The organism is Kitasatospora dryopteridis (genome assembly GCF_050749075.1).
Taxonomy (GTDB): Bacteria; Actinomycetota; Actinomycetes; order Streptomycetales; family Streptomycetaceae; genus Kitasatospora.
In genome coordinates this window covers 3,044,104-3,101,774 of the sequence record NZ_CP192749.1, presented here as the reverse complement: position 1 = coordinate 3,101,774, position 57,671 = coordinate 3,044,104, and the positions used below count along the sequence as shown (strand labels likewise).

Genomic DNA, 57,671 nt, shown 5'->3' with positions numbered 1-57,671 from the left:
GCCAAGAAGGTCTGCCTCGCCTGCGAGGTTCGCTCCGAGTGCCTGGAGTACGCCCTCGCCAACGACGAGCGCTTCGGCATCTGGGGCGGCCTCTCCGAGCGTGAGCGCCGTCGTCTCAAGAAGAGCGCGGTCTGACGGGCCGGACCCCAGCTGTGCCGGGCGCCCCACCGATCGGTGGGGCGCTTTCGCGTCCCGTACCGGCCCCATCCCCTGTACCGGCGGGACCCCCGCGAGGCAGAGCCGTTAGTGTGGTGCGCCATCCGGATGCTCGTCATCCGGCGCCCGCGCACCGCCGCCCGCCCCGTGGGCACCGGCCACCCCGTGCACCACGGCCCCACCGGACGGCGCGCGCACCACCCGCCGTCGTCCACCGGCTGCGTCCGCCGAAGAACCTGGGGCCTGCGAACTCGATGACCGTCTACAGCCACCAGAGCGGTTTCTCCGCTGCCCGGCCGCCCGCCTATCCGCGGCACCTCGTCACCGCCGTGATCGTTTCGCACGACGGCGCCCGCTGGCTGCCGCAGGCCCTCGCCGGCCTGCTCGGCCAGGACCGGCCGGTCCAGCGCATCCTCGCCGTGGACACCGGCTCCACCGACGCCTCCCCGCAGCTGCTCCAGGACACCCTCGGCGACTGGCTGCCCGAGAGCGGCCCGCTCGTCCTCGGCCGCCGCTCCGGCTTCGGCAACGCCGTCGCCCAGGCCGTCTTCAACAGCCCCCCGCTGCGCCCCGAGGACCTCCCCTACAGCCTCGACCCCTCCGGCTACGACCCGGTCACCGGCGGCTGGGACGCCTTCGACGACCCGCTGGGCCGGCAGGAGGACGGCCTCGGCCGCTCCGGCCCCCGCGAGAGCCAACCCGTCGAATGGCTCTGGCTGCTCCACGACGACTGCGAGCCGCAGACCGACGCCCTGCGCCGGCTCCTCCAGGTCGCCGACTCCACCCCGTCCGCCGCCGTCGTCGGCCCCAAGCTCCGCAGCTGGTACGACCGCCGGCAGCTGCTCGAGGTCGGCGTCACCATCGCCCGCTCCGGCCGCCGCTGGACGGGCCTCGACCGCCGTGAGCAGGACCAGGGCCAGCACGACCAGGTACGCCCGGTGCTCGCCGTCTCCAGCGCCGGCATGCTGGTGCGCCGCGACGTCTTCGAGGAGCTCGGCGGCTTCGACAAGGCGCTGCCCCTCATGCGCGACGACACCGACTTCTGCTGGCGCGTCAACGCCGCCGGCCACCGCGTCGTCGTCGCCCCCGACGCCGTCCTGCGGCACGCCGAGGCCGCCAGCCGCGAGCGCCGCTCCATCGACTGCGGCCCCGACCACCCGCACCGCGTCGACAAGGCCGGCGCCGTCTACACCCTGCTGGCCAACTCCCGCGGCGCCCTCTTCCCGTACGTGCTGCTGCGGCTGATCCTCGGCACCCTGCTGCGCGTCCTCGCCAACCTCGTCGGCAAGGACCCGCGCCAGGCGTACGACGAATTCGCCGGCCTCAACCACGAACTCATCCGGCTGCCCCGGCTGCTGCTCGCCCGCAAACGCCGCAAGCGCACCCGGTCCGCCGACGCGCTCGACGACCGCAGCCTCTTCCCCGCCCCCGGCGCCACCGCCCGGCTCGCCGTCGAGACCGCGATCGGCTCGCTCGGCATCGGCGGCGGCGACGACTCCGGCGCCGGCCGGCACGGCTCCGTCGAGTCCGGCCCGGGCGACGACGACGCCGACGACCTGGTCGTCGAGCAGTTCGTCCTGCTGAAGAAGCTCGTCCGGCGCCCCGCGCCGGTCCTCTTCGCCGCCCTGCTGGTCTTCGCCCTCGCCGCCTGCCGAAGCCTGATCGGCACCGGCGACCTGCTCGGCGGCGCCCTGCTCCCGGCCGCCGACGGCATCTCCGGCCTGTGGAACATGTACGCCGACCCCTGGCACCCGGTCGGCACCGGCTCCACCGCCGCCTCCCCGCCCTACCTCGCCGTCCTGACCGTCCTCTCCGGACTGCTCCTCGGCAACGCCAACCTGGCGCTCACCCTGATCGTCGTGCTGTCCGTGCCGCTCGCCGCGGTCAGCGCCTACCTGGTCTCCCGGCCGCTCATCGAGTCCAAGCTCGTCCGCGCCTGGGCCAGCGCCACCTACGCCCTGCTGCCCGCCGCCACCGGCGCCATCGCCCAGGGCCGGATCGGCACCGCCGTCCTCGCCGTCCTGCTGCCCCCGCTGGCCCGCGCCGCGGCGATCGCCGCCGGCCTCGGCATCCGCACCGAGAGCGCGGCCAAGGGCGCCCGGCCCGGCTGGCGGCCGGTCTGGATGGCCGTCCTGATGCTCACGCTCTCCACCGCCTTCGTCCCGCTCACCTGGGCGATCGCCGTGCCGCTGAGCCTCGCCGCCCTCGTCCACGCCGTGCTCCGCGGCGGCGCCTTCGGCTCCGGCGGCACCGCGCTGCGCCTGCTCGGCCTGCGCGTGGTGGTCATCCTCGGCGTGCCCGTCCTGGTGCTCGCCCCCTGGTCGCTGCAGCTGCTGACGCACCCCTCGCGCCTCCTCCTGGAGGCCGGCGTCCCCGCCTTCAGCGGCCCCTCCGCGACCCCGCTCGGCCTGGTGCTCGGCAACCCCGGCGGCGCCGGCACCCCGCCCGTCTGGATCTCCGCCGGCATCGTGCTCGCCGCCCTCGCCGCCCTGCTGCGCGCCGACCGCCGCCGTGCGGTGCTCGCCGCCTGGGCCGCGGCCGGCGCGGGCCTGGTCTTCACCGTCGCGGTCGCCGGCACCACCGTCACCCCCGCCTCCGGCGGTCCCGGCACCGCCGCCTGGGCCGGCCCGGCCACCCTGCTCACCGGCGTCGCCCTGCTGGCCGCCGCCGCGATCGGCGCGGACGGCGCCAACGCACGCGTCTCCGGGATCGCCTTCGGCTGGCGGCAGCCGGTCGCCGCGCTCGTCCTGGCCGGCGCCGTCGTCGCCCCGCTGGGCAGCGCCCTGTGGTGGGCCGTGGCCGGCGCCGACGGCCCGCTGCAGCGCAGCCGGGAGTCCCAGCTGCCCGCTTTCATCGCCGAGCAGGCCGGCACCACCGACCGCTCGCGCACCCTCGTGCTGACCGGCCCGGCCTCCGGCGCCTCGGTCGGCTACGCGCTGGTCCGCGACGCCGGCCTGACCCTCGGCCAGGCCGAGGGCACCGTCGACGCCGCCGCGGGCCAGGGCCTGGGCGGGCTCACCGGCCGGCTGCTCGCCGGCTCCGGCGGCGACCAGGCCAAGGCCCTGGCCGACTTCGGCATCGCCTACGTCCAGGTGAAGGAGCCGCTGACCGCCAAGGTCCGCGACGTCCTCGACACCACCCCCGGACTCTCCCGGCTGAGCCAGGGCAACGGCGGCGCCATCTGGGAGGTCACCGGCGTCCCCGCCACCCGGGCCGTGATCGTCGCCCCCAAGGGCGCCGGCCGCACCCCCCTCCCCGCCGGCGCCCACGACATCGTCACCGAGCTGCCCGCGGGCCCGGCCGGCCGCGTGCTCCGCCTCGCCGAGCAGGCCGACCCCAAGTGGCAGGCCACCCTGGACGGCACCCCGCTGGAGCCGACCACCCTCGACGGCGACTGGGCCCAGGCCTTCGAACTCCCCGCCGACGGCGGCCGGCTGGAGGTCACCCGCTCCGGCAGCCTCGCGCACACCGGCTGGATCGGCGGCCAGCTGCTGCTCGGCGCGGTCGTGCTCGTCCTCGCCCTGCCCGGCCGGCGCAGCAACAAGGACGACGACCTGCCCGAGGACGTGGTGGCCGCCCAGGCGCTCGCCGCGGCCGCCGAGCCGCCCGCGCCCGGCAGCCGCCGCGCCCGCCGGATGGCCGAGCGCGGCGAGGGCGAAGGCACCGATGCCGAGACCGGCGTGTACGCGGGCATCCCGCAGCAGCCGGACGGCGAAGGACCGGACGCCGCCGAGCCCTACGCCGACCCGTACCAGGCCGACCCGTACAGCAGCGGCTACCAGGACGCCTACGGCTGGGAGCAGCCGGACGGACAGCCCGACGGCGACGGCCGGCCCGAGTACGAGCAGCCGGAGTACGACCAGCAGGCCTACCCGCAGCAGGGCTACGACCAGCAGGGCTACGAGCAGGGCTACCCCCAGCCCGGCTACGAGCAGCAGGGGTACGAGCAGCCCGGCTACCAGGGCTACCCGCAGCAGCCCGGCTACGACGGGGCGCAGTACGCCGACCCGTACGCCCCCTACGGCTACGACCAGCAGCAGCCCTACCAGGGCTACCCGCAGGAGCAGCAGCCCTGGGTGCCCGGCCAGCAGACCGGCGAGCCGTACTACGACCCCGACGGCGGACAACAGGACGGTTACACCAACGGCGGTCACCCGCACCACCACGGAACGGGGAACTGACCCGCGATGAAGAAGCCCAGCATCAAGGCCGCCGGCCTCAAGAAGCCGAGCATGCCCGCGATCAAGAAGCCGAGCCTCGGCGGTGCCCTGCCCGGTGGCAGCCGGACGGGGAAGTCGCTGCTGGCCGCGGTGGCGGTGCTCGGCGTGGTCTTCGGCATCGCCGAGCTGCGTCCGCCCGCCGACCCGTCGTCCACCGGCAGCCCCGGCGGCGCGACCACCGCGCAGGTCGAGCGCACCTCGCTGGTCTGCCCGGCGCCCATCCAGGGCCTGCTCGCCTCCACCGATCTGACGCTGTTCAGCCCGGACGGCAAGGCGGAGGGCGGCAGCGCCTCGCTCTCCGACGTGGTGCCGCCCGCTGCGGGGGCCTCGGCGAAGCCCTCGGCCGGGGCCCCCGCGGCCCCGGTGCCGGGCGCCCGGCTGTCCCTCACCAAGCCGGGTGCGCCGGTGACCGGCCAGGCGGCCCCCGGGGACACCGCTCCCGGTACGGTGGCCACCGCCACCGGCGGCTTCGCCCCGGGCTTCAGCGTCTCGCAGACCACCACCTACTCCGACTCCTCCCGGATCGGCCTGTACGGCCTGGACTGCGCGCCCTCCGGCACCGACTTCTGGTTCGCCGGTGCGAGCACCGCCTCGGGCCGCACCGACTACGTCAGCCTGGTCAACTCCGACGCGTCGCCCGCCACCGTCGACATCCGGCTGGTGGGGGAGAAGGGTGCGATCGACATCGATGCCGCCAACGGCATCACCCTGGCCCCGGGCACCGCGCAGTCGGTGCTGCTGAAGCCGCTGCTCGGCAAGGTGGAGGCCGCGGACCTCGCCGTGCACGTGGTGGTGCGCGGCGGCCGGGTCGGCGCCGCTCTGAACGTGGCCGACGCCGGCAAGGGCTCGGACTGGGTGGCCGCCTCGGCCGCCCCCGCGGCGGTGCAGGTGCTGCCCGGCCTGCCCGCCGACATGGTGTCGGGCCGGCTGATCGTGGCGGCACCGGCCGACGACGACGCCGATCTGAAGGTCCAGGTCTCCGGCAAGAACGGCTGGTTCACCCCGGCCGGCAAGGAGACCCTGCACGTCAAGGCGGGCATGGTCGCCACGCTGGACCTGGGCGAGGCCAAGGGCAAGGAGTTCGGCGCGATCCGGCTCAGCCCGAGCGACCCGGCGCACCCGACGCCGGTGATCGCCGCCGTCCGCGTCGACCGGGCGAACAACGGCAAGACCGAGGCGGCCTGGATCAGCGCGGCCGGCCCGGTCGGCAAGCGCGCCTCGCTGGCCGAAAACCGGCCCGGTGCCACCACCGTGCTGCTGACCGCCACCGGCTCCGGAGCGGCCAAGGTCCGGCTCACCGCCTCGGCGGGCACCGGCGGCGGCACCCCCGCGACCAAGGAGGTCGACGTTCCGGCCGGCACCACGGTCGCCGTGCAGGGCCTGGAGCCGGCCGATGTGAAGGGCACCTACGGGATCACCGCGGAGACGCTCTCCGGCGGCCCGGTGGTGGCCGCGCGGATACTCGCGATCACGCAGAAGGACGTCCCGATGTTCACCGTCCAGGCGTTCCGGGACGACCACAGCACCGTCACCGTGCCGTACGCGCAGAACGACCCCGGTCTGGTGCTGCGCTGAGCGGAGTCCGGGTCAGTCCTCGTCGTAGCGGGGGTCGATGGCGTCGGGCGACAGCCCGAGCAGTTCGGCCACCTGCTCGATGAGGACCTCGTGGACGAGCGCCGCCCGGTCCTCGCGCGACTTCGCGCGGACCTCGACCGGGCGGCGGTACACCACGATCCGGCTCTTGCGGCCCTGGGCCGCGGGTATCACCCGGCCGAGCGGCACGCCGTCCGGGGCCGGCTCGCCCTGGGCGGGCAGCGGCACCTCCTGGACGGCGAACTCGACGTCGACCAGCTGCGGCCACCGCCGCTCCAACCGCTCGACGGACTCGCGGACGTAGTCGTCGAACAGTTCGGAGCGGGTCAGCGAGATCGGCACCTGCGGCGGTGCCAGCGGTCCGCGCAGGCCGCGGCCGTGCCGGTCCCGGTGGCGCGGTCGCCGCTGCCCACCGGCCGGTGACGGAGGTGTGGGGCTGTCCATATCAGTGTCGAGCGTAGTCCCTGACCGGGTGGAAGTGGACCACCTCCGGGCCCGTGCGGCGGCGACACGGACCGCCGGGCGGGGGTGGGTCGTCGCGGCCCGCTCGGGAGTGCTGTACCGTCCACCCTCGTGAGCTCTGTACGTCGTTGTTCGCGGACCGCGTGCGGCCGGCCGGCCGTGGCGACGCTGACGTACGTCTACGCGGACTCCACCGCCGTGCTGGGCCCGCTCGCGACCTACGCCGAGCCGCACTGCTACGACCTGTGCGCCGAGCACGCCGAGCGGCTGACCGCCCCCCGCGGCTGGGAGGTCGTCCGGCTCGCCGCCGACGCTGGCCCGGTCCGCCGTACCAGTGACGACCTGGAGGCGCTGGCCAACGCCGTCCGCGAGGCCGCCCGCCCGCAGGAGCGCACGCCGCGTCAGGGCGGCCCCGGCGAGGGCGAGTCCGGCGAGATCGGCCGCCGCGGCCACCTGCGGGTCCTGCGCTCCCCCGAGAACTGAGCGTCCCCCTCTTCCCGCCTCCGCGGGTGCACCGCGCACCGGGTGCGCGAGGACGCGCACCCGGCGCGGCTCCGCGGCACCTCCACCACCCCGGCCCGCCCCGTCGCCGCCCGGCACGGCTGCCCGCGACCGGGCGTCGGATGATCTGACGGCCGCCGTGCCACGGCCGGTAGTGTGGCTACCGGCCGGGCACGGCCGCACCGCACACCGCACGAATCTGGAGCCCGACGTCCATGAGCCTGCCGTCCTTCCTGCTGGACATCCTGGTCTGCCCGCAGTGCCACGCGCCGCTCGCCGAGAGCTCCGAGCAGGGTCAGCCGGAGCTGCGGTGCACCGGTGACGGCTGCGGCCTGATCTACCCCGTGCGCGACGACATCCCCGTCCTGCTGGTGGACGAGGCCCGCCGCCCCTCCTGACCCCCGCCCGGTGAGCCCGCTGGAGGCCGGCCGCATGCTCGACGACACCCTGCTCGACGATCCGGCCGCCCTGCAGCGCGCCGACCGGCAGCACGCCCTGCTCGCCCTCGCCGGGGCGGGCGCCCGGGTCCGCACCGCCGTACGGCTCGCCGACGAGGCCGGCCTCGCCTCCCTTCGGCCGGAGGGCAGACCGCGGACCGTCCTGGTGGCCGGCCACGGCAGTGCGCTCGCCGCCGGCGCCGTGCTGGCCGCGGTCGCCGTGACCGCCTGCCAGGTCCTGCCGCTCGGCCCGTCCGAGGCGGGCCCCGGCGAGTCCGACGCCCTGACCGCGGGCCTGGTCTGGCAGCTGCCCGGCTGGGCGGGTCCGCTCGACCTGCTGGTCGTCAGCAGCGCCACCGGCCGCGAGCGCGGCCTGGTGCGGCTCGCCGAGCAGGCGTACGCCCGCGGTTGCGCGATCGCCGTCACCGCCCCGCCCGGCAGCGCGCTCGCCGAGGCGGCCCTGCAGGTCCGCGGCTTCCCGCTGCCGTACGCGCCGAGCGCGGTCGAGCCCGGGGAGAGCCCGGACGACGAGCCCGACCTGCCCGCGGAGGACCCGGGCGCGATCTGGGCGCACCTCGCCCCGCTGATCGCCCTCGCCGACCGGATCGGCGTCACCCAGCTCCCGGCCGGCTCCCTGCACGGCGTCGCGGACCGCCTGGACGAGGTCGCCGTCCGCTGCCGCCCGGACGCCGCCGCCTACCTGAACCCGGCCAAGGGCCTGGCCGCTCAGCTCTCCGGCACGGTGCCGCTGGTGTGGGCCGACGGCCCGGTGCCGGGTGCCGCCGCCGAGCGCTTCGCGGCGATGCTCGCCGACCGTGCCGGGCTGCCGGCCCTGCCGGGCCCGCTGCCGCAGACGCTCACCGCGCACCGCGGCATGTTCGTCGGCCACCTCGGCGCCGGCGCCGACCCGGACGACTTCTTCCGCGACCGGGTGGACGAGCCGGAGCCGCTCCAGCTGCAGGTCCTGCTGCTGCGGCACACCCCCGGCCGCCCCGCGGACGCCGATCCCGGCTTCGCGGTCGCCCGTGCCCGCCGGCTGGCCGACGCCCACGACGTCCGGCTCACCGAGTACACCAGCACCCTGGACGACCCGCTGCAGGCCCTCGCCGAACTCACCGGCCCGGCCGACTTCGCCGCCGTCTACCTGGGCCTGGCCCGCTGACGGACCGCCGTCCCGCCCTGACCGGAGATCAGCCTTCCGGTCCGGGCGGGATACTGTGTGCGCTCGACAGCTGAGCCCACGGCCGTAGAGCGGCCCAGTCGGAGGGACCGGACCACAGCATGAGCACCGAAGGCGGCACCAAGGCACTGGTCGCGGCGCTGTCCGCGAACCTGGCGATCGCGGTCGGCAAGTTCACCGCCTTCGCCTTCACCGGGTCCTCGTCGTTGCTGGCCGAGGCCGTCCACTCGGTCGCCGACTCCGGCAACCAGGTGCTGCTGCTGGTCGGCGGCAAGCGGTCGACCCGCGAGGCGAGCGAGCAGCACCCCTTCGGCTACGGCCGCGAGCGCTACGTCTACGGCTTCCTGGTGTCGATCGTCCTGTTCAGCCTCGGTGGCATGTTCGCCGCCTACGAGGGCGTCGAGAAGATCATCCACCCGCACGAGCTGAGGGACTGGGGCTGGGCGGTCGGCGTCCTGGTCTTCGCCGTGCTGATGGAGAGCTGGTCCTTCTGGACGGCCTACCAGGAGTCCGCCAAGGCCAAGGGCGCGCTCGGCTGGGCCGAGTACATCCGCCGGGCCAAGGCCCCGGAGCTGCCGATCGTGCTGCTGGAGGACACCGGCGCCCTGATCGGCCTGGTGCTCGCGCTGCTCGGCGTCTCGCTGAACGTGATCACCGGCAACGGTGTCTGGGACGGCGTCGGCAGCCTGTGCATCGGCCTGCTGCTGATCGTCATCGCGCTGGTGCTCGCCTCCGAGACCAAGTCGCTGCTGATCGGCGAGTCCGCCGACAGGGAGGTCGTCGGTGAGATCCGCGACGCCCTGGTCGACCACGACACCGTCACCGACGTCATCCACATGCGCACCCTGCACGTCGGCCCGGAGGAGCTGCTGATCGCCGCCAAGATCGCGGTCAATGCGGAGGACACCGCAGCCCAGGTCGCCACCGCGATCGACGCCGCCGAGGCCCGCGTCCGCCGCGCCGTGCCGATCGCCCGCGCCATCTACCTGGAGCCCGACATCTACAGCGCCGAGAAGGCCGCCGAGGGCCCCGACCCGGAGGCCACCCCCGGCGGCCGCGGCCCCGACCGGCACTGACGGTCCGGCACATTCCGGCCGCCCCCGCGGTGCACCCGCGGGGGGCGGCCGAAACCGTACGCGGCTCGCCCGTGGTCCCGCCGCTCCGGCGGCGGCTCGGTGTAGATTCGTCCCCAGAGCCAAACGTCGCTGCTGATGGCGGTCGATCGGAGCCGAGCGCCCCGGTCGAGGGAGAGAGGTCCTCCGACGGATTGTGCCGCGCAGCAGAGTGCGTCCGTTGGCCGCTCTGCGGCCAAGCACACCCGTTCACAGGCCCACGCAGCGAGGAGCATCCCGCATGTCGTCCCCCCTCAACGGTGACTTCAAGGTCGCCGACCTCTCCCAGGCACCGTTCGGCCGCAAGGAGATCCAGCTCGCCGAGCACGAGATGCCCGGCCTGATGTCGATCCGCAAGGAGTACGCGGCCTCCCAGCCGCTGACCGGCGCCCGGATCACCGGCTCGCTGCACATGACCGTGCAGACCGCCGTCCTCATCGAGACGCTGACCGCGCTCGGCGCCGAGGTCCGCTGGGCCTCCTGCAACATCTTCTCCACCCAGGACCACGCCGCCGCCGCCATCGCGGTCGGCCCCGAGGGCACCGTCGAGGAGCCCGCCGGTGTCCCGGTCTTCGCCTGGAAGGGCGAGACGCTGGAGGAGTACTGGTGGTGCACCGAGCAGGCGCTGACCTGGCCGAACGGCCAGACCCCGAACATGATCCTCGACGACGGCGGCGACGCCACCCTGCTGATCCACAAGGGCGTCGAGTTCGAGAAGGCCGGCGAGGCCCCGGACCCGTCCACCGCCGACAACGACGAGTACCGGATCATCCTCGAGCTGCTCAACCGCACGCTCACCGAGTCCCCCGCCAAGTGGACCGAGATGGCCTCCACCATCAAGGGCGTGACCGAGGAGACCACCACCGGCGTCCACCGCCTGTACGAGATGCACCGCGACGGCAAGCTGCTGTTCCCGGCCATCAACGTCAACGACTCGGTCACCAAGTCGAAGTTCGACAACAAGTACGGCTGCCGCCACTCGCTCATCGACGGCATCAACCGCGCCACCGACGTCCTGATCGGCGGCAAGGTCGCCGTCGTCTGCGGCTACGGCGACGTCGGCAAGGGCTGCGCCGAGTCGCTCCGCGGCCAGGGCGCCCGCGTCATCGTCACCGAGATCGACCCGATCTGCGCGCTGCAGGCCGCGATGGACGGCTACCAGGTCACCACCCTGGACGAGGTCGTCGAGACCGCCGACATCTTCATCACCACCACCGGCAACAAGGACATCATCCTCGCCTCCCACATGGAGCGGATGAAGCACCAGGCCATCGTCGGCAACATCGGCCACTTCGACAACGAGATCGACATGGCCGGCCTCGCCCAGCTCCCCGGCGTGGTGAAGACCGAGGTCAAGCCGCAGGTACACGAGTGGCGCAAGGCCGACGGCCGCACCATCATCGTGCTCTCCGAGGGCCGCCTGCTGAACCTCGGCAACGCGACCGGCCACCCGTCCTTCGTGATGTCCAACTCCTTCGCGAACCAGACCATCGCGCAGATCGAGCTGTTCACCAAGACCGCCCAGTACCCGATCGGCGTGTACGTCCTGCCGAAGCACCTGGACGAGAAGGTCGCCCGCCTCCACCTCGACGCCCTCGGCGTCAAGCTCACCACCCTCACCAAGGACCAGGCCGACTACATCGGCGTCCCGGTCGAGGGCCCCTACAAGCCGGAGCAGTACCGCTACTGATCCCGGCCCCGCCGACCCCGGTCGGCAACCCGGACGAACACGTGCGCCCGGTGCCCCCCGGCACCGGGCGCACGCCCTTTCCTACGGAGCCCAGACCGGAGGCTTCCCCCACGAGGCCGGGTCCGCGCCCACCACCGCGAAGTGCGAGAGCCAGGACGACGCGCCGCCCACCGCCGCCAGGGCGCCCGGATCGGAGGTCTGCACGCACAGCACCAGACCGCTCTGCTCCCGGCAGCCCGCGGGGTCGGTCTCCCCGGCGGTACCCGGCACCGCCTGCGTCCGGGGCAGCCAGTTCGAACCGACCGGCACCGCCGTGGTGCTGAACGACTGCGTCGGCGACACCGAGAACGTCAGCCGCAGCGTCCAGCCGCCCGCACCCGACACCGGCCGCAGCAGATCCGCACCGACGAGCGCGTACACCGCCGGCGCCCCGCTCAGCCGCACCGGCAGCTGCACCTTCATCGGCCCGAACAGCGCCTTCTCCGCCACCTTGTGCGTCAGCGTCTCGCGCTGGCCCTCCGGCACCGACGAGGAGACGACCTCAGCCAGTTCGAACCGACCGGCACCGCCGTGGTGCTGAACGACTGCGTCGGCGACACCGAGAACGTCAGCCGCAGCGTCCAGCCGCCCGCACCCGACACCGGCCGCAGCAGATCCGCACCGACGAGCGCGTACACCGCCGGCGCCCCGCTCAGCCGCACCGGCAGCTGCACCTTCATCGGCCCGAACAGCGCCTTCTCCGCCACCTTGTGCGTCAGCGTCTCGCGCTGGCCCTCCGGCACCGACGAGGAGACGACCTCCGCCCACCGGCCGTCCACCGTGAGCCAGCGCAACACGGTCGTGTCGTCCGCCGCACTCTCGGCGGACGTCCAGTAGGCCACCTGGCCGTTCACCGGCGGCGCCGCCACCTTGACCTCCGTCCCGTCCGAGCGCCTCTCCGGCGGCGGCACCACCCCGACCGGGTACACCGACAGCGCGAAGCGGATCCCGCCGCCCTCCGCGTCCCCCGAGGCCTGCACCAGGTACCCGTTCGCCCCGTACGAGTAGCGAACCGCGTGGACCGACTCCGGCAGCCAGCCGAACTCCATCTGCGCCGACAACAGGGGGACCCCGTCCGCCGCCGGATCCTCCTCGCCGCCCGGAGCGCCCACCCCGGGGCTCGGCCTACCGGGCCCCGCAGGACCGACCGGCGCCGCCGACCGGCCGCCGACCCCCGCCACCACCGAACTGCACACCAGCAGCACCGCCGCCGCGGCACCCCACACCGACATCCGGCGCCGCGCCACCCGGTCGCGGCCCCGCCGCACCGCAGCACCCGCATCCACCGTGCTCGGCGGCGCCGCCGACTCCGCCAGCGCCGCGAGCCCGACCACCAGCTCCTGCTCCGACCTGATCCCGCTCACGCCTCCGCCCTCCCCGCCCGAGCGGGGACGACCCGGCGACGCAGCGCCTCCAGCCCCCGGGACGTCTGGCTCTTCACATTGCCCGCCGAGCAGCCCAGCACCTCGGCCGTCTGCTCCACCGTCATGTCGCAGTAGTAGCGGAGCACCACCGCCGCCCGCTGCCGCGGCGGCAACGACGCCAGCGCCTGCCGCAGGTCGAGCGACGCATCCAGATCGGCTACCACGGCATCGGTGTCCAGCTCGAACCCGACCGTCCGCATCCGCCGCCACCACGGCGACCGCTGCTCCGCCAGGTACGTGTTCACCAGCACCCTGCGCGCATAGCCGTCCCGGTTCTCCACCCGCCCGAACCGCGACCAGTTCGCATAGAGCTTCGTCATGCTCTCCTGCACCAGGTCGTCCGCCCGGTGCCAGTCCCCGCAGAGCAGGTACGCGACCTTCCGCAGCCATCCTGCCCGCGAGGCCACGTACGCGGTGAACTCGGCGTCGCGCGCATGCCGCGCCGATCCCGCCGTCCTCGCCATCGAAGTGCCCGTCCCTCCCTCGTCGCAGCAGCGCGCTCCGCACCGCCCGACCCCCTGATGCAGGCAGCGGCGGGAAAGGTTGCACGTAGGCTTCGGGCCATGCCCAACGGCCGCTACTCCCTGCACACCGACACCGGCCCCGCCGGCCACGGCCCCGTCCTCGTCGGCGAGGAACGCTTCAGCTGCGCACCCGGACCGGCCGGCTGGCGCTACGTCTCCAAGACCTACGCCCCCGACGGCAGCGTCCTCGGCACCACCGACCTCACCCTCGACTCCCGCAGCCGCCCGCTGCGCCTGGAAGTCAGGGCGGGCGGCTGGCAGGTCCGCGGCGGCGCGGTCGACGGCGTGGCGTGGGTACGGGCCGACGCCGCCGACCCGGCCGGCGAGCACGCCGTCGAGGGCCACGACCGGGCCCACGGCTTCACCGGCACCTCGCCGGCCTTCCTGGTGGCCACCGCCCGGATGCTGCGCCTGGAGGTCGGCGCCTCCGTGCGCGTCCGGCTCGTGGCGCTCACCGAGCCCGTCCTCGCCCCGCGCACCGTCGACCAGGGCTGGCAGCTGGCCGGCGTCGACACCCACGACACCGACAGCGGCCCCCTGCTGGTCGAGCGCTACGTCGTCGCCGACCTCGCCACCGGCGAGCAGCACACCGTGCACCTCGCCGGCGACGTCGTGCTCTCCGCACCCGGTATCGAACTCGAAGAGCTGGAGTCCCCGCCCAACCCCTGGCCGGCCGAATTCACCGGCTGACGGACACACGGGCCGGGCTGCCCGGGCCGGCCGCGTCAGGCGGGCGGTGCGAAGCCCTTCGAAGGCGGCGGCACCTCGGCCACCGGGGGAGTGTCCGTCGGCGCCTGCGCCGTCTGCGGCGCAGGCGGTGCCGGAGCCACGGGCGCCTGCGCCACGGGCACCGCTGCGGGGTACGTCGGGGGCTGCGCCCCGAAGGCCTGCTGCTGCCGCGCCGCCGCCGAGGCCCGCTCCCACTCCCGCCGCTGCCGCTCGGTCAGAACGGCGCCCAGATAGGCCGCCGGGTGCACGCCGTACGGCACCGGACGGCCGGTCCGCTCGGCGAGGTCCGAGGCGAGCCGCTCCGCCATCCCCGCCGCCACCGCCGGGTCGAGCTGCCCGTGCCGTCCCAGGAACTGCCGGATCGCCAGCCACAGACCGTCCGGCACCGCCGAGAAGTCCAGCGCCACCAGCTGCTCGCCGATCGCGTGCAGCAGGCCCTGCGGCACCGGCGGCAGCACGGACTGCACCCGGGCCGCCTGCGGAAGCCGCTCCCGCACCACCAGCGTGCCCGCGAAGACGTCGCCGAGCCGGCGGCCCTGCGGCGACACCAGCGAGGTGATCACCGCTCCCGCCCCGGCCGTCATCTGGATCTCCAGCACCGCCACCAGCCCGCGCACCAGCGCGTGCCGGAACCGCACCGGGCCGCCGTCCGCGCGCACCACCCGCAGGCCCAGCGCCAGCTTGCCGAGCGACCGCCCGTGCGACAGCGTCTCCACCAGCACGGGCACGCCCACCAGGAAGAACACGCTCAGCCCGAGCACCACGGCGGCCGCCGCGGCCTCGTCCAGGGAGGGCACCGCGGTGAGCACCACCGTGGTGAAGACCATCAGGCCGACCAGTTGGACGGCCAGATCGAGGGCGATCGCCAGCGCCCGGCTGGGCACTTTCGCCGTCCGAAGCCCCAGGACGACGGCCTCGCCCGTCACCAGGTCGCTCACCGCACCCACCCATTCCCCTTGTTGTGATCCCCGGCGGCCAAACATACGGCCGCCCGCCTCTGGCAAGCTAGGCCAGCCCCCGCCCCGCCGCGCCCCCGGAAGTGAGCCGCATGGACCTGGACGTCTTCGTCGCCTCGCACCAGGAGGAGTGGCACCGCCTGGAGGCCCTGAGCCGCAGGCGCAGGCTCAGCGGTGCGGAGGCGGACGAGCTCATCGCCCTGTACCAGCGGACCACCGGCCATCTCGCGCAGGTCCAGTCCGCGGCCCCCGACCCGATGCTGGAAGGCCGCCTCACCACCCTGGTCGCGCGCGGCCGCAGCGCGGTCACCGGCGCCCGCACCTCCTCCTGGCGGGACGCCGGCCGCTACTTCACCGTCGGCTTCCCGGCCGCGCTCTACCGTGCGCGCCGGTGGTGGATACCCGTCGCCGTCCTCTCACTGCTCGTCAGCGCCCTCGTCGCCTGGTGGGTGTCCAGCCACCCGGAGGTCCGCGACAGCCTCGGCGCCCCGGAACAGCTCCGCGAGATGACCCGCCCCGGCGGCGGCTTCGAGGCCTACTACTCCGAGCACCCGGCGACCTCCTTCGCCTTCCAGGTGTGGACCAACAACGCCTGGGTCGCGGCCCAGTGCCTGGTCTTCGGCGTCCTGCTCGGCCTTCCGGTCCTCTTCGTGCTCTTCCAGAACGTGCTCAACCTCGGCATCGGGCTCGGCCTCATGTCCTCGGCCGGCCGCCTCGACCTCTTCCTCGGCCTGCTGCTCCCGCACGGCCTGCTGGAGTTGACCGCCGTCTTCGTGGCGGCCGGCGTCGGCCTCCGCCTCGGCTGGACGGTGGTCGACCCGGGCCGCCGCACCCGTGCCACGGCGCTCGCCGAGGAGGGCCGAGCCGCCATCGGCATGGCCGTCGGCCTGGCCGCGGTGCTGATGGTCACCGGCGTCATCGAGGCCTTCGTGACGCCCTCCGGCCTCCCGACCTGGGCCCGGATCTCCATCGGCGTGACCGTCGAGGTCCTCTTCCTGCTGTACGCCCTCGTCCACGGCCGCCGGGTCGCCGCGACCGGCGAGTTCGGCGACGTCGAGGAGGCCGACCGCACCGACATCCAGCCCGTGGCGGCCTGAGGTGGTCGGGCGAGGGCTCCAGCCCTGGTAGGGTCTTGATCATCCCGAAACGACCATTGACGCGGTCGTGACGGGCTAGTAGGTTTGAACGGTTGGGACGGGCTGGACAACGGCCGGAACCAGGCGTAGTGTCTACGACACCGTCGAACCGAGGCAGAGCGTCCGTCAGGATCGCCACCCGGTGAAGACAAATCCTCTGCACTGAGCACCGCAAAGCTTTTGATAAGCTTCGTTGCGAAGTCGAGGAAATCCCTCCAGCGGGAATCCAGAGAAACAACGGCCGGTAAAACGGCCGGCGCGGATCTGATAAGCTGGAAACACGAAAGAGCGAAACGCCCGGAGGGTCCGCTGGAAGGCGGTCCGAAGGAAGTGTCCGTTCCTTGAGAACTCAACAGCGTGCCAAAAGTCAACGCCAGATATGTTGACATCCCCGGCCGGTCCTTCGCGGATCGGTTGGAGATTCCTTTGGAAATAACACAGCGAGGACGCAGTGCGCGGGATCACCCTATTCCGGTGGTTGCCGTGCCGCTCAACGCGAGTGTGCACCCGATAACGGGTCATCATTCACGGAGAGTTTGATCCTGGCTCAGGACGAACGCTGGCGGCGTGCTTAACACATGCAAGTCGAACGGTGAAGCCCTTCGGGGTGGATCAGTGGCGAACGGGTGAGTAACACGTGGGCAATCTGCCCTGCACTCTGGGACAAGCCCTGGAAACGGGGTCTAATACCGGATACGACCCGCCCCTGCATGGGGGTGGGTGGAAAGCTCCGGCGGTGCAGGATGAGCCCGCGGCCTATCAGCTTGTTGGTGGGGTAATGGCCTACCAAGGCGACGACGGGTAGCCGGCCTGAGAGGGCGACCGGCCACACTGGGACTGAGACACGGCCCAGACTCCTACGGGAGGCAGCAGTGGGGAATATTGCACAATGGGCGAAAGCCTGATGCAGCGACGCCGCGTGAGGGATGACGGCCTTCGGGTTGTAAACCTCTTTCAGCAGGGAAGAAGCGCAAGTGACGGTACCTGCAGAAGAAGCACCGGCTAACTACGTGCCAGCAGCCGCGGTAATACGTAGGGTGCGAGCGTTGTCCGGAATTATTGGGCGTAAAGAGCTCGTAGGCGGCCTGTCGCGTCGGATGTGAAAGCCCGGGGCTTAACCCCGGGTCTGCATTCGATACGGGCAGGCTGGAGTGTGGTAGGGGAGATCGGAATTCCTGGTGTAGCGGTGAAATGCGCAGATATCAGGAGGAACACCGGTGGCGAAGGCGGATCTCTGGGCCATTACTGACGCTGAGGAGCGAAAGCGTGGGGAGCGAACAGGATTAGATACCCTGGTAGTCCACGCCGTAAACGTTGGGAACTAGGTGTTGGCGACATTCCACGTCGTCGGTGCCGCAGCTAACGCATTAAGTTCCCCGCCTGGGGAGTACGGCCGCAAGGCTAAAACTCAAAGGAATTGACGGGGGCCCGCACAAGCAGCGGAGCATGTGGCTTAATTCGACGCAACGCGAAGAACCTTACCAAGGCTTGACATACGCCGGAAACTGGTAGAGATATCAGCCCCCTTGTGGTCGGTGTACAGGTGGTGCATGGTTGTCGTCAGCTCGTGTCGTGAGATGTTGGGTTAAGTCCCGCAACGAGCGCAACCCTTGTTCTGTGTTGCCAGCGAGTAATGTCGGGGACTCACAGGAGACTGCCGGGGTCAACTCGGAGGAAGGTGGGGACGACGTCAAATCATCATGCCCCTTATGTCTTGGGCTGCACACGTGCTACAATGGCCGGTACAAAGGGCTGCGATGCCGCGAGGCGGAGCGAATCCCAAAAAGCCGGTCTCAGTTCGGATTGGGGTCTGCAACTCGACCCCATGAAGTTGGAGTTGCTAGTAATCGCAGATCAGCATGCTGCGGTGAATACGTTCCCGGGCCTTGTACACACCGCCCGTCACGTCACGAAAGTCGGTAACACCCGAAGCCGGTGGCCTAACCCTTGGGAGGGAGCCGTCGAAGGTGGGACCAGCGATTGGGACGAAGTCGTAACAAGGTAGCCGTACCGGAAGGTGCGGCTGGATCACCTCCTTTCTAAGGAGCACACAGCAGCTTCGGACGAGTGTTCCGGAGTGCTCGCTCATGGGTGGAACGTTGACTATTCGGCACACACGGTAAGGGGTCACCAGTACTGCTCTTCGGGGCGTGGAACGTGGATCACCGCCGGGTGGGTCGGGCACGCTGTTGGGTCCTGAGGGAACGATGGTTTCCTCGTGGATGCCGGCCCCATGCGAGGGCGCTGCTTGGCAGTGTCGGAGTTTGGGTGTCTGGTCGTTGTTTGAGAACTGCACAGTGGACGCGAGCATCTGTGGCCAAGTTTTTAAGGGCGCACGGTGGATGCCTTGGCACCAGGAACCGATGAAGGACGTGGGAGGCCGCGATAGGCCCCGGGGAGCTGTCAACCGAGCTTTGATCCGGGGGTGTCCGAATGGGGAAACCCGGCAGTCGTCATGGGCTGTCACCCATACCTGAACACATAGGGTATGTGGAGGGAACGCGGGGAAGTGAAACATCTCAGTACCCGCAGGAAGAGAAAACAACCGTGATTCCGGGAGTAGTGGCGAGCGAAACCGGATGAGGCCAAACCGTCATGGTGTGAGACCCGGCAGGGGTTGCCGTGACGGGGTTGTGGGAGTGGGCTTGACCGGTCTGCCGGCCGGTCGGCGAGTCAGAAACCGTTGGTGTAGTCGAAGGACATGCGAAAGGTCCGGCGTAGAGGGTAAGACCCCCGTAGACGAAACATCAGCGGCTTGCTTGCCTATTTCCCAAGTAGCACGGGGCCCGAGAAATCCCGTGTGAATCTGGCGGGACCACCCGCTAAGCCTAAATATTCCCTGGTGACCGATAGCGGATAGTACCGTGAGGGAATGGTGAAAAGTACCGCGGGAGCGGAGTGAAATAGTACCTGAAACCGTGTGCCTACAAGCCGTGGGGGCAGTCTTCGGACTGTGACTGCGTGCCTTTTGAAGAATGAGCCTGCGAGTTTGCGGTGTGTAGCGAGGTTAACCCGTGTGGGGTAGCCGTAGCGAAAGCGAGTCCGAATAGGGCGTTCGAGTTGCATGCCCAAGACCCGAAGCGGAGTGATCTAGCCATGGGCAGGTTGAAGCGCGGGTAAGACCGTGTGGAGGACCGAACCCACCAGGGTTGAAAACCTGGGGGATGACCTGTGGTTAGGGGTGAAAGGCCAATCAAACTCCGTGATAGCTGGTTCTCCCCGAAATGCATTTAGGTGCAGCGTCGCGTGTTTCTTGCCGGAGGTAGAGCACTGGATAGGCGATGGGCCTCACCGGGTTACTGACCTTAGCCAAACTCCGAATGCCGGTAAGTGAGAGCGCGGCAGTGAGACTGTGGGGGATAAGCTCCATGGTCGAGAGGGAAACAGCCCAGAACACCGACTAAGGTCCCCAAGCGTGTGCTAAGTGGGAAAGGATGTGGAGTCGCAGAGACAACCAGGAGGTTGGCTTAGAAGCAGCCACCCTTGAAAGAGTGCGTAATAGCTCACTGGTCAAGTGATTCCGCGCCGACAATGTAGCGGGGCTCAAGCACACCACCGAAGTCGTGTCATTCACAGAATACGCCCAACGGCGCTGTGGATGGGTAGGGGAGCGTCGTGTGCCGGGTGAAGCGGCCGAGGAATCGAGTCGTGGACGGTTCACGAGTGAGAATGCAGGCATGAGTAGCGATACAAGAGTGGGAAACTCTTGCGCCGATTGACCAAGGGTTCCTGGGTCAAGCTGATCTGCCCAGGGTAAGTCGGGACCTAAGGCGAGGCCGACAGGCGTAGTCGATGGACAACGGGTTGATATTCCCGTACCCGCTGTGAAGCGCCAACGCTGAACCCTCTGATGCTAAGCCCGTGAAGCCGCCCCGGATCCTTCGGGTGAAGGGGAGTGGTGGAGCCGGCGGCCCAAGGTGGTAGTAGGTGAGCGATGGGGTGACGCAGGAAGGTAGTCCAGCCCGGGCGGTGGTTGTCCCGGGGTAAGGGTGTAGGACGTCACGTAGGCAAATCCGCGTGACACATAGTCTGAGACCCGATGCCGAGCCGATTGTGGTGAAGTGGATGATCCTATGCTGTCGAGAAAAGCCTCTAGCGAGTTTCATGGCGGCCCGTACCCCAAACCGACTCAGGTGGTCAGGTAGAGAATACCGAGGCGTTCGGGTGAACTGTGGTTAAGGAACTCGGCAAAATGCCCCCGTAACTTCGGGAGAAGGGGGGCCAGCCCCGGTGACGAGTCTTGCACTCCGAGCTGGGGGTGGCCGCAGAGACCAGCGAGAAGCGACTGTTTACTAAAAACACAGGTCCGTGCGAAGCCGTAAGGCGATGTATACGGACTGACGCCTGCCCGGTGCTGGAACGTTAAGGGGACCGGTTAGTCCGATTTCGGTCGGGCGAAGCTGAGAACTTAAGCGCCAGTAAACGGCGGTGGTAACTATAACCATCCTAAGGTAGCGAAATTCCTTGTCGGGTAAGTTCCGACCTGCACGAATGGCGTAACGACTTCTCGACTGTCTCAACCACAGGCCCGGTGAAATTGCATTACGAGTAAAGATGCTCGTTTCGCGCAGCAGGACGGAAAGACCCCGGGACCTTTACTATAGCTTGATATTGGTGTTCGGTTCGGCTTGTGTAGGATAGGTGGGAGACTTTGAAGCAGCAACGCCAGTTGTTGTGGAGTCGACGTTGAAATACCACTCTGGTCGTGCTGGATGTCTAACCTGGGTCCGTGATCCGGATCAGGGACAGTGTCTGGTGGGTAGTTTAACTGGGGCGGTTGCCTCCTAAAGGGTAACGGAGGCGCCCAAAGGTTCCCTCAGCCTGGTTGGCAATCAGGTGTTGAGTGTAAGTGCACAAGGGAGCTTGACTGTGAGACTGACGGGTCGAGCAGGTACGAAAGTAGGGACTAGTGATCCGGCGGTGGCTTGTGGAAGCGCCGTCGCTCAACGGATAAAAGGTACCCCGGGGATAACAGGCTGATCTTCCCCAAGAGTCCATATCGACGGGATGGTTTGGCACCTCGATGTCGGCTCGTCGCATCCTGGGGCTGGAGTAGGTCCCAAGGGTTGGGCTGTTCGCCCATTAAAGCGGTACGCGAGCTGGGTTTAGAACGTCGTGAGACAGTTCGGTCCCTATCCGCTGTGCGCGTAGGAGTGTTGAGAAGGGCTGTCCCTAGTACGAGAGGACCGGGACGGACGAACCTCTGGTGTGCCAGTTGTCCTGCCAAGGGCATGGCTGGTTGGCTACGTTCGGGAGGGATAACCGCTGAAAGCATCTAAGCGGGAAGCCTGCTTCGAGATGAGCACTCCCACCTCCTGGAGAGGGTAAGGCTCCCAGTAGACGACTGGGTTGATAGGCCGGATATGGAAGCCCCGTGAGGGGTGGAGTTGACCGGTACTAATAGGCCGAGGGCTTGTCCTCAGTTGCTCGCGTCCACTGTGTTGGTTCTGAAACCACGAACAGACTCATGTCCGGTTCACAGTTTCACAGTGTTTCGGTGGTCATAGCGCGAGGGAAACGCCCGGTCACATTCCGAACCCGGAAGCTAAGCCTCGTAGCGCCGATGGTACTGCAGGGGGGACCCTGTGGGAGAGTAGGACGCCGCCGAACAATTCTTCAGAGAAGCCCCGCCCGGGTCCCGGGCGGGGCTTCTCGCATTTCCGGACCCGACTGAGCCGGATCAGTTCAGCTCGGGCAGGATCTCGGCAGCTGCCTCCAGCTGGGCGTACTGCTCGTCGAGAGTCAGGCCGCCGAGGCGGAGGACCAGGTGGTGGGCGCCGGCGCTGGTGTACTCGCGCAGCCGGGCTGCGACTTCCGCGCGTGGCCCGATGACCACGGCCTGGATCTTCCGAAGGTCGTCGAGCGGGAGGCCGTAGACGGCACGGGCGTAGGCGTCCATGGCCCGGTGGGCACGCACGGGGTCGTCGTCGACCAGGACGGAGACGAAGAGGGCCGGTGTGATCGCCTCGGGAGGGCGGCCGGCGGCTGTGGCGGCGCGGTGGACGGTGTCGAGACCGGTGCGGTAGTCGGCCGGGTCGGGCGGATAGGGGAGCCATCCGTCGTAGTGGCGGCCGGTGCGGGCGAGAGCGGCAGGTGTGGCGCCGCCCAGCCAGATCGGCGGGCCGCCCGGGGTGTGCGGACGGACGGACGGCGGGACGTCGTCGAAGTGCAGGAGCTTGCCGTGGAAGGAGAACGGCTCGGTGGCCGTCCACAGACGGCGCCAGAGCGAGACCGTCTCGTCCAGGCGGGTGAAGCGGTCCGGCCAGGGCACCTCTGAGAGCTCGTACAGCGGGCGGCCGAAGCGGCCGGGGAAGCCGGCGCCGACGGCGACGGTCAGGCGGCCGCCGGACAGCAGGTCGATCGAGGCCAGCGAGTGCGCCGCCTGGACGGGGCGGCGGAGGAAGGGCAGCAGGGCTCCCGTGCCGAGTTCGACGTGGCGGGTGACGGCCGCCAGCGCGGACAGCATGGTGAGTGCTTCGATCCGCGGGGTCAGGAGGGAGTCGTTGACGAAGAGCGAGGCGAAGCCGAGCTCCTCGGCACGCAGGGCGAAGGGGAGGAGCTCGCGCGGATCGGTGCCCCCGCCCCACTGGGCCTGCCCGGCCGGGAGGAGTACGCCGGCCTTGATGTCGTTCTGCATGCCGCCAGGCTCGCCCGCCCGCGGTATCGGCTCAATTCCCGCGAGGGAATGGCGCGGTGACGGTACGGCTGCGGAGACTGGGGCCATGGACTTCCCGCAGGCACTGCGTGAGCGCCGGGCCCGCCGGCATCTGAGCCAGCTCGACCTGGCGCTGCGGGCGGGCACCACCCAGCGGCACGTGAGCTTCATGGAGAGCGGGCGCTCCGCCCCGGGCCGCCGGATGGTGCTGCGGCTGGCGGAGTCACTGGAGTTGTCGCTGCGGGAGAGCAACGACCTGCTGCTGGCGGCCGGTTATGCGGCGGAGTTCGAGGAGAGCCCCTTGGATGCGGCGAGCCTCGCCCCCGTCCGGGAGGCGCTGGAACATGTGCTGGCCGGTCATCTCCCGTACCCCGCCGTGGTGGTGGACCGGCACGGAACCCTGGTGGCGGCCAATGCGGCGTTCCCCGTGCTGACCGAGGGGGCGGCACCCGAGCTGTGCGGGCCCTCCGCCAATGTGTACCGGCTCGCCTTGCACCCACGGGGCATGGCACCGCGGATCGCCAACTTCGCCGAATGGTCGCGGCACGTCCTGCTGCGGCTGGAGCGGAGGGCGGAGCGCGGGGCGGACGGCCGACTGGCGGCGCTGCGGGAGGAACTCGGCGGGTACGTGCCGGCGGCCGCGACGGAGGGGGAGCCGACGGGATTCGCCGTGCCGCTCCGACTGGAGTCGAGCCGTGGCCCGTTGCGGCTGATCACCACCGTGACAACCCTCGCCACGGCGGTCGACGTGACGCTCGCCGAGCTGATGCTGGAGGCGTTCCTGCCCGCGGACGGCGGGACCGCGCAGCGGCTCCGGGAGTTCGCGGAAGGAGCGGCGGCCGCACTCGACGGTTGCAGTCAGAGCCGGCCGGCGGCCTTGAGCGCGAGGTAGGCGTCGGCGAGGGCCGGGGGCAGGGCGGCAGGCGGTGCGTCGAGGACGGTGACACCGTGCCGGGTGAGGCGCTCGGCGGTGCGGCGGCGGTCGGCCCTGGTCTGCTCGGCCGCCGCGGCCCCGTACACGGCGTCAAGGGTGCCGCGGCCGGCGGCCAGCTCGTCCAGGCGGGGGTCGGCCACGGAGGCCAGGACGACCTCGTGGCGCTTGGTGAGCAGCGGGAGTTGGGGCAGCAGGCCGTCCTCGGCGGCGCCGGCGTCCAGGCCGGTGAACAGCACGATCAGCGAGCGGTGCGGGGCCATGCGCAGGGCGGTGGCGGTGAGCGCGCGCAGATCGGTCTCGACGAGGGCGGGCTCCAGGGTGGTCATCGCGTCGGTGAAGGCGGGGAGGACGTCGGTGGCGGAGCGGCCGACGACGGCGGCCCGCCGGACGCGGTCGTGGGCGAGCAGGTCGACACGGTCGCCGGCCTTGGTCGCGAGGGCGGTCAGCAGCAGGGCGGCGTCGAGGGCGGCGTCCAGGCGGGGGGCGTCGCCGACGCGTCCGGCGGAGCCGCGGCCGGTGTCCAGGACGATCAGGATGTGCCGGTCGCGTTCGGGCCGCCAGGTGCGGACGGCGACGGTGTTGCGGCGGGCGCTGGCCCGCCAGTCGATGGAACGGACGTCGTCGCCCGGCAGGTACTCGCGCAGCGAGTCGAACTCGGTGCCCTGGCCGCGGGTCAGGACGGAGGTGCGGCCGTCGAGTTCGCGCAGCCGGGCGAGCCGGGAGGGCAGGTGCTTGCGGCTGGCGAACGGGGGCAGGGCGCGGAGGGTCCAGGGGACGTCGTGCGCGCCCTGGCGGGCCGCCAGGCCGAGCGGGCCGAACGAACGGATCGTCACCCGGTGGGCCCGGTGGTCGCCGCGCCGGGTCGGCCCGAGGACGGTGGTGAGCCGCCGCCGTTCGCCGGCCGGGACGGTGACGGTGTGCCGGGAGTTCTCGTACGAGCTGTCGGGGTGCCAGGCGGACGGTGCCCAGGCGTCCCTGACGAGGGCGCGGAGCGGGCGCGGGGAGGTGTTGGTGACGGTCAGTTCGATCTCGGCGGTGTCGCCGAGCCGGACCCGGGTGTCGCCGCCGCGGGCCAGCTGCAGGGTGCGGACGGGCGCGGCGAGGACCAGGTCGGCGGCAACGCCCAGCAGGACGAGCAGGGTGACGGCGCCGATCCCCGCCCAGGAGGGGACGACCAGGCCGACGACAAGCGCGCCGAGCGCGGCGAGCAGGGCGGTGCGGCCGGTCAGGGCCATGGGCGGGGCTCCTCGGGGTGTGCGGGGCGGCGGTCCGGACGGCCGGGCTCCGGTGCGTGGCCGGGGCCGGGGAAGGCGGGGCAGGGTCAGCGCGGGGCGGGGGTCTGGGACAGGACGGCCTGGATCACCGAGTCGGCGGTGACGCCCTCCATCTCGGCCTCGGCCCGCAGCTGGATGCGGTGGCGCAGGGTCGGCAGGGCGAGCGCCTTGACGTCGTCGGGGGTGACGTAGTCGCGGCCGGCGAGCCAGGCCCAGGCCCGGGAGGCGCCGAGCAGGGCGGTGGCGCCGCGCGGGGAGACGCCGATGGACAGCGACGGCGACTGCCGGGTGGCCCGGCAGAGGTCGACGATGTAGGCGAGGACGTCGGGGGCGACGGTGACCTTGGCGATCTCCTCGCGGGCGGCGGCGATGTGGGCCGGCCCGGCGACCGGGCGGACGCCGGCGGCGGCGAGGTCGCGCGGGTCGAAGCCGGCCGCGTGCCGGGCCAGCACCTGGTACTCCTGGTCGCGGCCGGGAAGCGGCAGGACCAGCTTGAGCAGGAAGCGGTCGAGCTGGGCCTCGGGCAGCGGGTAGGTGCCCTCGTACTCCACCGGGTTCTGGGTGGCGGCGACCAGGAAGGGCTCGGGCAGCGGCCGGGGCTCGCCGTCGACGGTGACCTGGCGCTCCTCCATGGCCTCCAGCAGCGAGGCCTGGGTCTTCGGCGGGGTGCGGTTGATCTCGTCGGCGAGCAGCAGGTTGGTGAAGACCGGGCCGGGCTGGAAGGAGAACTCGGCGGTGCGGGCGTCGTAGACCAGCGAGCCGGTGACGTCGCCGGGCATCAGGTCGGGGGTGAACTGGATGCGCTTGGTCTCCAGGCTGAGCGCGGTGGAGAGGGTGCGGACGAGCAGCGTCTTGGCGACGCCGGGGACGCCCTCCAGCAGCACGTGGCCGCCGCAGAGCAGGGCGACGACCAGGCCGGTGACGGCCGCGTCCTGGCCGACGACGGCCTTGCCGATCTCGTCGCGCAGTGCGGTGAGCGCCGTGCGGGCGTCCACCGCGGCGGGGGCGGCGTCGGCGGGCGTGCCGGTCTTGGTGAGGGTCGTGCTGGCAGCGGGCTGCTCGGTCACGGCTGTCGTACCTGCCTTTCCAGGGCGTCGAGGTCGTCGGAGAGCCGCAGCAGTGCGGCGTCGTCGGTGGGCGGCTCGCCGTACAGCAGCGCGTGCAGGTCGGCGGACGGGCGGCCGATGCGGCCGGCGGCGGCCGCGCAGAGGGCGGCCGGGTCGGGCTCGCCGGCGGAGACCGGGACGCCGAGCACCGGGGCGATCCGGTGGCGGGCGGCGCGGCGCAGTGCGTCGGCGGCGTGGCCGCGGGCGTTCGCCCGGCGGTAGAGGCGGGCGCGGCCCTCGGCGGTCTCGGCGGCGCGGACGACGACGGGCAGCTCCTCGGAGACCACCGGGCCGAGCCGGCGGGCCCGCCAGGCGGCGGCCAGGGCCGCGGCGAGGGCGAGCTGCAGGGCGGCCCAGTTCCAGCCGGTCGGGACGTGGTCCAGCAGGCTGCGGCGGCCGGCCGTGGCAGGGGTGCCGGTGCTGTCGTAGTCGGGCAGGTACCAGACCAGGTGGGGCCGGGAGCCGAGCAGCCCGAGGGCGAGCGAGGCGTTGCCGTCCTTGGCGAGGTGCTGGTTGGTGAGCGGCCGGTCGGTGCCGAGGACGGCGGTCTGCCGTCCGGAGCCGTCGGTGTGCAGGACGAGGGTCGGCCTGTTGTGCCGCGGATAGCAGCCGGTGTCGCCGGGGGCCGGGTCGTAGAGGAGGCCGCCGAGTTCGGCGCTGCCGGCCGCGGTGGCCTCGGGAAGGCTGCACTGCGGCGGGGTGGACAGCTCGGAGGCGTAGTCGGGCAGGCCGTCGGCCGCCGTCGAGGTGCGGACACCGCGGGCGAAGGCGTCGAGCTGGGCGTCGTCCGGGGCGAGCAGGACCAGCCTGCTCCGCGGGCCGCGGTCGGCGGCGGCGAGCCGGTCGAGCAGTGCCGGGTCGAGCAGGTAGGGGTCGGGCAGCACGACGGTGGTGTCGGCGGCGCCGAGGGCGGCGGTGAGCTCGGCCTCGCCCGCGGCGGTGCGGACGGTCACGCCCTCGCGCTCCAGCAGGCGGACGGCGGCACGGGCGCCCTCCGGGTCGGGGGAGCGGGGGTCGAGCGGGGGCCAGGTGCTGCTGCCGCCGAGGCCGCCGACGAGCAGGCCGACGAGCACCAGGAAGGCGGCGGCCAGCAGGTACCAGCGGGCGCGGCGCCAGCGGCGCCGCACGGGTACGGCCAGGCTCGTCCCGGGGGCCGTGCCGGCCGGCGCGCCGGGGTCGGCTGCCGCCCCGTCCGGGGTGCCGTCCTGGGCCTCGGCCGCGGACGGTGCGGCGGTGGGCGGTGCGGTGGTCATGCGGCGGCTCCGCCGGTCGGGACGAGGACGGGGCGGGCTGCCGCGAGGGCGCGGTCCAGCGCCAGCAGGCCGTCGTAGGCGGCCCGGTCCGCGGTGCGCTCGCCGTACACGACGTCGTCGAAGGTGCGGGCCGCGGAGGCGAGGGCGGCGGCGTGGTCGGGGAGGGCGCGGCCGGCCTCTGCGGCGGCCTCGTCGGCCGTCCGGCCGGGGCGGACGTCGAGCACCGTCCGCTCCTCCAGAGCGCGCACCAGGGCGCGCATCTGCTCGCGGACGGCCTGCGGCCAGTCGCCGTCCGCGGCCCGGGCGGCGGCCTCGGCGCGGTGCTGGTCGGCGGTGCGCGGGCCGCGGTGGGCGAACAGCGCCTCGCTGCGGCGGGCCTCGCGGCGGGGCGTGCCGAGCCGCCACCACACGGCGGCGACCACCACGGCGGCCAGCAGCAGGGCCAGCACGGCGCCGGTGCTGCCGCCGGCCATGGACTCGCCGAGGTGCCCGAACAGCCTGCCGATCTGCTCGTCCAGCCAGTCCATGGCGCGCTGGGTCAGGCTCGGGTCGTGCCGGTGGTAGGCCGGGTTGAGCAGTTCGTCGCGGGCCGCGTCCCGCGCGGGCCCGCGCGGAACGGTGACCGGTGCACCCTCCGCGAGGACGCGCGGCAGCGCCCCCGGTTCCCCCCAGTGCGGCATCGGCTCAGACTCCGGGGGAGGCCTGGTTGCCCGCCCAGCCGGCGGAGCCGTACTCGGGCAGGCCCGCGGCGCGGGCGAGCTCGATGTCGAGCGCCTCGCGGCGGATGCGCTGGTCGATGTAGAGCAGCACGTTGACGGCGGCGCCGAGCGGGATGGTGAACGTGGCGACGATGGTGCCGCCGATCGCGAGGATCAGCAGACCGAGCGGCGGCAGGCCCATCACGAAGGGGTTGTCGGTGGTCGGGGCCTCGTCGCCGGCGACGGCGAGCGCGGCGAGCGAGAACGGCATCATCACCATGCCGGAGGCGACCGCGATGAGCACCCGGGTCAGCACGTTGATGCCGAACAGCCGCCACCAGGAGCCGCGCACCAGCCGCCGGGAGCGGGACATCGCGGTGAACACGCCCTGCCGCTCCAGCACCAGGGCGGGTGCGGCGAGGCTGAGGTCGATCCCGAGCCAGAGCGCCACCGGCACGGCCGCCAGCGTCAGGATCGCGCCGAGGCCGAGCAGGGTGTCGTTGAGACCGTCGACGATGCCGAGCACCACCAGGGCGATGCCGGGGACGAACGGCCCGACGACGATCAGGAAGGTGAGCAGGGTGAGCCCGGTCAGGGCGGCCAGCCGCGGCCGGGCGGCCTTCCAGGCGTCCCCGAGCGCCACCGGTTGGCCGAGGACGGCCTTGCTCACCACCATCGTCAGCATGCCGACCGCGACGACACCCAGCAGCAGCTCGACCGGCACCGGCCCGAGCATCGCGGTGAGCTCCGAGGCGTCGCCCGGCTGCTCGTAGGCCCACCACTCGCCGAGCGCCTGCAGCACCTGCTGCACGGCGGCCAGGCCGAGCGAGAGGGCGAGGGCCGTCCGCCAGTGCCTGCGGACGGTGGTGACCGCGCCGTCGAGGATCTCGCCGACGCCCAGCGGGCGCAGCGGGATGATGCCGGGCTTCGGGCTCAGCGGCACGCCCCAGCCGCCGTGCGTGCCGGGGCCGCCGCCGTACTGGCCGGTACCGCCGGGTGCGCCGTACCGGCCCGCGTCGCGGCTCTGGCCCTGGTGGGGAATGCTGCCGTACGCTCCGCCGTACGGACCGGGGCCGCCTGCAGCGTCGCCGACGCCGCCGGACGGCTGGTCGGCCGGCGGCCGGACGTCGTCGCGGGGCGGCTCGGGCGAACCGGGCGAGGCCCAGCCCGGGGTGTCGGTCATCAAAGCTCCTTGTCGGAGGCCCGGGGCTTCGTGGCCCGGGCCCGGACGTCGGGTCGGCGTCGGATCGGGTACGGCGTACGGCCGGAACTCGCTGCTGCGCCGCCCATCGTGCCATGGTGGCGCCGACGGCCCCAGGGGTATCCCGTTGCTGATCGACAACGGTCGGCAGGTGCGGCCCCGACCGGGTGTTTTGCAGTGTTCTGTCCGGTTCGCAGCCCGCGTCGGGCGATCCCTCTGTCCGGGCTGTGGGGCAGGTCACAATCGGGTAATGAGAAGATGGAGTCATGAAGGGACGCGTCCTCGTCGTTGATGACGACACCGCACTGGCCGAGATGCTCGGCATCGTGCTGCGTGGTGAAGGATTTGAGCCGTTTTTCGTCGCCGACGGGGACAAGGCGCTAGCCGCGTTCCGGGAGACCAAGCCCGACCTCGTGCTGCTCGACCTGATGCTTCCGGGTCGCGACGGCATCGACGTCTGCCGTCAGATCCGGGCCGAGTCCGGCATCCCGATCGTGATGCTGACCGCGAAGACGGACACGGTGGACATCGTCGTGGGCCTGGAGTCCGGCGCCGACGACTACGTCACCAAGCCGTTCAAGCCCAAGGAACTGGTGGCCCGGGTGCGCGCCCGGCTGCGCCGCGCCGAGGAGCCCACGCCCGAGCAGCTCACCATCGGCGACCTCGTCATCGACGTGGCCGGCCACTCGGTGAAGCGCGACGGCCGCGGCATCCCGCTGACCCCGCTGGAGTTCGACCTGCTGGTCGCGCTGGCCCGCAAGCCCTGGCAGGTGTTCACCCGCGAGGTGCTGCTGGAGCAGGTCTGGGGCTACCGCCACGCCGCCGACACCCGGCTGGTCAACGTCCACGTCCAGCGCCTGCGCTCCAAGATCGAGAAGGACCCGGAGCGCCCCGAGATCGTGGTGACCGTGCGCGGCGTCGGCTACAAGGCGGGGCCCAGCTGACGTGGGGCAGTTCGAGGCTGACAACTCCCCGTCGGGCATCGCACCCGGCGGGGAGGCTGCTGTGCGCGGAGACGTGCTGAGTTCGACCACGGAGGGCCGGCGCAGGCGCCGCGGCCCCGCCGCGTTCTGCGCCCAGGTGATCCGTCAGTTCCGGCGGCCGGTGCGACGCCTGGTCGCGCTGTACCGCCGCTCCATCCAGCTCCGCGTGGTCGCCGCCACGCTGCTGCTCTCCGTCGTGGTCGTGCTGGTGCTCGGCGTGGTCGTGGTCGCGCAGGTGCGCACCGGCCTGCTCGACACCAAGAAGCACGCCGCGCAGGGCCAGGCGTTCGGCGGCTTCCAGATCGAGCAGGACAAGATCAACGAGGCGATCAACCTGCAGGCGAAGGCCGGCACCGGCACCGACCCCTCGCGGGACGAGGTCGGCACCTGGCTCATCAAGCAGGTCTCCGACCTCGCCAGCGGCGGCACCGGCGTCTACTCGGTGATCGCCCTGGTGCCCTCCACCGGCCAGCAGGAGAGCGCGCCCAGCGCGGCCCTGCGCGGCGCCTGGTACTCCGGCAACATCGTCCCCGACTCGATCAGCCAGGACCTGCGCGACGAGGTCGCCGCCGAACCCGGCACCCCGCACCAGCAGACCACCGAGATCCAGCGCTCCACCGACGACGGCAGCCCCTCGTACAACGAGCCCGGGCTGGTCATCGGCAAGCAGTTCACCGGACCCGACGGCAACCCGTACCAGCTGTACTACGTCTTCTCCTTCGGACAGGAGACCAAGACCCTCGGCCTGGTCACCGGCACCCTGGCGACCGCCGGCGTGTTCGTGGTCATCCTGCTCGGCGGCATCGCCTGGCTGGTCGTCCGGCAGGTCGTCACCCCCGTGCGGATGGCCGCCGGGATCTCCGCACGGCTGGCCGCGGGCCACCTCGAGGAGCGGATGAAGGTGACCGGTACGGACGACATCGCCCGCCTCGGCGAGTCCTTCAACCGGATGGCCAACGCCCTGCAGGCGCAGATCCGGCAGTTGGAGGAGCTCTCCCGGGTGCAGCGCCGCTTCGTCTCCGACGTCTCGCACGAGCTGCGCACCCCGCTCACCACCGTGCGGATGGCCGCCGACCTGATCTACGACAGCCGCGACGACCTCGACCCGATGGCCGCCCGCTCCGCCGAACTGCTGCAGGACCAGCTGGACCGCTTCGAGTCGCTGCTCGCCGACCTGCTGGAGATCAGCCGCTTCGACGCCGGCGCCGCGATCCTCGACGCCGAGCCGGTCGACCTCCGGGACATCGTGACCCGCGTGGTCGAGGCCGCCGACCCGCTGGCCCAGGCCAAGGGCAGTGCGGTGATCGTCCGCGGCGCGGAGAAGCCGGTCGTCGCCGAGGTCGACTCCCGGCGGATCGAGCGCATCCTGCGCAACCTGGTCGTCAACGCCCTGGAGCACGGCGAGGGCCGCGACGTCGTCGTCCGGCTCGGCACCGGCGAGGGCGCGGTCGCCGTCGGCGTCCGCGACTACGGCATCGGCCTCAAGCCCGGCGAGGCCTCCCGGGTGTTCCACCGGTTCTGGCGCGCAGATCCGTCCCGGGTGCGCACCACCGGCGGCACCGGCCTCGGCCTGTCCATCGCCGTCGAGGACGCCCACCTGCACGGCGGCTGGCTCCAGGCCTGGGGCGAGCCCGGTGGCGGCTCGCACTTCCGCCTGACCCTGCCCCGCACCCGCGGCGGCGAGATCAGCCGGGCCCCGTTCCGGCTGGAGCCGGAGGACTCCCGGCACAACCGCGGCCTCGCCGCCCCCGGCGCGCCCTACCGCCGCGCCGTCCGCCCGACCGGCGCGACCGCGCTCACCGCGGCCGACGGCGCCGCCGACCAGGACGGTCCCGAGAGCCCCGACGGCGGGCAGTCCGGCTTCGGCAGCGGCCTCGGCGGCGTGCTGTCGATCGGCCCCGGACTGGGCCGCCCGCAGGCCGCACCCGTCGCCGACCCCTCGGACGTCCGGGCGGTGGCCTCGGGGTACGGTGCCACCGGGGCCCAGGTCGTCGTCGACCGCGGACCTGCCCGCCCGACACTCCCTCCCCAGGAGGGTCCGGACACCGCCGACACCGGGAGGCCCCAGCGTGCGAAGGACGAGCGGCGTGAGGGCTGAGCTGCGCTCCGCCCGGGCCGCCTGTGCCGCACTCGCCGTCCTGCTCGCCGCGGGCTGCGCCGCGATGCCCGCGGACGGCCCGCCCGAGCGGGTCGAGTTGCCGCAGGGCTCCGGCGCGGAGAACCTGCAGGTCAGGGTGTTCCCGGTGCCGCCGCACAAGGGCGAGGACCCGCGCGACCTGCTGGCCGGCTTCCTGGCCGCCTCCAACGCGGACGAGGCCAAGGACTACGAGACCGCGCTGAAGTACCTGACCGCCAACGCGGGCAAGCGGTGGAACCCGCAGGCGGGCGTCACCGTGCTCGCCGCCACCCTGCACCGGGACAAGACGGTCGTCGCCACCGACACCACCTCGATCACCGTGACCGGCAACAAGGTCGCCGAGCTCGACGAGGACCACTCCTACCGGACGGTCTCCGACGAGGCGTACCAGCAGCAGTTCACCTTCGTGAAGGAGACCGAGGGCCCGGACAAGGGGGAGTGGCGGATCGACCGCCTCCCGGACGGCCTGATCGTCGACCAGACCAACTTCCGGAACTCCTACCGGGCGGTCCACCGCTACTTCTACGCCTCCTCCGACCCGTCGGCCGACGGTGCCACCCCGTCCGTCATGGTGCCCGACCCGATCTACCTGCGCCGCCGCACCGACCCGCTCACCGCGGCCGCCAAGGCGCTCGCCGCCGGGCCCTCGCAGTGGCTGTCGCCCGCGGTCTACTCGGCCTTCGAGGGCGTGCGCATCCAGGGCGCGGTGACGGTCAACGACAGCCGGGCCGCCGCGGTCCGCGTCGACGTCGCCGACTTCGGCGGCCGGCAGAGCGCCTGCAAGCAGATGGCCACCCAGCTCTTCCACACCCTGGCCGACCAGCAGGGCAAGGCCCAGCTCGACCGGGTCGACCTGTCCGGCGCCAAGGGCGGCTGCTCGGTCACCGCCTCCGAGGCCGCCGACTCCGCACCCGGCCAGCTCGCCGGCTCCGCAGGGGCCGCCCAGTACTACCAGGTCGACACCGGCCAGCTGCTCCTGCTGCAGGGCGACGGCCCGGGCCGCGCCGTCTCCGGCCCGCTCGGCCAGTCCGGGCAGTCCGGCCAGCCGAAGATCGGCGAGGTCGCCGTCCGCCGCGACGGCACCGGCGCCGCCGCGATCGGCGCGGACGGCCGCTCCCTCTACGTGACCGGGTTCGGCGAGGCGGAGAAGCTCGGCGACCCGGTGATAACCAGCCGCTCCACCCAGGCCGGGCAGGGCCTCGCCTCGCCCAGCTGGGACGGCCGGCAGAACCTCTGGCTGGTCGACCGCGACCCGGCCGCGCCGCAGGTCTACCTGGTGCGCGGGCGTAAGTCCGTCGCCGCCCAGGTCGACGGCCTGGCCGGCCGCACCGTCCAGGACGTGCGGGTCTCCTCCGACGGCGCCCGGATCGCCCTGGTGCTCAAGGACGGCTCCGGTCGGCGCTCGCTGCAGATCGGCCTGGTGGTGCACGAGGGCACGAGCGGCTCGCCGCGGGCCCGCATCACCGGCCTGCGGCCGGTCGCCCCGCTGCTCACCGACGTCGCCTCGGTGTCCTGGGCCGACACCGACCAACTGCTGGTGCTCGGCAAGGAGCAGGGCAAGCTGCAGCTGCTCAACTACGTGGGCACGGACGGCTCGCAGTCCAGCGACTCCCCGCTGCAGGGCGGCGAGTCGATGACCACCGTGTCCTCCGCCGAGAGCCGTACCGGCGAGAGCGTGCCGCCCGTCCTGGCGTACTCCAGCGACCACCGGATCTTCCGGCTGCAGGGCAACCAGTGGCGCGAGGTCGCGCTGCAGGGCCACCCGGCCGCCTCCTTCGGCTACCCGGGCTGACGCACGGGCCCCCGGCACTCCTGAGCGACCCCGCTTCGGGGGTCGCCGGCCCAGCCCGATCGGCGGGCGGTTGCTGCCACGGTGGCGGCGGCCCGGGGCGGGCAGCCGGCTGCCCTTAGGGCGCGGGCGGCTTCGGCGAGGCTGGCCCCGGTGGTCACCAGGTCGTCCACCAGGACGACCGGCCGGCCGTGCAGGAGTGCGGCGGTGTGCGGCCGGACCGCGAGCGCGCCGTGCAGGTTGCGGTGCCGTTCGGCGGCCGACAGTCCGGCCTGGTCGGCCACCCGGCGGGCGTGCCGCAGCACCGGTGCGACCCGTGCCGGCCGGCCCGCCCGGCGGAGCTCCCGTGCGGCCGCCCGGGCCAGCCGCAGCGCCGGATCGTGCCCACGCTCCCGGACCGACCGGCGCGTGGAGGGCACCGGGACGAGCAGCAGGGGTGCGCCCGGCGCACCGGGGGCGCCTGCCGCGTCCGCGGAGCGCACGGCTGCCGCGAGCGCCGATCCGAGCGGCCGTGCCAACCGCAGGGCGCCGCGCTCCTTGTGGGCGATCAGCAGGTTCCGCACCGGCCCGCCGTACGGCGCGGCGGCGTGCACCGGGGGCAGCCCGTCCGGCGGCGGCTCGGGCCCGGCCGGACCGGCCGCCGCGCAGGTCAGCAGCGCCCGGCAGGCGGGGCAGAGCTGGCCGGCGCCTTCGCCGCAGCCCGCGCAGCGGGCGGGCAGCAGCAGGTCGAGCAGGCCGCCGCCGAGGAGGCCTGCGGTGCGCGGCGCGGTCACGGACGCCTCCCGTGGCACACGGGGCACGTATGACGTGCACGAATGGGACACCGGGCGGTGCCGCAAGTGTCGTGCGGCCCCTTGCCGGGGTACGGACTGCGCCATACGGTGGGCGCCACGGAGCGTGTTGTCCAGCTGTTAACCGGTGTTTCACTCCATGGGAGGTAAACAGTGGGTGACAGTCGTCCAGCCGGTCCGGTCTCGCCATGGTGTTCGACTGGGGAGGCGGAATCCCCGAGCGAGGTGTTCCATAAGGCACACAGGGGGTTTTAAGCGCTCCTGGTGGGGAGGAAGTGAGGTGAGGGCCAGTCGAGTTCGCCGCTCCCGGCGAAGGTGGGGGGCTGGTGGCGGATTGGCTGGTCCGGCTGGGTCTCAGTCCGGTCCGGGTGCGTTCCGGATCGGCGACAGCACAAGGGATCGGAGTTCTGCGTGGACATCGTCGTCAAGGGCCGCAAGACCGAGGTGCCCAAGAGGTTCCGCGAGCACGTGGCCGAGAAGCTGGAGAAGGTCCAGAAGTTCGACGGCAAGGTGATCAGCCTCGACGTCGAGGTGTCCAAGGAGCACAACCCGCGCCAGGCCGACCGGTCCGAGCGGGTCGAGATCACTCTCCGTACCCGCGGCCCGGTGATCCGGGCCGAGGCCGCAGCGAGCGACCCGTACGCGGCGCTCGACCTGGCCTCGGCGAAGCTCGACGCGCAAATGCGGAAGTCCGCCGACCGGCGCCGGGTGCACAAGGGCGGCAACGGCCGCACCCCCGTCAGCGTCGCAGCGGCGACGGCCGCCCTGGCCGCGCTCCCCTCGACCGAGCAGACCGAGGGCCCGGTCAACGGGGCGGCCCGCAAGACCATGATGGGCTCTCTGGAGGTGGAGGGCGACGGACCGCTCGTCGTCCGGGAGAAGACGCACCCCGCCGCGCCGATGTCGCTGGACCAGGCGCTGTACGAGATGGAACTGGTCGGCCACGACTTCTTCCTGTTCGTGGAGAAGGACAGCGGCCTGCCGAGCGTGGTGTACCGCCGGCACGGCTACCACTACGGCGTCATCCACCTGAAGGAGGACGCGACGGCCGTCGGCGGAGGCGCCGGTGGTGCGATCAACGGACCGGACGAGGACTGATCCCGTCCCGCTCCGGCAGCACGACAGATCGATCGACCGGGTGACCCCGGCGGCCCTGCCGCCGGGGTCACCCAGCTGGGCGGACCGGTCTCGGAGGGTGATCAACGCCGCTGCGGTCATGGAATGATGGAGCCGACATCAACCGGCGACCGGGGGAGGAGCGGATGGGCGAGCCCATCAGCCGTGGTGCGGAGGTCGGCCTGGCGGGCGGTCCCCCGGCGTACCGGGCGGAGCCGATCAGGGTGCTGGTGGTGGACGACCACGCGCTGTTCCGCCGCGGCCTGGAGATCGTGCTCGCCGAAGAAGAGGACATCAAGGTCATCGGAGAGGCGGGGGACGGCGCCGAGGCCGTGCTCAAGGCCGCCGACCTGCTGCCGGACATCATCCTCATGGACGTCCGGATGCCGCGCCGCAGCGGGATCGAGGCCTGCACCGCGATCAAGGACGTGGTGCCCAGCGCCAAGATCATCATGCTGACGATCAGCGACGAGGAGGCCGACCTCTACGAGGCCATCAAGGCCGGCGCGACCGGCTACCTCCTCAAGGAGATCTCCACCGACGAGGTCGCCACCGCCATCCGCGCGGTCGCCGACGGCCAGTCGCAGATCAGCCCCTCGATGGCGGCCAAGCTGCTCACCGAGTTCAAGTCGATGATCCAACGGCGCTCCGACGAACGGGAGTTGGTGCCTGCACCGCGGCTCACCGACCGGGAGCTGGAAGTGCTCAAGCTGGTCGCCACCGGGATGAACAACCGGGAGATCGCCAAGGAGCTCTTCATCAGCGAGAACACCGTGAAGAACCACGTCCGCAACATCCTGGAGAAGCTGCAACTGCACTCCCGGATGGAGGCCGTGGTCTACGCGATGCGCGAGAAGATCCTCGAAATAGGCTGACCCGGGCCCGGCCCGCCGGCCGGGGCCTCAGAGTAGCTTCTCCAGGGCCGGACGCAGCCCCTCGTCCGCCAGCCGCTCCACCCGCACCGCGTCGCAGCCCACCCAGGCCGCCGCCTCGCGCAGCGCCTCGGCCAGCGGCGCCACGAACTTCGCCCCCTCCAGCGAGACCTGACGGGCCACCAGGGTGCGGCCCTCGCGTGCCGGGTCGACCCGGCCGACCAGCCGGCCGCCCGCCAGCAGCGGCATGGCGAAGTACCCGTGCACCCGCTTGTGCTTGGGCGTGTACGCCTCCAGCCGGTGCGTCATGCCGAAGATCCGCTCGGTGCGGGCGCGGTCCCAGATCAGCGAGTCGAAGGGCGAGAGCAGGGTCGTGCGGTGCCGGCCGCGCGGCTCGGAGGCCAGCGCCGCCGGGTCGGCCCAGGCCGGCGCCGTCCAGCCCTCGACCTGCACCGGCACCAGGCCGGAGGCCTCGATCACCGACTCCACCTGGGTGCCCTTGAGGCGGTGGTAGTCCATCAGATCGGCCCGCGTCGCCACCCCGAGTGCGGCGCCCGCCTGGGCGACCAGCCGGCGCAGGCACTCCTCGTCGGAGAGGTCCTGGCCGTACAGCTCCGCCGGGACGGCCTGCTCGGCCAGCTCGTAGACCCGCTTCCAGCTGCGCCGCTCGGTGCACACCACGTCGCCGAAGGCGAGCGCCCGCTCCACCGCGATCTTGGTGTCGGACCAGTCCCACCACTCGGCGGTGCGCTTGGCGCCGCCCAGCCCCGTCGACGTCAGCGGCCCCTCGGCCCGCAGCTTGTCCAGCACCGCCCGGTACGTCTCCGGGGAGACCTGGTGGCCCCAGAGGTTGCCGCGGCCGCGGTAGGCGCGGCGCCGGAAGGCGAACAGCGGCCACTCCTCGATCGGCAGGATGCACGCCGCGTGCGACCAGTACTCGAACGTCGTCTCCGAACCCCAGTACGCGCCCTCCACCGCGGGGCGCCCCACGGCGCCGAGCCGTGCGTAGGGGACCAGCTCGTGCGAGCGGGCCAGCACCGAGATGGTGTCCAGCTGGACGGCGCCGAGGTGGCGCAGCACGCCGCGGACCCCGCCGCGGCGGTCCGGGGCGCCCAGCAGCCCCTGGGCGCGGAGGGCGATCCGGCGGGCCTGGTCGGCGGAGAGCATGACGGTCATGCCGGGCAGCGTAGGCCCTGCCGCTGACAACCGGCCGGGGCCGCGGACGACCGGTCACCGACGACCGGCCGGGCCGCCGCGGCCGCCGGGAACCTGTGCGACCCGCCGGGGGTTGACCGGAAAGAGGAGGCACGGGTTGACCGTTTTGCCCCGGGGCCGGTGCTTCGCAGCGCTTTGCCCCTCTGGGTGACACAGGAATACCGTGCTGACGGACCTCCCGGCGGCTTGGCCTCCTCGCATACGATGGCCCGTACGGTGGGGTAGGTCTCGCCGATTGTCATCCAGAGCCGATCCAGGCAAGGAGCCCGCTCACGTGTCCGTCTTCGACAAGATCCTGCGCGCAGGCGAGGGTAAGATCCTTCGCAAGCTGCAGCGGATTGCCGCCCAGGTCAACTCGATCGAAGAGGACTTCGTCAACCTCAGCGACGACGAGCTGCGCGCGCTCACCGACGAGTACAAGGCCCGCCTCGAAGAGGGCGAGAGCCTGGACGACATCATGCCGGAGGCCTTCGCGACCGTCCGCGAGGCCGCCAAGCGCGTGCTGGGCCAGCGCCACTACGACGTGCAGATCATGGGCGGCGCCGCGCTGCACTACGGCTACGTCGCCGAGATGCGCACCGGTGAGGGCAAGACCCTGGTCGGCACCCTGCCCGCGTACCTCAACGCGCTGACCGGCAAGGGCGTCCACCTGATCACCGTCAACGACTACCTCGCCGAGCGCGACTCGGAGTGGATGGGCCGGGTGCACCGCTTCCTCGGCCTCGAGGTCGGCGTGATCCTGGGGAACATGTCGCCGGCCGAGCGCAAGCGCCAGTACGGGATGGACATCACGTACGGCACGAACAACGAGTTCGGCTTCGACTACCTGCGCGACAACATGGCCTGGTCGAAGGACGAGCTCGTCCAGCGTGGCCACAACTTCGCGATCGTCGACGAGGTCGACTCGATCCTCATCGACGAGGCCCGCACCCCGCTGATCATCTCGGGCCCGGCCGACCAGGCCACCAAGTGGTACAACGACTTCGCCAAGCTGGTGCTGCGCCTCAAGCGCGACCGCGACTACGAGGTCGACGAGAAGAAGCGCACGGTCGGCATCCTGGAGGACGGCGTCGGCCGGGTCGAGGACTACCTCGGCATCGACAACCTCTACGAGTCGGTGAACACCCCGCTGGTCGGCTTCCTCAACAACGCCATCAAGGCGAAGGAGCTCTACAAGGCGGACAAGGACTACGTCGTCATCAACGGCGAGGTCATGATCGTCGACGAGCACACCGGCCGTATCCTGGCCGGCCGCCGCTACAACGAGGGCATGCACCAGGCGATCGAGGCCAAGGAGGGGGTGGAGGTCCAGAACGAGAACCAGACCCTGGCCACCATCACCCTGCAGAACTTCTTCCGCCTCTACGACAAGCTGTCCGGCATGACCGGTACCGGCACCACCGAGGCCGCCGAGTTCCACCAGATCTACAAGCTCGGCGTGGTGCCGATCCCCACCAACAAGACGCCGCGCCGCATCGACCAGCCCGACCTCATCTACAAGTCGGAGCCGGCCAAGTTCGCCGCCGTCGTCGACGACATCGCCGAGAAGCACGAGAAGGGCCAGCCGGTCCTGGTCGGCACCGTCTCGGTCGAGAAGTCCGAGTACCTCTCCCAGGAGCTGCGCAAGCGCGGCATCCCGCACGAGGTGCTGAACGCCAAGCACCACGAGCGCGAGGCGCAGATCGTCGCGCAGGCCGGCCGCAAGGGCGCCGTCACCGTCGCCACCAACATGGCCGGCCGCGGCACCGACATCATGCTCGGCGGCAACGCCGAGCACCTGGCCGCCGCCGAGCTCGCCCAGCGCGGAATCACCCCGGAGGACACCCCGGAGGAGTACGAGGCCGCCTTCCCGAGCGCGCTGGACAAGGCCAAGGAGGCCGTCAAGGCCGAGCAGCTGGAGGTCCAGGAGCTCGGCGGCCTGTACGTGCTCGGCACCGAGCGCCACGAGTCCCGCCGCATCGACAACCAGCTCCGCGGCCGCTCCGGCCGCCAGGGCGACCCGGGCGAGTCCCGCTTCTACCTGTCGCTGGGCGACGACCTGATGCGCCTGTTCAAGGCCGGCATGGTCGAGCGCGTGCTCTCCATGGCGAACGTCCCGGAGGACGTGCCGATCGAGTCCAAGATGGTCACCCGCGCCATCGCCTCCGCGCAGACCCAGGTCGAGCAGCAGAACTTCGAGATCCGCAAGAACGTCCTCAAGTACGACGAGGTCCTCAACCGCCAGCGCGAGGTCATCTACGGCGAGCGCCGCCGCGTCCTGGAGGGCGAGGACCTGCAGGAGCAGGTCGGCCACTTCATGGACGACACCGTCGAGGCGTACGTCAACGCCGCCACCGGCGAGGGCTTCGAGGACGACTGGGACCTCGAGAAGCTCTGGACGGCCCTCAAGCAGCTCTACCCGATCTCCCTGGACCTGGACGAGCTGGAGGAGGAGGCCGGCGGCACCGCCGGGCTCACCCCCGAGTTCCTCACCCAGACCATCCAGGAGGACGTGCAGGCCTCCTACGGCCGCCGCGAGGACCAGCTCGGCGAGCAGATCATGCGCGAGCTGGAGCGCCGCGTCGTCCTGTCGGTGCTGGACCGCCGCTGGCGCGAGCACCTCTACGAGATGGACTACCTGCAGGAGGGCATCGCGCTGCGCGCCTACGCGCAGCGCGACCCGCTGGTCGAGTACCAGCGCGAGGGCTACGACATGTTCGCCGCCATGATGGAGGGCATCAAGGAGGAGTCTGTCGGCTACCTGTTCAACCTGGAGGTCCAGGTCGAGCAGCAGGTCGAGGAGGTGCCGGTCGCCGAGGACGCCGTCGCGCTGGAGAAGGCCGACGCCCGCCCGGAGATCAAGGCCAAGGGCCTGGAGGCCCCGGCCCGCCAGCGCCTGCACTACACCGCGCCGACCGTCGACGGCGACGACACCGTCATCGAGGGCGACTTCGAGGACTCCGTGGTGGACGAGGGCGACGGGATGACCCGCGCCGAGCGCCGCCGCGCCGCGAAGGCCGGCCGCGGCCGCCGCCGCAAGGCCTGACACCCCCAGTGCCCGTCCGCAGGGCGCCGCACCCCGCACCGGGGCGCGGCGCCCTGCGGCGTTCCGGCCCGGTGCGGCCCGTCAGCGCGCCTCCACCGCGGCGCACTGCCACTGCTCGGTGCGCCGGTGCCGCTCCAGCCGGAAGGCCACCATGTGGTGGCGCGGGCCGAACTCCACCCGGACGCACACCTCCAGCGCGTCCGGCGCCGGCGCCGAGTCGTACACCCGCCCCAGCCGGGTCTGCGGCGCCCGGCCGCGGGGCCGCAGCGGGCCCGTCCGCGCCAGTGCGGTGAGCTGCTGGTACCCGTGCAGGGTGGTGTGCCGCTGGAGCTGGCCCGCCGGGCGGACCCCGGTCAGCACCTCGACCAGCCGGTGGGCGAAGCGGGCCGCCAGATCGCCCTGGCCCGCCCCGTGGGAGGGTGCGCAGCCCGTGCGCGGCCGGTGCGGGGCGCGCGGCCCGGCGGCCGCCGGGTGGCCGGGCGGCAGCGCGGCGTGCCGGCCCGGGTGGGCGTGGCGGACGGGCCGGCGCGGCTGCGGGCGCCCGGGCACGTGCACCAGCGGGCGGACCAGCGGCGCGGCGGCCCGGCTCCCGGTGTGTGCGGCGGGGACGGTGCTGCAGTGCTCGGCCATGGGGACCGACCTCCTGTCGGGCTGGCTCCGGCGGGGTTGTCACCCCCTGTGCTACCGGGCCGGTGCGCCGCCCTCAAGAACCCCCGGCGGGCGTCGGGGAGCGGCCGCCATGTCACCTATCCGGGTGATGTCCGCTGCGGCGGCGGGCCCGGCAGGCCACCGGGCGTGGCGCCGCGTTGACGTGCACCGGGGTTCCGGCAGTGCACGAAGGAGTACGGACGCGCCGGGTGAATTCCGCCGTGCGGGGCGGCCGGGCGAACGGACCTACCGCCCGGTAGGGCGGAGGATCGGCTGGCAGGCGACCCCAGGGAGGCGGCATGGTGACCGAGGTGACCACCGGCGACGGCCCGGTTGCGGGGCGCGGTGCGGGCGGCCCGCGGCGCGGCCTGGTGCTGGGCGGCGGCGGCATGCTCGGCGCGGCCTGGACGGTCGGCGCGCTCTGCGCCGTGGAGGAGGCCACCGGCTGGCGGCCCGGCGCCGCCGACGTGATCCTCGGGACGTCGGCCGGCGCCATCCTCGGCTCGCTGCTCGCCGCCGGGGTCGAGCCCGACCACCTGAGGGACCACCAGCGCGGGCTGCCGATCACCGGCGGCCCGCTGGCCGGGGTCGAGTTCGACTACGACACGGCGGCCGGCGGCGCGATGCCGCGCCGCCCCGCGGCCGGCATCGGCTCGCCCGGGCTGCTGCGCGACGCCGTCCGGCACCCCCGCGACTACCCCTTCCTCACCATGGTCTCCGCCGTCGTCCCGCCCGGCCGGGGCTCGGTCGCCCCGGTCGGAGAGCTCGTACGGGCGCTCACCGGCGGCGACGGCTGGCCCGACGGCTCCCCGCTGCGGGTGGTCGCGGTCGACTACCGCAGCGGCCGCCGGGTGGTCTTCGGCGACACCGGGGCGCCGGCCGCGCCGGTCGCCGACGCGGTGATGGCCTCCTGCGCGATCCCCGGCTGGTTCGCCCCGGTCGAGCTCGCGGGCGCCCCCTACGTGGACGGCGGCTGCTGGTCGGCCACCAACGCCGACCTGATGGCCGCCCGCGGCCTCGACGAGATCTACGTGCTCGCGCCGATGGCACTGCGGCTGCACCCCGAGGGGCGCGCCGAGCCGGGCCGGGGCGCGGTCGCCGCGCTGCGCGAGTGGCGGGCCCGGGACCGTCCGCGCGGCATGCTCGCCCAGCTGGTCAGCCGCTACCGCCGGACGGTCACCCGGCAGATGATGCGCGAGGCCCGCGAACTGCGGGCGGCCGGCACCAGGGTGCAGCTGCTCGCCCCCACCCTCGCCGACCTGGCGGTGATGGGGCCCAACATGATGGACCCGGCCCGGCGCCCCGAGGTGCTGGACTCGGCGCTGAGCACCACCCTGGCCGCGCTCGCCGCGCTGCGGTGAGCCGGGTGCGGCGGCGACCTCGTGCGAGCGGGCGGTGCGGTGATCACCCGCCCCGTATCCTTGGGGGGCGGCGGGCGCGGGCCCGACGGCCCGCATGACCCAGAAGCGGAGTGCCACCGATGCGCGTGTACGTGCCGACCACGTTGACCGGCCTTGCGGCGCACCCCGGCGGCGTCCTGGAGCAGGTGGCGGCGTACGCCGTCACGCCGGCGCTGCGCGAGTGGTACGTCAGCGACGACCTGGAGGAGCTGGAGTACGCGGCGCTGAACCGGGCCGCCCAGGCCTCGCTGCGGCTGCTGTCCGCCGACCCGGCGGCGCCGCGCCGCCGCGTGGTGGTGGCGGTGGAGGTCGCGGACTCCGCGGTCGGGCCGTTCTCCGGGGACGAGTACCAGGACCAGGCCTCGCTCGGCCGGGTCGTGCTGCACGGCCCGGTGCCGCTGGCGAAGGCCGCCGCGGTGCACGCCGACGTGGCCGAGGAGGACGTGGTCGCCGACGTGACGGCGGCCGCCGCCGCCATCCAGGCCGCCGACAAGGGCGACGAGGACGCCCAGTTCACCGTCGACGGCGCCGAGGACCACGAGCTGCTCTGGTTCGCGACGCAGGAGATCCCGGGCCTGCTGGCCTGACTGTCGCCGGCGGGAGGTAGCGTTCCTGGGATGCGCACGCACATCGTCTGGGACTGGAACGGCACGCTCTTCCACGACATGGAGGCGGTGCTGGCCGCCAGCAACGCCGCCTTCGAGACCGTCGGGCTCCCCCCGCTCAGCCTGCAGGAGTACCGGGAGCTCTACGAGATCCCGATCCCGCGCTTCTACCAGCGGCTGCTCGGCCGGATGCCCAGCCGGACCGAGTGGGAGGCGCTGGACGACGCCTTCCACGACCGGTACCGCGAACTCAGCCCGGACTGCGGCCTGACCGACGGCGTGCCGGCCCTGCTGACCGGCTGGCGGGCGCAGCCCGGCCGCAGCCAGTCCCTGCTGTCGATGTACGAGCACGAGCGGCTGGTGCCGGTGGTCGACGCCTTCGGCCTGTCCGGGCACTTCCTGCGGGTGGACGGCCGCACCGGCGCGTCCGGCGGCCGCAAGGCGGGCTTCCTGGCCACCCACCTCCGGGGGCTCGGCCCGGGCCTGGAGCCCGCCCGCACGGTGCTGATCGGCGACGCGGTGGACGACGCCGAGGCCGCCCGGGAGTCCGGCATCCACGCGGTGCTGTACACCGGCGGCTCGCACACCCGGCAGAAGCTGGAGGCGGTCGGCGTGCCGGTCGTGGACTCGCTCGCCGAGGCCGTCGCGGTCGCCGAGGAGCTGACCGGCCGACCGGTGGGCTGACGCGCCGGGGCGCCCGGCCCCGGGGCGTGTCGGCGGGGCACGATCGGCCCGGCGGCGGTCAACCTGGTGGGGCAGCCGTCACCGGACCGAGTGGAGCCCGCATGCCCCTGGACGCCGTCACGCAGGTCCCCGCCCCCGTCAACGAGCCGGTGCACGGCTACGCCCCCGGCAGCCCCGAACGGGAGCGGCTGGAGCGGAAACTGGACGAGCTGGCCGCCGAGCCCGTCCCGCTGCCGATGACCATCGGCGGCGAGCAGCGGTTCGGCGGCGGCGAGCGGATCGACGTCGTCCAGCCCCACCACCACGCCGCCCGGCTCGGCGTGCTCGGCAACGCCACCCACCAGGACGCCCAGCTCGCGGTGGACGCCGCCCTCGCCGCCTCCTCCGACTGGCGGGCGCTCTCCTTCGACGACCGGGCCGCCGTGTTCCTGCGCGCCGCCGACCTGCTGGCCGGCCCGTGGCGGGAGACGCTGGCCGCCGCGACCATGCTCGGCCAGTCCAAGACCGTGCAGCAGGCGGAGATCGACGCACCCTGCGAACTGGTCGACTTCTGGCGGTTCAACGTGCACTTCGCCCGGCAGATCCTGGCCGAGCAGCCGGAGTCCTCGCCCGGGGTGTGGAACCGCGCCGACCACCGGCCGCTGGAGGGCTTCGTCTACGCCGTCACCCCGTTCAACTTCACCGCGATCGCCGGGAACCTGCCCACCGCCCCCGCACTGATGGGCAACACCGTGGTCTGGAAGCCCTCACCGACCCAGACGCTCGCCGCCCACCACCTGATGCGGCTGCTGGAGGAGGCCGGCCTGCCACCCGGGGTGGTCAACCTGGTCACCGGCGACGGCCGCGCCCTCTCCCGGGTCGCCCTCGCCAGCCCCGCCCTGGCCGGGCTGCACTTCACCGGCTCCACCGGGACCTTCCACAGCCTGTGGAAGGAGATCGCCGCCAACCTGGGCCGCTACCGCGGCTACCCGCGGATCGTCGGCGAGACCGGCGGCAAGGACTTCCTGATCGCCCACCCTTCGGCCGACCCCGACGCGCTGCGCACCGCCATGATCCGCGGCGCCTTCGAGTACCAGGGCCAGAAGTGCTCGGCGCTGTCCCGCGCCTACCTGCCGCGCAGCCTGTGGGCCCGGATGCGGGAGGACTTCCTCGCCGAGGTCGACGCGCTGCCCGTCGGCGACGTCACCGACCTCAGCAACTTCATGGGCGCCCTGATCGACCGCCGGGCCTACGAGAAGAACCGCGCCGCGATCGAGCGCGCCGCGCACGACCCGCAGGTGGAGCTCGCCGCGGGCGGCCAGTACGACGACGCCATCGGCTGGTTCGTCCGCCCGACCGTGCTGGTCTGCGGGGACGGCCGCAACGAGGTCTTCCGCACCGAGTACTTCGGCCCGATCCTGGCCGTCCAGGTGTACGAGGACGCCGACTGGGAAGCCGCCCTGGGGCGAGTGGACACCGATGCGCCCTACGCGCTGACCGGGGCGGTGGCCGCCCGCGACCGGTACGCGATCGCGCAGGCCGTGGAGCGCCTGCGCTTCGCCGCCGGCAACCTCGCCATCAACGACAAGCCGACCGGGGCGGTCGTCGGGCAGCAGCCGTTCGGCGGCGGACGCGCCTCCGGCACCAACGACAAGGCGGGCGCCGCCCAGAACCTGCTCCGCTGGACGTCCACCCGCTCGATCAAGGAGACCTTCGTGCCGCCCACCGATCACGGCTACCCGCACATGAGGTGACAGCTGCGAAACAGCTGACAGGGGCTGACAGGAAGTGACCCGCCGGTTTGGACAAGGTGTCCAGTAGGGCGTCGGCATCCTGCAGGATTGCTCCTCTGTGTCCCCTGACACCTTCGTTTCGTCAGGTTAGGCTGACTGGCGTCGCCGGGGGCTTTCCCGCTGGCCAAACGACCTGTCGTACCCAGGTGCAGGGCTTCTCATGCGTGGCACGAGCGGTTTTCGCCCTTGGATACGCGAGTATGGCGGACGGACCCGGCGGTGCACACCCAGTCATCACCGAGTCACGCAACGGCGCGCGACAGGAGCCAAACAGCCATGCAGACCAAGCTGGACGCAGCCAAGGCCGAACTGCTCACGAAGGCAGCAGCAGCCGCTGAGAACAGCCAGGTGGGGGGAGCGGCGCCAGGGGAGGGGCTGAGCAACGGCGCTCTGGCCACGTACCTGCACCACTACTACCTCCACACCGCGCCCGAGGACCTCGTCGACCGCGACCCGGTCGACGTGTACGGCGCGGCCGCCTCCCACTACCGGCTCGGCCTCAAGCGGCCCCAGGGGACGGCAGAGGTCCGGGTGCACACCCCGACCGTCGAGGAGAACGGCTGGTCCTGCGGCCACACCGTGGTCGAGGTCGTCACCGACGACATGCCCTTCCTCGTCGACTCCGTCACCAACGAGCTGACCCGCCTCGACCGCGGCATCCACCTGGTGGTCCACCCCCAGCTGGCCGTCCGCCGCGACATCACCGGCAAGCTGCTGGAGATCCTCGACATCGACGCCTGCTCGCGCAGCCAGGCCGCCGGCGCCGAGTGGCCCGCCGACGCCGTCGTCGAGTCCTGGATGCACATCGAGATCGACCGGGAGACCGACCGGGCCGACCTCCGCTCGATCGAGACCAACCTGCGCCGCATCCTCGGCGACGTCCGCGAGGTCGTCGAGGACTGGTCCAAGATGCGCGACTCCGCGCTGCGCCTGGCCGACGAGCTCGCCGAGCAGCCCCCGGCCCACCTGCCCGAGCAGGAGGTCGGCGAGGCCTGGGAGCTCATGCGCTGGCTGGCCGACGACCACTTCACCTTCCTCGGCTACCGCGAGTACGACCTGGTCGAGCACCAGGGCGAGGAGGTCCTCAAGGCCGTCGCCGGCACCGGCCTCGGCATCCTGCGGGCCGACCCGCTGAGCCACGACAGCGACCACCACCCGGTCAGCGAGGCCTTCGGCCGGCTCTCGGCCCCCGTCCGCGCCAAGGCGCACGAGAAGAAGCTCCTCGTGCTCACCAAGGCCAACAGCCGCGCCACCGTGCACCGCCCCGCCTACCTCGACTACGTCGGCGTGAAGAAGTTCGACGCCAACGGCGAGGTCGTCGGCGAGCGCCGCTTCCTCGGCCTGTTCTCCTCCGCCGCGTACACCGAGTCGGTCACCCGCATCCCGGTCGTCCGCCGCAAGGTCCAGGAGGTCGTCTCCGGCTCCGGCTTCTCCGGCGACAGCCACGACGGCCGCGACCTGCTGCAGATCCTGGAGACCTTCCCCCGGGACGAGATGTTCCAGACCCCGGCCGCGGAGCTCCAGGCGATCGCCACCAACGTCCTCTACCTGCAGGAGCGCCGCCGGCTGCGGCTGTTCCTCCGCCAGGACGAGTACGGGCGCTACTTCTCCGCGCTGGTCTACCTGCCGCGCGACCGCTACACCACCCGCATCCGGCTGCGCCTGACCGAGATCCTCAAGGAGGAGCTCAGCGGCCACGCGATCGACTACACGGTGTACGCCACCGAGTCGGTCCTCACCCGCCTGCACTTCGTCGTCCGCGTCGCCCCCGGCACCGAGCTGCCCCAGCTCACCGACGCCGAGGTCGAGCGGATCGAGGCCAAGCTCGCCGAGGCCGCCCGCTTCTGGATGGACGGCTTCAACGACCAGCTGCACATCGAGCTGGGCGAGGAGCGCGCCGCCGAGCTGTCCCACCGCTACGGCAACGCCTTCCCCGACGGCTACCGCGCGGACTTCACCGCCCGCACCGCCGTCGCCGACCTCAAGCAGATCGAGTCCCTGCAGGGCGAGGGCGACTTCCGGCTCAACCTGTACCAGCCGGTCGGCGCCGGCGACGACGAGCGCCGCTTCAAGATCTACCGGGTCGGCGGGCCGATCTCGCTCACCGAGGTCCTGCCCGTGCTGCAGCGCCTCGGCGTCGAGGTCCTCGACGAGCACCCCTACGCGCTGCGCCGCTCCGACGGCACCACCGCGTGGGTGTACGACTTCGGCCTGCGGCTGCGCGAGGCCACCGGGCTCACCGACGAGGCCCGCGAGCGCTTCCAGGAGGCCTTCTCCGCCACCTGGACGGGCAAGGCCGAGAACGACGGCTTCAACGGCCTCGTCCTCACCGCCGGCCTGACCTGGCGCCAGGCCATGGTGCTGCGCGCCTACGCCAAGTACCTCCGCCAGGCCGGGAGCACCTTCTCCCAGGACTACATGGAGGACGCGCTCCGCAACAACGCCCACACCACCCGCCTGCTGGTCAACCTCTTCGAGGCCCGGCTCAGCCCCAGCCACCGGCTGGGCGCCGACGAGCTGACCGAGGGCCTGATGGAGGAGCTGGACGGCGCGCTCGACGAGGTCGCCTCGCTCGACGAGGACCGCATCCTGCGCTCCTTCCTGCACCTGATCAAGGCCACCCTGCGGACGAACTTCTTCCAGCACGCCGATGACGGCGCCTGGCACTCCTACGTGTCGATGAAGTTCGACCCCAAGGCCATCCCGGACCTCCCCGCGCCGCGCCCCGCCTTCGAGATCTGGGTGTACTCGCCCCGCGTCGAGGGCGTCCACCTGCGGTTCGGCAAGGTCGCCCGCGGCGGCCTGCGCTGGTCCGACCGCCGCGAGGACTTCCGCACCGAGATCCTCGGCCTGGTCAAGGCCCAGATGGTCAAGAACACCGTCATCGTCCCGGTCGGCGCCAAGGGCGGCTTCGTCGCCAAGCAGCTGCCGGACCCGTCGGTGGACCGCGAGGCCTGGCTCGCCGAGGGCATCGCCTCGTACAAGACCTTCATCTCGGCGCTGCTCGACATCACCGACAACCTCAGGGGCGGCGAGGTCGTCCACCCGGTCGACGTCGTCCGCCACGACGAGGACGACACCTACCTCGTCGTCGCCGCCGACAAGGGCACCGCCACCTTCTCCGACATCGCCAACGGCGTCGCCGAGGCGTACGGCTTCTGGCTGGGCGACGCCTTCGCCTCCGGCGGCTCCGCCGGCTACGACCACAAGGGCATGGGCATCACCGCCCGCGGCGCCTGGGAGTCCGTCAAGCGCAACTTCCGCGAACTCGGCGTCGACACCCAGTCCGAGGACTTCACCGTCGTCGGCATCGGCGACATGTCCGGCGACGTCTTCGGCAACGGCATGCTGCTCAGCGAGCACATCCGCCTGGTCGCAGCCTTCGACCACCGGCACATCTTCCTCGACCCGAACCCGGAGGCGGCGGCCTCCTACGCCGAGCGCCGCCGGCTGTTCGACCTGCCGCGCAGCTCCTGGGACGACTACGACAAGTCGCTGATCTCCGCCGGCGGCGGCGTCTTCCCGCGCACCGCCAAGGCGATCCAGCTCTCCCCGCAGGTCCGCGAGCGCCTCGGCATCCAGCAGGCCAAGCTCACCCCGGCCGAGCTGATGAAGGCCATCCTGCAGGCGCCCGTCGACCTGTTCTGGAACGGCGGCATCGGCACCTACGTCAAGGCCTCCACCGAGACCAACGCCGAGGTCGGCGACAAGGCCAACGACGCCATCCGGGTCGACGGCAACCAGGTCCGCGCCCGGGTCATCGGCGAGGGCGGCAACCTGGGTTGCACCCAGCTCGGCCGCATCGAGTTCGCCGCGAACGGCGGCCCCGAGAACACCGGCGCCTGGATCAACACCGACGCCATCGACAACTCGGCCGGCGTGGACACCTCCGACCACGAGGTGAACATCAAGATCCTGCTCAACCAGGTCGTCGCCGACGGCGACATGACGGTCAAGCAGCGCAACGCCCTGCTCGCCGAGATGACCGACGAGGTCGGCCGCCTCGTCCTGCGCAACAACTACGCGCAGAACGTGGTGCTCGCCAACGCCGTCGCCCAGGCGATCAGCATGGTCAACGTGCACGCCCGCATGATCAGCCGGCTGGAGGCCGCCGGGCAGCTCGACCGGGCCCTGGAGTTCCTGCCCACCGAGAAGCAGATCCGCGAGCGCCAGCAGACCGGCCGCGGGCTCTCCCAGCCCGAGCTGTCCGTCCTGCTCGCCTACACCAAGATCACGCTGGCCGACGAGCTGCTCGCCACCGAGCTGCCCGACGACCCGTACTTCCGCTCCGCGCTGCACCAGTACTTCCCGAGCGCGCTGCGGGCCCGGTTCGCCGACGCGATCGACAACCACCCGCTGCGCCGGGAGATCATCACCACCCTGATCGTCAACGACACGATCAACCGCGGCGGCTGCACCTTCGCCTTCCGGCTCCGCGAGGAGACCGGCGCGACGATGGAGGAGATCGCCCGCACCCACGCGGCGGCCCGCGCCGTCTTCGGCCTGGAGCAGCTCTGGGACGAGATCGAGCACCTGGACACCCGGGTCGGCGCCCGGGTGCAGACCAAGATGCGCCTGCACGTTCGCCGGCTCGTCGAGCGCGCCACCCGGTGGATGCTCAACAACCGCCGCCAGCCGCTGGACATCGCCGGCACCATCGAGTTCTTCCACGACCGTGTCAACCAGGTCTGGGACAGCCTGCCCAAGCCGCTCCGCGGCGAGGACGCGGCCTGGTTCGACTCGGTCTACGAGGAGCTCGCCGGCGCCGGCGTGCCGGACGCCCTGGCCACCCGGATCGCCGGTCTCTCCTCGGCCTTCCCGACGCTCGACATCGTCGGCGTCGCGGACCGCTCCGAGGCGGACGTCATGGAGGTCGCCGAGCTCTACTACGACCTCGCCGACCGTCTGCAGATCACCCACCTGCTGGACCGCATCATCGAGCTCCCGCGGACCGACCGCTGGTCCTCGATGGCCCGTGCGGCCATCCGCGAGGACCTCTTCGCGGCGCACGCGGCGCTCACCGCGGACGTGCTGGCCTGCGGCCCCGAGGGCTCCTCGCCCGAGGACCGCTACCGGGCCTGGTCCGACCTCAACGGCACCCTGCTGAGCCGGGCCAAGACCACCCTCGACGACATAAGGGGTTCGGACAACTACGAGCTGTCCAGCCTCTCGGTCGCGATGCGGGTGATCCGCACCCTGCTGCGCACCGGCCGCTGACGGCCACCGGGCCCGGACGGGCTACTCGGGGGCGCGGGGGACCGCGCGCGTCGGAAGGTTCGGCATCGAGCCTTCCGGTCCGCGCGGTCCCCCGCGCCCCCGTTCGGCCGTCCGCGCCCTGAAGGTGTCGCGGTAGGCGCTCGGGGGGACGCCGACCTGGCGGCGGAAGAGGGTCCGGAGGTTGGCCGGGGTGCCCAGGCCGGACCGGCGGGCGACGGTCTCCATGGGGGCGTCGGAGCCCTCCAGCAACTCCCGGGCGCGGTCGATCCGGGCCTCCAGCAGCCACTGCATCGGCGGCATCCCGGTCTCCTCGTGGAACCGCCGGATCAGCGTGCGCCGGGACAGACAGGCCTCGCGGGCCAGCCGGTCCACGGTGAGCGGCTCGTCCAGGTGCTGCAGCGCCCACGCCCGGACGCCGTCCAGCGGGCCGGAGCGGGCGGCCGGGGTCGGCCGGTCGATGTACTGGGCCTGGCCACCGGTGCGGTGCGGTGCGGCCACCAGCGACCGGGCCCGCCGGTTCGCGGCCGCCGCCCCGGAGTCCCGGCGGACGATGTGCAGGCACAGGTCGATGCCCGCCGCCACGCCGGCCGAGGTCAGCACGTCGCCCTCGTCGACGTAGAGCACGTCCTCCTCCACCGTCACCTCGGGATGCGCCCGGGCGAGTTCGGCCGTGTGCTGCCAGTGTGTGGTGGCCCGCCGGCCGTCCAGCAGGCCGGTGCCGGCCAGAACGAAGGCGCCGGTGCAGATGGAGACCATCCGGGTGCCGCGGGCGGCGGCCGCGGCCAGGGCGGCGCGCACCGGTTCCGAGGGCGGCCCGGGCCGGGCCTGGCCGGGCACGACGACGGTGTCCGCCGAGGCCAGTGCCTCCAGCCCGTGCTCGACCAGCAGCGCGGGCCCGCCCTCGACGGGCACCGGCCCGGGCGTCTCGGTGCACACCGTCAGGGTGTAGGTGCCGTCCCAGTTGCCGAAGGTCTGGACGGGGATGCCGTAGTCGAGCGCCAGCACGCCGGGCAGGGCGAGCACGACGATCCGGTGCGGTGCGGGGGCCTCGGACATGGCACGATCCTATCGGCACATGGCATTCGTGCCACTGACCGCGCGACGGTCCGGCTCACTACGGTCGAAACATGACTTCCGTTCCCGAACTCCCCGGCACGCCCCTGGCCCTCCGCACGATCGAGCACGTCCGTGCCCACGTCACCGAATCGATGGCCAACCACAGCTTCCGCAGCTACGTCTTCGCGATGCTGCACGCCGAGCACGAGGGGATGCGGCCCGGCGCCGACTTCGACCCGGACCTGCTGTTCCACGCCTGCGCCATGCACGACCTCGGCACCTCGCCGAAGGCGGAGGGCGTGCAGCGGTTCGAGGTCGAGGGCGCCGACATGGCGGCCGCGTTCCTCACCGACCACGGGGTGGGCGCGGCCGGCGCCGACCTGGTGTGGGAGGCCATCGCCCTGCACTCCTCGCCCGGCATCGCCGAGCGCCGCGGGCCGCTCACCCGCCTGACCCGGGCCGGCATCGGCATGGACTTCGGGCGCGGCACCGACGCCGTCACCGACGCCCAGGGCCGGGAGATCCACGACCGCCACCCGCGTCTGCGGATGGTCGCCTCGCTGGTCGACGAGATCGTCCGGCACGCGGGCCGGGGCGCGCTGACCGCACCCCGGTACAGCCTCCCCGGCGAGCTCGCCCGCGAGCGGGGCGAGGCCGGGCACCCCACCGAGCTGGAGCTGACGGCGGCCTTCTCCCGCTGGGGCGAGTGAGCGCCCGGGAGGGACGAGCACCGTGCGGTGAGCATCGCGCACGGGCCGGCCGTCAGCCCTGGGCGGCCGCCCGCTGCAGGGCGCTGGCCAGCAGTGCCAGGTCGGTGGGGCCGTTGCCCAGTTCGCGCACCGGGCGGCGGGTCGGCGGCAGGCCGAGCTGCAGCGGGTCTATCGCCACGACGGTCGGCCGCAGCGTCGACGTCCGCGGGATCCGGCCGCTGACCCGGGCGGTCTGGAAGGCCGTCACCCCGCCGTCCGGGCGCCGCAGGTAGCCGCGGCCCGGGGTCTCCTCGGGCAGCGCCGCCGCGTCCGGCAGGTGGATCAGCTGGTCGGACTCGGCCGGGTGGTCGGTGCGCAGCGCGATCCGGATCTGGGCGGCCTCGTCGATCTCGGTGCCGGCCGTGTGGTCCGGCGCGCCGGTCGCGGCGACCAGGTGCATGCCGAGCCGCCCGCCGCGTTCGGCGACGGCGGCGAGCGCCCGGGACAGCGGCCGGCCGGCCGGGGAGGTCGGCGCGTACAGGGCGTCGAGGTCGTCGACGACCACCACCATCCGGGGCAGCTCCTGCCGGGCGGGCGCCGGGGTGTCGTCGGGTGCGGTGCGCTGCTCGACGACCCGGGCGGCCGCGGTCGCGGCCCGGCCGGCGGGACCGCCCGCGGTGACCAGCGCCGGGGCCTTCCGGAGTATCCGCGCGGTGTGCCAGGCGGTGAAGTCCCGGCCGTCGAGCAGCGTCTCGCGGTGCGCCAGCTCGTCCAGCAGGCCCTCGGCGGTGAGCATGGCCTGCCGCGGGTCGGCGGCGGCGTCCAGGTGCGCGGTGACGTGCGGCAGGTCGGTGCAGGCCCGCAGGCCGGCCGCCGGGTCGCGGTCGGCGGGGGAGCGGGACTCCACGACGGTGATCTCCAGCCGCTCCGGGCGCTCCGCCACGGCGAGCGAGGCGACCAGCGTCCGCAGCAGTTCGGTCTTGCCGGAGCCGGCCGAGCCGCCGATCAGCACGTGCGGCCCGCCGTCGGCGCCGTGGCCCTCGGGGGCGTCGGCGTCGGCGAGGTCGACGGTGCACAGGCCGTCCCTGGCGGTGCCCAGCAGGGCCGTCGCCGCACCGGGGCCGTCCGGCAGCTCCGCCCAGCGCTCCGAGAGCTTCGACGGGGTGACCGCCTCCAGACGCAGCAGGTCGAGCAGGCGCAGCGCGTCCGGCAGCGGGCCCCGGGAGACCGGGGCGGCCTCGCGCAGCGGGGCGAGGGCCCTGGCCAGGCGCTCCGCCCAGGCGGCCGGGACGGCGTCCAGGGCGACGTCCTCGATCCGCTCCCGGGTGCCGCCCGCGGGCAGGTCGACGGTGAGCCGGGTGGCGACCTCGCCGGTCACCACGGCCCGGGCGCCGACGCCCTCGGGGAGGTCGTCGGCGGTGTCCGCGAGGCAGACCGGGAAGACGCCGACGGCCGGGCCCTGCCGCAGCAGCAGGGCGAGGCCCTCCCGGGCGGCCGGGGTGCCCGGGTCGCCGTCGACGAGGACGACGGTGGCCTCCGGGCCGGCCGGGGCGGCGGCGAGCTCGGCGAGCCTGGCCTCCGCCTGCTCGGGGCCGAAGCCGACCAGCAGCCGGCAGTCCTGGCCCTGGCCGGGGCGCAGGTGGGGCAGCCACATCGTCCAGTGCCAGTCCGCGGCGCGTTCCTCGTCCCCCGCGACCACGACCAGGGCGAGGCCGCTCGGCGGGTGCAGGACGGCCAGCTGTGCGAGCAGGGCGCGGGCCAGACCGGCCAGCCGGGGGCGGGGACCGGCCAGGCCGAGGCTGCCGGCGCTCTGCAGGTCCACGGCGACCGGGACGGCGGGCAGCAGGGTGCCCGGGGCGGTGCCGGGCCCGCCGGGCCGGTCGGCGGTGCCGAGCCGCAGGGCGAGCGCGTCGGGGTGGGCCGGGGTGCGCTCCCACAGCCGGGTGCCGTGTCCGAGCGCGGCGAGCAGCAGGGCGGCCGGGTCGGGCCAGCGCTCGCGCTGGGCGGCGGCCTGCCGGGTGCGGGCGGCGGCGTGCTGGGCGGCCGCCTCGGGTGCGGGCGGCGGTGCGGTGCGGCTGCGCCGCAGCGAGAGCAGGCCGCGGCCGCGCCCGCCGGGCACGTGCGGGGCGACCGAGGGCGGCGGCGGGACGGCGGCGGCGGTGCGCGCGGTGGGCCGCTCGGGGAGCTGGAGGTGGCCGTCGCCGTCCGGCGCGGCCGGGCGCGACCCGGATTTTCCCCCGATGTCCTGGCGGGTCAGCTGCAGGGTGGACTCGCCGAGCCGGACGAGGCCGCCGTCGGGAAGCTCCGCGCTGTCGTCGCGCAGCCAGCGGCCGTCGAGCAGGGTGCCGTTGGTGGAGCCGAGGTCCCGGACGGTGACCGTGCCGTCGGCCAGGTGCAGGGCCAGGTGCAGGCGGGAGACGTCCGGGTCGTCGAGCGGGACGTCGGCCTCGCTGGAGCGGCCGACCCTGATCTCCTCGCCGTGCAGGCGGTGCACGCCGCCGGCGTCCGGGCCGCCGACGACCCGCAGCTCGGCGGCGGCGGGCAGCTCGTCGGGCTCGGTGTCCGGATCGGGCTCGCCGAGGGAGAGCACCGCCCCGTCGATCAGCGGGGGACGGCCGAGCAGCGCCTGGTCGTCGACCCGGTCCGCCCCGGCGTACAGCTGCACGTGCGTGGCGGAGCGCGGGCCGCGCACGCCCGCGGCGCCCGCGAGCGCGCCGGCGACTGCGCCGAGCGCCGTACCGGAAGGGGCCGTGACCAGCACGTCCGTGGACGATCCGGCGCCGGCCGGGCCGCTGCGCGGTCGAAGGACGGTGAGCCGGATCTGCATCTCGCCCGGGTCCCTTCTGCACACGTGTGGTGCCTGCCATCCTGCCACCCTGGAGCGACAGTCCGGGCACGGTACCGGATTTGACGATCTTGCGATCATCGCCCGGGACCGGGCCGACGATACGTCAGTCCGGGCTGCCCCTAGGGGTCGGCCCGGAGACTTCCGGCCAGCATGCGGTGCGCTCGCCTCGGCAAGCCGCCCGGGCACCGTTAGAGTTTGCGAAAACCGCGAAATCGTGGCCACCCTGTCCGATCCCTTCGGGCAGCGGGCCGAGCGACCACAGGAGTACAGGTGCGGCCGGTCGGCAGCAAGTATCTGATCGAGGAGAGCCTCGGGCGCGGGGCCACCGGTACGGTCTTCCGCGGCCGGGTCCGCGACGACGCGGCCGTGCCCGGCCTGGAGCCCGGCCGTGCGGTCGCGGTCAAGGTGCTGCGCGAGGAGCTGGCCACCGACCCGGACGTGGTGATGCGCTTCCTGCGGGAGCGCTCGGTGCTGCTGCGCCTGACCCACCCGAACATCGTCCGGGTGCGCGACCTGGTGGTGGAGGGCGAGCTGCTCGCCCTGGTGATGGACCTCGTCGAGGGCCCCGACCTCTTCCGCTACCTGCGCTCCAACGGCCCGCTCAGCCCGATCGCCGGCGCGCTGCTGATGGCGCAGATCGCCGACGCGCTCGCGGCCAGCCACGCGGACGGCGTCGTCCACCGCGACCTGAAGCCGGCCAACGTGCTGCTGGCCACCACGGCCGGCCCGGACGGCACCGAGCAGATGCACCCGATGCTCACCGACTTCGGGATCGCCCGTCTCGCCGACTCCCCGGGCATCACCCGCACCCACGAGTTCGTCGGCACGCCCGCCTACGTCGCCCCGGAGTCCGCCGAGGGCCGCCCGCAGACCGCCGCGGTCGACGTGTACGGCGCCGGCATCATGCTGTACGAGCTGGTCACCGGCCGCCCGCCGTTCCAGGGCGACGGGCCGATCGCGGTGCTCCAGGCGCACCTCGCGCAGGAGCCCGAGCGGCCCCGCTCGCTCCCCGAGCCGCTGTGGACGGTCATCGAGCGCTGCCTGCGCAAGAACCCGGCCGAGCGCCCCACCTCGACCTCGCTGGCCGAGGCCCTGCGGGTGGTCGCCGCCGGTGTCGGCGTGCACTCCTCGCCCGACGCCGTGGAGGCCGCGCTCGCCGTCGGCGACCTGCTGCTGCCCGACCCGGCCCTGGCCGCTGCCGCGGCTGCGCCCGCCGCGTTCGCCGGCTCGGCCGACGCCACCCAGGTGCTGCCCTCCCGCGGCTTCGACCCGGCCGCCGCCACCCAGGCCTTCGCCTCCCCGGGCGCCGAGGACCGCACCCAGGTGATGGCGCCGCCGCCCGCCGGTGCGGCCGACCGCACCCGGGTGATGCCCCCGCTGCCGCCCACCGCGCCGCCCGGCGAGCCCGAGGCGCCGCACCCGTGGCAGACCCAGCTGCGGGCCGCCCGGGACCGCAACCAGCAGACCCAGATCGGCTACTTCGACCCGGAGGATCTGGGCAGCCCCCAGGTCGCGCCGCAGCCGTACCAGGCCCCGCAGGGCCG

At 72.8% G+C, this 57,671-nt stretch carries 40 protein-coding genes and 3 rRNA genes (2 of these 43 only partly in view); 27 read left to right on the top strand and 16 right to left on the bottom strand.

Annotated features, from left to right (window positions below; translation table 11 throughout):
- From ACQ614_RS13995 to ACQ614_RS13985, 3 genes are all read left to right on the top strand, one after another.
- Window positions 1–135, top strand: the end of a protein-coding gene (locus ACQ614_RS13995) for a WhiB family transcriptional regulator (RefSeq protein WP_363498842.1). The gene continues 141 nt to the left of window position 1, outside the view; 135 of the gene's 276 nt are visible here — the last part of the coding sequence; its start codon lies beyond the left edge, outside the window; its stop codon occupies window positions 133–135.
- 275 nt (window positions 136–410) lie between these two features.
- Window positions 411–4,337 (top strand): glycosyltransferase, encoded by a 3,927-nt coding sequence (locus tag ACQ614_RS13990; protein WP_431678888.1) that lies wholly within the window; start codon window positions 411–413, stop codon window positions 4,335–4,337.
- A 6-nt stretch (window positions 4,338–4,343) separates the two neighbouring features.
- Entirely contained in the window at window positions 4,344–5,951 is a 1,608-nt protein-coding gene (locus ACQ614_RS13985; RefSeq protein WP_431678887.1) for a DUF5719 family protein, read from the top strand.
- A gap of 12 nt (window positions 5,952–5,963) precedes the next feature.
- On the opposite strand, the gene ACQ614_RS13980 is transcribed toward ACQ614_RS13985, so the two are convergent.
- The gene (locus ACQ614_RS13980; RefSeq protein WP_363498835.1) at window positions 5,964–6,413 is read right to left on the bottom strand and encodes a metallopeptidase family protein; all 450 of its coding nucleotides are present in this window, start codon (window positions 6,411–6,413) and stop codon (window positions 5,964–5,966) included.
- Window positions 6,414–6,497: 84 nt separating this feature from the next.
- Here ACQ614_RS13980 and ACQ614_RS13975 point away from each other — a divergent pair, with 84 nt between their 5' ends.
- From ACQ614_RS13975 to ahcY, 5 genes are all read left to right on the top strand, one after another.
- A complete protein-coding gene (locus tag ACQ614_RS13975) occupies window positions 6,498–6,914 on the top strand; it encodes a DUF3499 domain-containing protein (RefSeq protein WP_431678886.1) in 417 nt (138 codons plus the stop codon).
- 233 nt (window positions 6,915–7,147) lie between these two features.
- Window positions 7,148–7,330, top strand: coding sequence for a Trm112 family protein (locus ACQ614_RS13970; RefSeq protein WP_363498829.1), 183 nt, complete (start codon window positions 7,148–7,150; stop codon window positions 7,328–7,330).
- A gap of 10 nt (window positions 7,331–7,340) precedes the next feature.
- Window positions 7,341–8,531, top strand: coding sequence for an SIS domain-containing protein (locus ACQ614_RS13965; protein ID WP_431678885.1), 1,191 nt, complete (start codon window positions 7,341–7,343; stop codon window positions 8,529–8,531).
- Between the two features lie 119 nt (window positions 8,532–8,650).
- Window positions 8,651–9,625 carry a cation diffusion facilitator family transporter gene (locus ACQ614_RS13960; protein ID WP_431678883.1) on the top strand — a complete coding sequence of 325 codons (975 nt, stop codon included), beginning with the start codon at window positions 8,651–8,653 and terminating at the stop codon, window positions 9,623–9,625.
- 277 nt (window positions 9,626–9,902) lie between these two features.
- Window positions 9,903–11,351 (top strand): adenosylhomocysteinase, encoded by a 1,449-nt coding sequence (ahcY, locus tag ACQ614_RS13955; RefSeq protein WP_431678881.1) that lies wholly within the window; start codon window positions 9,903–9,905, stop codon window positions 11,349–11,351.
- An 81-nt stretch (window positions 11,352–11,432) separates the two neighbouring features.
- Here ahcY and ACQ614_RS13950 read toward each other — a convergent pair whose 3' ends face one another.
- From ACQ614_RS13950 to ACQ614_RS13940, 3 genes are read right to left on the bottom strand one after another with little or no spacing between them, the layout of a single operon-like run.
- Entirely contained in the window at window positions 11,433–11,876 is a 444-nt protein-coding gene (locus tag ACQ614_RS13950) for a hypothetical protein (RefSeq protein WP_431678880.1), read from the bottom strand.
- On the bottom strand, window positions 11,849–12,754 hold the full coding sequence (locus ACQ614_RS13945) for a hypothetical protein (protein WP_431678878.1): 906 nt from the start codon (window positions 12,752–12,754) through the stop codon (window positions 11,849–11,851). The genes ACQ614_RS13950 and ACQ614_RS13945 overlap by 28 nt, the downstream gene beginning before the upstream one ends.
- Complete coding sequence (locus ACQ614_RS13940) at window positions 12,751–13,278, bottom strand: SigE family RNA polymerase sigma factor (RefSeq protein WP_363498816.1); 528 nt, start codon at window positions 13,276–13,278, stop codon at window positions 12,751–12,753. The genes ACQ614_RS13945 and ACQ614_RS13940 overlap by 4 nt, the downstream gene beginning before the upstream one ends.
- A gap of 99 nt (window positions 13,279–13,377) precedes the next feature.
- Between ACQ614_RS13940 and ACQ614_RS13935 the strand changes: the two genes are divergently transcribed.
- The gene (locus tag ACQ614_RS13935) at window positions 13,378–14,028 is read left to right on the top strand and encodes a hypothetical protein (protein WP_431678877.1); all 651 of its coding nucleotides are present in this window, start codon (window positions 13,378–13,380) and stop codon (window positions 14,026–14,028) included.
- Between the two features lie 35 nt (window positions 14,029–14,063).
- Here ACQ614_RS13935 and ACQ614_RS13930 read toward each other — a convergent pair whose 3' ends face one another.
- Window positions 14,064–15,014 (bottom strand): RDD family protein, encoded by a 951-nt coding sequence (locus tag ACQ614_RS13930; RefSeq protein ID WP_431678876.1) that lies wholly within the window; start codon window positions 15,012–15,014, stop codon window positions 14,064–14,066.
- A 101-nt stretch (window positions 15,015–15,115) separates the two neighbouring features.
- Here ACQ614_RS13930 and ACQ614_RS13925 point away from each other — a divergent pair, with 101 nt between their 5' ends.
- The 4 genes from ACQ614_RS13925 (at window position 15,116) to rrf (ending at window position 21,769) form a co-directional block, all read left to right on the top strand.
- Window positions 15,116–16,120, top strand: coding sequence for a stage II sporulation protein M (locus tag ACQ614_RS13925; RefSeq protein ID WP_363498810.1), 1,005 nt, complete (start codon window positions 15,116–15,118; stop codon window positions 16,118–16,120).
- Between the two features lie 563 nt (window positions 16,121–16,683).
- A 16S ribosomal RNA gene (locus ACQ614_RS13920) occupies window positions 16,684–18,198 on the top strand.
- 276 nt (window positions 18,199–18,474) lie between these two features.
- Window positions 18,475–21,580 (top strand): 23S ribosomal RNA (locus tag ACQ614_RS13915).
- A 72-nt stretch (window positions 21,581–21,652) separates the two neighbouring features.
- Window positions 21,653–21,769: ribosomal RNA gene (gene rrf / locus ACQ614_RS13910) — 5S ribosomal RNA — on the top strand.
- The 16S, 23S and 5S rRNA genes sit together here, the layout of an rRNA operon.
- A 70-nt stretch (window positions 21,770–21,839) precedes the next feature.
- On the opposite strand, the gene ACQ614_RS13905 is transcribed toward rrf, so the two are convergent.
- Complete coding sequence (locus tag ACQ614_RS13905) at window positions 21,840–22,796, bottom strand: LLM class flavin-dependent oxidoreductase (protein WP_431678875.1); 957 nt, start codon at window positions 22,794–22,796, stop codon at window positions 21,840–21,842.
- A gap of 85 nt (window positions 22,797–22,881) precedes the next feature.
- Between ACQ614_RS13905 and ACQ614_RS13900 the strand changes: the two genes are divergently transcribed.
- On the top strand, window positions 22,882–23,706 hold the full coding sequence (locus tag ACQ614_RS13900; protein WP_431678874.1) for a helix-turn-helix domain-containing protein: 825 nt from the start codon (window positions 22,882–22,884) through the stop codon (window positions 23,704–23,706).
- On the opposite strand, the gene ACQ614_RS13895 is transcribed toward ACQ614_RS13900, so the two are convergent.
- The 5 genes from ACQ614_RS13895 to ACQ614_RS13875 form a co-directional block, all read right to left on the bottom strand.
- Window positions 23,673–24,983, bottom strand: coding sequence for a DUF58 domain-containing protein (locus ACQ614_RS13895; protein ID WP_431678873.1), 1,311 nt, complete (start codon window positions 24,981–24,983; stop codon window positions 23,673–23,675). The two genes, ACQ614_RS13900 and ACQ614_RS13895, sit on opposite strands and share 34 nt — an antisense overlap.
- 86 nt (window positions 24,984–25,069) lie before the next feature.
- A complete protein-coding gene (locus ACQ614_RS13890; protein WP_431678872.1) occupies window positions 25,070–26,089 on the bottom strand; it encodes an AAA family ATPase in 1,020 nt (339 codons plus the stop codon).
- On the bottom strand, window positions 26,086–27,381 hold the full coding sequence (locus ACQ614_RS13885) for a DUF4350 domain-containing protein (protein WP_431678870.1): 1,296 nt from the start codon (window positions 27,379–27,381) through the stop codon (window positions 26,086–26,088). The genes ACQ614_RS13890 and ACQ614_RS13885 overlap by 4 nt, the downstream gene beginning before the upstream one ends.
- Window positions 27,378–28,061 (bottom strand): DUF4129 domain-containing protein, encoded by a 684-nt coding sequence (locus tag ACQ614_RS13880; RefSeq protein WP_431678869.1) that lies wholly within the window; start codon window positions 28,059–28,061, stop codon window positions 27,378–27,380. Before ACQ614_RS13880 ends, ACQ614_RS13885 begins: the two co-directional genes overlap by 4 nt.
- A 4-nt stretch (window positions 28,062–28,065) precedes the next feature.
- Window positions 28,066–29,262 (bottom strand): hypothetical protein, encoded by a 1,197-nt coding sequence (locus ACQ614_RS13875; RefSeq protein ID WP_431678868.1) that lies wholly within the window; start codon window positions 29,260–29,262, stop codon window positions 28,066–28,068.
- A 284-nt stretch (window positions 29,263–29,546) separates the two neighbouring features.
- On the opposite strand from ACQ614_RS13875, the gene mtrA reads away from it, so the two are divergent.
- From mtrA to ACQ614_RS13860, 3 genes are all read left to right on the top strand, one after another.
- The gene (gene mtrA / locus ACQ614_RS13870; RefSeq protein ID WP_033821070.1) at window positions 29,547–30,224 is read left to right on the top strand and encodes an MtrAB system response regulator MtrA; all 678 of its coding nucleotides are present in this window, start codon (window positions 29,547–29,549) and stop codon (window positions 30,222–30,224) included.
- Window positions 30,225–30,285: 61 nt separating this feature from the next.
- Window positions 30,286–32,361, top strand: coding sequence for an MtrAB system histidine kinase MtrB (gene mtrB, locus ACQ614_RS13865; RefSeq protein WP_431678867.1), 2,076 nt, complete (start codon window positions 30,286–30,288; stop codon window positions 32,359–32,361).
- Window positions 32,351–34,192: an LpqB family beta-propeller domain-containing protein gene (locus tag ACQ614_RS13860; RefSeq protein WP_431678866.1), complete on the top strand. Its 1,842-nt coding sequence runs from the start codon at window positions 32,351–32,353 to the stop codon at window positions 34,190–34,192. The genes mtrB and ACQ614_RS13860 overlap by 11 nt, the downstream gene beginning before the upstream one ends.
- On the opposite strand, the gene ACQ614_RS13855 is transcribed toward ACQ614_RS13860, so the two are convergent.
- Complete coding sequence (locus ACQ614_RS13855) at window positions 34,180–34,962, bottom strand: ComF family protein (protein WP_431678865.1); 783 nt, start codon at window positions 34,960–34,962, stop codon at window positions 34,180–34,182. The two genes, ACQ614_RS13860 and ACQ614_RS13855, sit on opposite strands and share 13 nt — an antisense overlap.
- 429 nt (window positions 34,963–35,391) lie before the next feature.
- Between ACQ614_RS13855 and hpf the strand changes: the two genes are divergently transcribed.
- Both hpf and ACQ614_RS13845 read left to right on the top strand, forming a co-directional pair.
- A complete protein-coding gene (gene hpf / locus ACQ614_RS13850; RefSeq protein ID WP_363487730.1) occupies window positions 35,392–36,078 on the top strand; it encodes a ribosome hibernation-promoting factor, HPF/YfiA family in 687 nt (228 codons plus the stop codon).
- Window positions 36,079–36,242: 164 nt separating this feature from the next.
- The gene (locus ACQ614_RS13845) at window positions 36,243–36,971 is read left to right on the top strand and encodes a response regulator (RefSeq protein WP_431678863.1); all 729 of its coding nucleotides are present in this window, start codon (window positions 36,243–36,245) and stop codon (window positions 36,969–36,971) included.
- A gap of 27 nt (window positions 36,972–36,998) precedes the next feature.
- Here ACQ614_RS13845 and ACQ614_RS13840 read toward each other — a convergent pair whose 3' ends face one another.
- A complete protein-coding gene (locus ACQ614_RS13840) occupies window positions 36,999–38,144 on the bottom strand; it encodes a winged helix-turn-helix domain-containing protein (RefSeq protein ID WP_431678862.1) in 1,146 nt (381 codons plus the stop codon).
- Window positions 38,145–38,457: 313 nt separating this feature from the next.
- On the opposite strand from ACQ614_RS13840, the gene secA reads away from it, so the two are divergent.
- On the top strand, window positions 38,458–41,208 hold the full coding sequence (gene secA / locus ACQ614_RS13835; RefSeq protein WP_431678860.1) for a preprotein translocase subunit SecA: 2,751 nt from the start codon (window positions 38,458–38,460) through the stop codon (window positions 41,206–41,208).
- A gap of 81 nt (window positions 41,209–41,289) precedes the next feature.
- Here secA and ACQ614_RS13830 read toward each other — a convergent pair whose 3' ends face one another.
- Window positions 41,290–41,838 (bottom strand): Rv3235 family protein, encoded by a 549-nt coding sequence (locus ACQ614_RS13830; RefSeq protein WP_431678859.1) that lies wholly within the window; start codon window positions 41,836–41,838, stop codon window positions 41,290–41,292.
- A gap of 317 nt (window positions 41,839–42,155) precedes the next feature.
- Here ACQ614_RS13830 and ACQ614_RS13825 point away from each other — a divergent pair, with 317 nt between their 5' ends.
- From ACQ614_RS13825 to ACQ614_RS13805, 5 genes are all read left to right on the top strand, one after another.
- Window positions 42,156–43,217, top strand: a complete 1,062-nt coding sequence (locus ACQ614_RS13825; RefSeq protein WP_431678857.1) for a patatin-like phospholipase family protein — start codon at window positions 42,156–42,158, stop codon at window positions 43,215–43,217.
- A gap of 119 nt (window positions 43,218–43,336) precedes the next feature.
- The gene (locus ACQ614_RS13820; protein WP_431678856.1) at window positions 43,337–43,843 is read left to right on the top strand and encodes a DUF6912 family protein; all 507 of its coding nucleotides are present in this window, start codon (window positions 43,337–43,339) and stop codon (window positions 43,841–43,843) included.
- A gap of 30 nt (window positions 43,844–43,873) precedes the next feature.
- Window positions 43,874–44,545, top strand: a complete 672-nt coding sequence (locus ACQ614_RS13815) for an HAD family hydrolase (RefSeq protein WP_431678855.1) — start codon at window positions 43,874–43,876, stop codon at window positions 44,543–44,545.
- A 107-nt stretch (window positions 44,546–44,652) separates the two neighbouring features.
- The gene (gene pruA / locus ACQ614_RS13810; protein WP_431683918.1) at window positions 44,653–46,278 is read left to right on the top strand and encodes an L-glutamate gamma-semialdehyde dehydrogenase; all 1,626 of its coding nucleotides are present in this window, start codon (window positions 44,653–44,655) and stop codon (window positions 46,276–46,278) included.
- 315 nt (window positions 46,279–46,593) lie between these two features.
- Entirely contained in the window at window positions 46,594–51,534 is a 4,941-nt protein-coding gene (locus tag ACQ614_RS13805) for an NAD-glutamate dehydrogenase (RefSeq protein WP_431678854.1), read from the top strand.
- Between the two features lie 21 nt (window positions 51,535–51,555).
- Here the strand turns inward: ACQ614_RS13805 and ACQ614_RS13800 are convergent, their stop codons facing one another.
- Window positions 51,556–52,590 carry a GlxA family transcriptional regulator gene (locus ACQ614_RS13800; RefSeq protein ID WP_431678853.1) on the bottom strand — a complete coding sequence of 345 codons (1,035 nt, stop codon included), beginning with the start codon at window positions 52,588–52,590 and terminating at the stop codon, window positions 51,556–51,558.
- A 71-nt stretch (window positions 52,591–52,661) separates the two neighbouring features.
- Here ACQ614_RS13800 and ACQ614_RS13795 point away from each other — a divergent pair, with 71 nt between their 5' ends.
- Window positions 52,662–53,300 carry an HD domain-containing protein gene (locus ACQ614_RS13795; RefSeq protein WP_431678851.1) on the top strand — a complete coding sequence of 213 codons (639 nt, stop codon included), beginning with the start codon at window positions 52,662–52,664 and terminating at the stop codon, window positions 53,298–53,300.
- A gap of 52 nt (window positions 53,301–53,352) precedes the next feature.
- Here ACQ614_RS13795 and ACQ614_RS13790 read toward each other — a convergent pair whose 3' ends face one another.
- Window positions 53,353–56,106, bottom strand: a complete 2,754-nt coding sequence (locus ACQ614_RS13790) for an FHA domain-containing protein (protein WP_431678849.1) — start codon at window positions 56,104–56,106, stop codon at window positions 53,353–53,355.
- A 291-nt stretch (window positions 56,107–56,397) separates the two neighbouring features.
- Between ACQ614_RS13790 and ACQ614_RS13785 the strand changes: the two genes are divergently transcribed.
- Window positions 56,398–57,671: the 5' portion of a protein kinase domain-containing protein gene (locus ACQ614_RS13785; protein WP_431678847.1), read on the top strand. 517 nt of this gene lie beyond the right edge of the window; only the first 1,274 of its 1,791 coding nucleotides appear in the window; the start codon lies at window positions 56,398–56,400; its stop codon lies off the right edge, out of view.

Coding starts and splice junctions, on each gene's coding strand:
- ACQ614_RS13990 (WP_431678888.1), top strand. CDS start 411: ATGACCGTCTACAGCCACCAGAGCGGTTTCTCCGCTGCCCGGCCGCCC.
- ACQ614_RS13985 (WP_431678887.1), top strand. CDS start 4,344: ATGAAGAAGCCCAGCATCAAGGCCGCCGGCCTCAAGAAGCCGAGCATG.
- ACQ614_RS13980 (WP_363498835.1), bottom strand. CDS start 6,413: ATGGACAGCCCCACACCTCCGTCACCGGCCGGTGGGCAGCGGCGACCG.
- ACQ614_RS13970 (WP_363498829.1), top strand. CDS start 7,148: ATGAGCCTGCCGTCCTTCCTGCTGGACATCCTGGTCTGCCCGCAGTGC.
- ACQ614_RS13960 (WP_431678883.1), top strand. CDS start 8,651: ATGAGCACCGAAGGCGGCACCAAGGCACTGGTCGCGGCGCTGTCCGCG.
- ahcY (WP_431678881.1), top strand. CDS start 9,903: ATGTCGTCCCCCCTCAACGGTGACTTCAAGGTCGCCGACCTCTCCCAG.
- ACQ614_RS13940 (WP_363498816.1), bottom strand. CDS start 13,278: ATGGCGAGGACGGCGGGATCGGCGCGGCATGCGCGCGACGCCGAGTTC.
- ACQ614_RS13935 (WP_431678877.1), top strand. CDS start 13,378: ATGCCCAACGGCCGCTACTCCCTGCACACCGACACCGGCCCCGCCGGC.
- ACQ614_RS13925 (WP_363498810.1), top strand. CDS start 15,116: ATGGACCTGGACGTCTTCGTCGCCTCGCACCAGGAGGAGTGGCACCGC.
- ACQ614_RS13905 (WP_431678875.1), bottom strand. CDS start 22,796: ATGCAGAACGACATCAAGGCCGGCGTACTCCTCCCGGCCGGGCAGGCC.
- ACQ614_RS13900 (WP_431678874.1), top strand. CDS start 22,882: ATGGACTTCCCGCAGGCACTGCGTGAGCGCCGGGCCCGCCGGCATCTG.
- ACQ614_RS13895 (WP_431678873.1), bottom strand. CDS start 24,983: ATGGCCCTGACCGGCCGCACCGCCCTGCTCGCCGCGCTCGGCGCGCTT.
- ACQ614_RS13885 (WP_431678870.1), bottom strand. CDS start 27,381: ATGACCACCGCACCGCCCACCGCCGCACCGTCCGCGGCCGAGGCCCAG.
- ACQ614_RS13880 (WP_431678869.1), bottom strand. CDS start 28,061: ATGCCGCACTGGGGGGAACCGGGGGCGCTGCCGCGCGTCCTCGCGGAG.
- ACQ614_RS13875 (WP_431678868.1), bottom strand. CDS start 29,262: ATGACCGACACCCCGGGCTGGGCCTCGCCCGGTTCGCCCGAGCCGCCC.
- mtrA (WP_033821070.1), top strand. CDS start 29,547: ATGAAGGGACGCGTCCTCGTCGTTGATGACGACACCGCACTGGCCGAG.
- ACQ614_RS13845 (WP_431678863.1), top strand. CDS start 36,243: ATGGGCGAGCCCATCAGCCGTGGTGCGGAGGTCGGCCTGGCGGGCGGT.
- ACQ614_RS13840 (WP_431678862.1), bottom strand. CDS start 38,144: ATGACCGTCATGCTCTCCGCCGACCAGGCCCGCCGGATCGCCCTCCGC.
- ACQ614_RS13830 (WP_431678859.1), bottom strand. CDS start 41,838: ATGGCCGAGCACTGCAGCACCGTCCCCGCCGCACACACCGGGAGCCGG.
- ACQ614_RS13825 (WP_431678857.1), top strand. CDS start 42,156: ATGGTGACCGAGGTGACCACCGGCGACGGCCCGGTTGCGGGGCGCGGT.
- ACQ614_RS13820 (WP_431678856.1), top strand. CDS start 43,337: ATGCGCGTGTACGTGCCGACCACGTTGACCGGCCTTGCGGCGCACCCC.
- ACQ614_RS13815 (WP_431678855.1), top strand. CDS start 43,874: ATGCGCACGCACATCGTCTGGGACTGGAACGGCACGCTCTTCCACGAC.
- ACQ614_RS13805 (WP_431678854.1), top strand. CDS start 46,594: ATGCAGACCAAGCTGGACGCAGCCAAGGCCGAACTGCTCACGAAGGCA.
- ACQ614_RS13800 (WP_431678853.1), bottom strand. CDS start 52,590: ATGTCCGAGGCCCCCGCACCGCACCGGATCGTCGTGCTCGCCCTGCCC.
- ACQ614_RS13795 (WP_431678851.1), top strand. CDS start 52,662: ATGACTTCCGTTCCCGAACTCCCCGGCACGCCCCTGGCCCTCCGCACG.
- ACQ614_RS13790 (WP_431678849.1), bottom strand. CDS start 56,106: ATGCAGATCCGGCTCACCGTCCTTCGACCGCGCAGCGGCCCGGCCGGC.